The 57,671-nt window shown below is 40.7% G+C and carries 58 protein-coding genes, 1 other RNA gene, 1 pseudogene and 1 other annotated feature (2 of these 61 running past the window's edge); of the genes and pseudogenes, 15 read left to right on the top strand and 45 right to left on the bottom strand.

Going from position 1 to position 57,671, the window contains the following annotated elements:
• The 18 genes from FHQ08_RS01845 to rplJ form a co-directional block, all read right to left on the bottom strand.
• Positions 1–524: the 5' portion of an acyl-[acyl-carrier-protein] thioesterase gene (locus tag FHQ08_RS01845; protein WP_230912680.1), read on the bottom strand. It extends 229 nt beyond the left edge of the window; 524 of the gene's 753 nt are visible here — the first part of the coding sequence; it begins with the start codon at positions 522–524; the stop codon falls past the left edge of the window.
• 143 nt (positions 525–667) lie between these two features.
• On the bottom strand, positions 668–1,531 hold the full coding sequence (gene rsmI, locus FHQ08_RS01840) for a 16S rRNA (cytidine(1402)-2'-O)-methyltransferase (protein ID WP_230912679.1): 864 nt from the start codon (positions 1,529–1,531) through the stop codon (positions 668–670).
• A 19-nt stretch (positions 1,532–1,550) separates the two neighbouring features.
• The gene (locus tag FHQ08_RS01835; RefSeq protein WP_230912678.1) at positions 1,551–1,892 is read right to left on the bottom strand and encodes a DNA replication initiation control protein YabA; all 342 of its coding nucleotides are present in this window, start codon (positions 1,890–1,892) and stop codon (positions 1,551–1,553) included.
• 38 nt (positions 1,893–1,930) lie between these two features.
• Positions 1,931–2,734: a PSP1 domain-containing protein gene (locus FHQ08_RS01830; RefSeq protein WP_330166062.1), complete on the bottom strand. Its 804-nt coding sequence runs from the start codon at positions 2,732–2,734 to the stop codon at positions 1,931–1,933.
• Positions 2,735–2,745: 11 nt separating this feature from the next.
• Positions 2,746–3,720 carry a DNA polymerase III subunit delta' gene (holB, locus tag FHQ08_RS01825; RefSeq protein ID WP_230912677.1) on the bottom strand — a complete coding sequence of 325 codons (975 nt, stop codon included), beginning with the start codon at positions 3,718–3,720 and terminating at the stop codon, positions 2,746–2,748.
• A complete protein-coding gene (locus FHQ08_RS01820; RefSeq protein WP_230912676.1) occupies positions 3,720–4,049 on the bottom strand; it encodes a cyclic-di-AMP receptor in 330 nt (109 codons plus the stop codon). Before FHQ08_RS01820 ends, holB begins: the two co-directional genes overlap by 1 nt.
• Positions 4,046–4,699 (bottom strand): dTMP kinase, encoded by a 654-nt coding sequence (gene tmk / locus FHQ08_RS01815; RefSeq protein WP_230912675.1) that lies wholly within the window; start codon positions 4,697–4,699, stop codon positions 4,046–4,048. The genes FHQ08_RS01820 and tmk overlap by 4 nt, the downstream gene beginning before the upstream one ends.
• Before the next feature lie 163 nt (positions 4,700–4,862).
• Complete coding sequence (locus tag FHQ08_RS01810; protein WP_230912674.1) at positions 4,863–5,108, bottom strand: DUF2508 family protein; 246 nt, start codon at positions 5,106–5,108, stop codon at positions 4,863–4,865.
• Positions 5,109–5,110: 2 nt separating this feature from the next.
• Complete coding sequence (recR, locus tag FHQ08_RS01805; RefSeq protein WP_230912673.1) at positions 5,111–5,707, bottom strand: recombination mediator RecR; 597 nt, start codon at positions 5,705–5,707, stop codon at positions 5,111–5,113.
• Between the two features lie 18 nt (positions 5,708–5,725).
• On the bottom strand, positions 5,726–6,037 hold the full coding sequence (locus FHQ08_RS01800) for a YbaB/EbfC family nucleoid-associated protein (protein WP_230912672.1): 312 nt from the start codon (positions 6,035–6,037) through the stop codon (positions 5,726–5,728).
• A 19-nt stretch (positions 6,038–6,056) separates the two neighbouring features.
• Positions 6,057–7,793, bottom strand: a complete 1,737-nt coding sequence (gene dnaX, locus FHQ08_RS01795) for a DNA polymerase III subunit gamma/tau (protein ID WP_230912671.1) — start codon at positions 7,791–7,793, stop codon at positions 6,057–6,059.
• 124 nt (positions 7,794–7,917) lie between these two features.
• Positions 7,918–8,015, bottom strand: an RNA gene (gene ffs, locus FHQ08_RS01790) — signal recognition particle sRNA small type.
• 110 nt (positions 8,016–8,125) lie between these two features.
• Positions 8,126–8,614 (bottom strand): nucleoside deaminase, encoded by a 489-nt coding sequence (locus FHQ08_RS01785; RefSeq protein WP_407929109.1) that lies wholly within the window; start codon positions 8,612–8,614, stop codon positions 8,126–8,128.
• Between the two features lie 37 nt (positions 8,615–8,651).
• Entirely contained in the window at positions 8,652–8,981 is a 330-nt protein-coding gene (locus FHQ08_RS01780; protein ID WP_230912670.1) for a hypothetical protein, read from the bottom strand.
• Positions 8,982–9,060: 79 nt separating this feature from the next.
• Entirely contained in the window at positions 9,061–9,663 is a 603-nt protein-coding gene (locus tag FHQ08_RS01775) for a class I SAM-dependent methyltransferase (RefSeq protein ID WP_230912669.1), read from the bottom strand.
• Positions 9,664–9,684: 21 nt separating this feature from the next.
• The gene (mprF, locus tag FHQ08_RS01770) at positions 9,685–12,282 is read right to left on the bottom strand and encodes a bifunctional lysylphosphatidylglycerol flippase/synthetase MprF (protein WP_407929107.1); all 2,598 of its coding nucleotides are present in this window, start codon (positions 12,280–12,282) and stop codon (positions 9,685–9,687) included.
• Positions 12,283–12,475: 193 nt separating this feature from the next.
• Positions 12,476–12,847 carry a 50S ribosomal protein L7/L12 gene (gene rplL / locus FHQ08_RS01765; RefSeq protein ID WP_230912668.1) on the bottom strand — a complete coding sequence of 124 codons (372 nt, stop codon included), beginning with the start codon at positions 12,845–12,847 and terminating at the stop codon, positions 12,476–12,478.
• 41 nt (positions 12,848–12,888) lie between these two features.
• Positions 12,889–13,398: a 50S ribosomal protein L10 gene (gene rplJ, locus FHQ08_RS01760; RefSeq protein WP_230912667.1), complete on the bottom strand. Its 510-nt coding sequence runs from the start codon at positions 13,396–13,398 to the stop codon at positions 12,889–12,891.
• A gap of 27 nt (positions 13,399–13,425) precedes the next feature.
• Positions 13,426–13,546, bottom strand: a sequence feature (ribosomal protein L10 leader region).
• A gap of 143 nt (positions 13,547–13,689) precedes the next feature.
• Between rplJ and FHQ08_RS01755 the strand changes: the two genes are divergently transcribed.
• Both FHQ08_RS01755 and FHQ08_RS01750 read left to right on the top strand, forming a co-directional pair.
• Positions 13,690–14,541 (top strand): DegV family protein, encoded by an 852-nt coding sequence (locus FHQ08_RS01755; RefSeq protein ID WP_230912666.1) that lies wholly within the window; start codon positions 13,690–13,692, stop codon positions 14,539–14,541.
• A gap of 18 nt (positions 14,542–14,559) precedes the next feature.
• The gene (locus FHQ08_RS01750; RefSeq protein ID WP_230912665.1) at positions 14,560–15,066 is read left to right on the top strand and encodes a DUF1836 domain-containing protein; all 507 of its coding nucleotides are present in this window, start codon (positions 14,560–14,562) and stop codon (positions 15,064–15,066) included.
• Between the two features lie 232 nt (positions 15,067–15,298).
• Here the strand turns inward: FHQ08_RS01750 and rplA are convergent, their stop codons facing one another.
• The gene (gene rplA, locus FHQ08_RS01745; protein WP_230912664.1) at positions 15,299–15,988 is read right to left on the bottom strand and encodes a 50S ribosomal protein L1; all 690 of its coding nucleotides are present in this window, start codon (positions 15,986–15,988) and stop codon (positions 15,299–15,301) included.
• Positions 15,989–16,083: 95 nt separating this feature from the next.
• Positions 16,084–16,509, bottom strand: coding sequence for a 50S ribosomal protein L11 (gene rplK, locus FHQ08_RS01740; protein ID WP_230912663.1), 426 nt, complete (start codon positions 16,507–16,509; stop codon positions 16,084–16,086).
• Between the two features lie 159 nt (positions 16,510–16,668).
• Between rplK and FHQ08_RS01735 the strand changes: the two genes are divergently transcribed.
• Positions 16,669–18,141: an amidase gene (locus FHQ08_RS01735; RefSeq protein ID WP_230912662.1), complete on the top strand. Its 1,473-nt coding sequence runs from the start codon at positions 16,669–16,671 to the stop codon at positions 18,139–18,141.
• Between the two features lie 155 nt (positions 18,142–18,296).
• Here the strand turns inward: FHQ08_RS01735 and FHQ08_RS01730 are convergent, their stop codons facing one another.
• The 13 genes from FHQ08_RS01730 to FHQ08_RS01670 all read right to left on the bottom strand — a co-directional run bounded on the left by FHQ08_RS01730 (position 18,297) and on the right by FHQ08_RS01670 (position 29,107).
• A complete protein-coding gene (locus FHQ08_RS01730; protein ID WP_230912661.1) occupies positions 18,297–19,190 on the bottom strand; it encodes an alpha/beta fold hydrolase in 894 nt (297 codons plus the stop codon).
• A 16-nt stretch (positions 19,191–19,206) separates the two neighbouring features.
• Entirely contained in the window at positions 19,207–19,752 is a 546-nt protein-coding gene (gene nusG, locus FHQ08_RS01725; protein ID WP_230912660.1) for a transcription termination/antitermination protein NusG, read from the bottom strand.
• 99 nt (positions 19,753–19,851) lie between these two features.
• Complete coding sequence (secE, locus tag FHQ08_RS01720) at positions 19,852–20,028, bottom strand: preprotein translocase subunit SecE (RefSeq protein ID WP_230912659.1); 177 nt, start codon at positions 20,026–20,028, stop codon at positions 19,852–19,854.
• A 19-nt stretch (positions 20,029–20,047) separates the two neighbouring features.
• Positions 20,048–20,197 (bottom strand): 50S ribosomal protein L33, encoded by a 150-nt coding sequence (gene rpmG, locus FHQ08_RS01715; RefSeq protein ID WP_230912658.1) that lies wholly within the window; start codon positions 20,195–20,197, stop codon positions 20,048–20,050.
• A gap of 73 nt (positions 20,198–20,270) precedes the next feature.
• Complete coding sequence (locus FHQ08_RS01710) at positions 20,271–20,882, bottom strand: sigma-70 family RNA polymerase sigma factor (protein ID WP_230912657.1); 612 nt, start codon at positions 20,880–20,882, stop codon at positions 20,271–20,273.
• Positions 20,883–20,999: 117 nt separating this feature from the next.
• Positions 21,000–21,521: an NYN domain-containing protein gene (locus FHQ08_RS01705; protein WP_230912656.1), complete on the bottom strand. Its 522-nt coding sequence runs from the start codon at positions 21,519–21,521 to the stop codon at positions 21,000–21,002.
• Positions 21,518–22,321 carry a 23S rRNA (guanosine(2251)-2'-O)-methyltransferase RlmB gene (rlmB, locus tag FHQ08_RS01700; protein ID WP_230912655.1) on the bottom strand — a complete coding sequence of 268 codons (804 nt, stop codon included), beginning with the start codon at positions 22,319–22,321 and terminating at the stop codon, positions 21,518–21,520. The genes FHQ08_RS01705 and rlmB overlap by 4 nt, the downstream gene beginning before the upstream one ends.
• Positions 22,314–22,712 (bottom strand): Mini-ribonuclease 3, encoded by a 399-nt coding sequence (locus FHQ08_RS01695; protein ID WP_230912654.1) that lies wholly within the window; start codon positions 22,710–22,712, stop codon positions 22,314–22,316. Before FHQ08_RS01695 ends, rlmB begins: the two co-directional genes overlap by 8 nt.
• A complete protein-coding gene (gene cysS / locus FHQ08_RS01690; RefSeq protein WP_230912653.1) occupies positions 22,709–24,115 on the bottom strand; it encodes a cysteine--tRNA ligase in 1,407 nt (468 codons plus the stop codon). Before cysS ends, FHQ08_RS01695 begins: the two co-directional genes overlap by 4 nt.
• Before the next feature lie 229 nt (positions 24,116–24,344).
• A complete protein-coding gene (gene gltX, locus FHQ08_RS01685) occupies positions 24,345–25,838 on the bottom strand; it encodes a glutamate--tRNA ligase (protein ID WP_230912652.1) in 1,494 nt (497 codons plus the stop codon).
• Positions 25,839–25,932: 94 nt separating this feature from the next.
• Entirely contained in the window at positions 25,933–27,093 is a 1,161-nt protein-coding gene (locus tag FHQ08_RS01680) for a PIN/TRAM domain-containing protein (protein ID WP_230912651.1), read from the bottom strand.
• Between the two features lie 28 nt (positions 27,094–27,121).
• Positions 27,122–28,483 carry a DNA repair protein RadA gene (gene radA, locus FHQ08_RS01675; protein WP_230912650.1) on the bottom strand — a complete coding sequence of 454 codons (1,362 nt, stop codon included), beginning with the start codon at positions 28,481–28,483 and terminating at the stop codon, positions 27,122–27,124.
• 42 nt (positions 28,484–28,525) lie between these two features.
• Positions 28,526–29,107 carry a dCTP deaminase/dUTPase family protein gene (locus FHQ08_RS01670; protein WP_230912649.1) on the bottom strand — a complete coding sequence of 194 codons (582 nt, stop codon included), beginning with the start codon at positions 29,105–29,107 and terminating at the stop codon, positions 28,526–28,528.
• Positions 29,108–29,256: 149 nt separating this feature from the next.
• On the opposite strand from FHQ08_RS01670, the gene FHQ08_RS01665 reads away from it, so the two are divergent.
• The 3 genes from FHQ08_RS01665 to rpiA all read left to right on the top strand — a co-directional run bounded on the left by FHQ08_RS01665 (position 29,257) and on the right by rpiA (position 30,923).
• Positions 29,257–29,520 carry a (4Fe-4S)-binding protein gene (locus FHQ08_RS01665; protein WP_230912648.1) on the top strand — a complete coding sequence of 88 codons (264 nt, stop codon included), beginning with the start codon at positions 29,257–29,259 and terminating at the stop codon, positions 29,518–29,520.
• Positions 29,521–29,533: 13 nt separating this feature from the next.
• The gene (locus tag FHQ08_RS01660) at positions 29,534–29,815 is read left to right on the top strand and encodes a GNAT family N-acetyltransferase (RefSeq protein ID WP_230912647.1); all 282 of its coding nucleotides are present in this window, start codon (positions 29,534–29,536) and stop codon (positions 29,813–29,815) included.
• 418 nt (positions 29,816–30,233) lie between these two features.
• Complete coding sequence (rpiA, locus tag FHQ08_RS01655; protein WP_230912646.1) at positions 30,234–30,923, top strand: ribose-5-phosphate isomerase RpiA; 690 nt, start codon at positions 30,234–30,236, stop codon at positions 30,921–30,923.
• A gap of 122 nt (positions 30,924–31,045) precedes the next feature.
• Here the strand turns inward: rpiA and FHQ08_RS01650 are convergent, their stop codons facing one another.
• The 3 genes from FHQ08_RS01650 to FHQ08_RS01640 all read right to left on the bottom strand — a co-directional run bounded on the left by FHQ08_RS01650 (position 31,046) and on the right by FHQ08_RS01640 (position 36,791).
• Complete coding sequence (locus tag FHQ08_RS01650) at positions 31,046–33,214, bottom strand: glycosyl hydrolase family 65 protein (protein ID WP_230912645.1); 2,169 nt, start codon at positions 33,212–33,214, stop codon at positions 31,046–31,048.
• A 24-nt stretch (positions 33,215–33,238) separates the two neighbouring features.
• A complete protein-coding gene (locus FHQ08_RS01645) occupies positions 33,239–35,032 on the bottom strand; it encodes a glycoside hydrolase family 13 protein (protein ID WP_230912644.1) in 1,794 nt (597 codons plus the stop codon).
• Positions 35,033–35,144: 112 nt separating this feature from the next.
• Positions 35,145–36,791 carry a phosphoenolpyruvate carboxykinase (ATP) gene (locus FHQ08_RS01640; RefSeq protein ID WP_230912643.1) on the bottom strand — a complete coding sequence of 549 codons (1,647 nt, stop codon included), beginning with the start codon at positions 36,789–36,791 and terminating at the stop codon, positions 35,145–35,147.
• Positions 36,792–37,230: 439 nt separating this feature from the next.
• On the opposite strand from FHQ08_RS01640, the gene FHQ08_RS01635 reads away from it, so the two are divergent.
• Positions 37,231–38,571, top strand: a complete 1,341-nt coding sequence (locus FHQ08_RS01635) for a C1 family peptidase (protein ID WP_230912642.1) — start codon at positions 37,231–37,233, stop codon at positions 38,569–38,571.
• Between the two features lie 163 nt (positions 38,572–38,734).
• Here FHQ08_RS01635 and FHQ08_RS01630 read toward each other — a convergent pair whose 3' ends face one another.
• The 4 genes and pseudogenes from FHQ08_RS01630 to FHQ08_RS13275 all read right to left on the bottom strand — a co-directional run.
• Positions 38,735–38,959, bottom strand: coding sequence for a hypothetical protein (locus FHQ08_RS01630; RefSeq protein WP_230912641.1), 225 nt, complete (start codon positions 38,957–38,959; stop codon positions 38,735–38,737).
• 3 nt (positions 38,960–38,962) lie between these two features.
• On the bottom strand, positions 38,963–39,358 hold the full coding sequence (locus FHQ08_RS01625; protein ID WP_230912640.1) for a hypothetical protein: 396 nt from the start codon (positions 39,356–39,358) through the stop codon (positions 38,963–38,965).
• A 23-nt stretch (positions 39,359–39,381) separates the two neighbouring features.
• Positions 39,382–39,834 carry an alpha-L-rhamnosidase C-terminal domain-containing protein gene (locus FHQ08_RS01620; protein ID WP_230912681.1) on the bottom strand — a complete coding sequence of 151 codons (453 nt, stop codon included), beginning with the start codon at positions 39,832–39,834 and terminating at the stop codon, positions 39,382–39,384.
• Positions 39,835–39,864: 30 nt separating this feature from the next.
• Positions 39,865–42,777, bottom strand: a pseudogene (locus tag FHQ08_RS13275) (family 78 glycoside hydrolase catalytic domain); the annotation flags it as partial.
• 412 nt (positions 42,778–43,189) lie between these two features.
• Here FHQ08_RS13275 and FHQ08_RS01605 point away from each other — a divergent pair.
• Complete coding sequence (locus tag FHQ08_RS01605) at positions 43,190–45,241, top strand: KUP/HAK/KT family potassium transporter (protein WP_230912638.1); 2,052 nt, start codon at positions 43,190–43,192, stop codon at positions 45,239–45,241.
• A gap of 186 nt (positions 45,242–45,427) precedes the next feature.
• Positions 45,428–46,726, top strand: a complete 1,299-nt coding sequence (locus FHQ08_RS01600; protein ID WP_230912637.1) for a MucBP domain-containing protein — start codon at positions 45,428–45,430, stop codon at positions 46,724–46,726.
• A 29-nt stretch (positions 46,727–46,755) separates the two neighbouring features.
• Here the strand turns inward: FHQ08_RS01600 and FHQ08_RS01595 are convergent, their stop codons facing one another.
• Positions 46,756–47,439 carry a 2,3-bisphosphoglycerate-dependent phosphoglycerate mutase gene (locus FHQ08_RS01595; protein WP_230912636.1) on the bottom strand — a complete coding sequence of 228 codons (684 nt, stop codon included), beginning with the start codon at positions 47,437–47,439 and terminating at the stop codon, positions 46,756–46,758.
• Positions 47,440–47,520: 81 nt separating this feature from the next.
• Between FHQ08_RS01595 and thrB the strand changes: the two genes are divergently transcribed.
• Positions 47,521–48,384: a homoserine kinase gene (gene thrB / locus FHQ08_RS01590; protein ID WP_230912635.1), complete on the top strand. Its 864-nt coding sequence runs from the start codon at positions 47,521–47,523 to the stop codon at positions 48,382–48,384.
• Positions 48,385–48,488: 104 nt separating this feature from the next.
• On the opposite strand, the gene FHQ08_RS01585 is transcribed toward thrB, so the two are convergent.
• Positions 48,489–49,598 carry a DMT family transporter gene (locus FHQ08_RS01585; RefSeq protein WP_230912634.1) on the bottom strand — a complete coding sequence of 370 codons (1,110 nt, stop codon included), beginning with the start codon at positions 49,596–49,598 and terminating at the stop codon, positions 48,489–48,491.
• 22 nt (positions 49,599–49,620) lie between these two features.
• Positions 49,621–50,568 (bottom strand): AEC family transporter, encoded by a 948-nt coding sequence (locus FHQ08_RS01580; protein ID WP_230912633.1) that lies wholly within the window; start codon positions 50,566–50,568, stop codon positions 49,621–49,623.
• 136 nt (positions 50,569–50,704) lie between these two features.
• Between FHQ08_RS01580 and lepB the strand changes: the two genes are divergently transcribed.
• Positions 50,705–51,280 (top strand): signal peptidase I, encoded by a 576-nt coding sequence (lepB, locus tag FHQ08_RS01575; protein WP_230912632.1) that lies wholly within the window; start codon positions 50,705–50,707, stop codon positions 51,278–51,280.
• Positions 51,281–51,467: 187 nt separating this feature from the next.
• On the opposite strand, the gene FHQ08_RS01570 is transcribed toward lepB, so the two are convergent.
• Positions 51,468–52,577 carry a lactate oxidase gene (locus tag FHQ08_RS01570; RefSeq protein WP_230912631.1) on the bottom strand — a complete coding sequence of 370 codons (1,110 nt, stop codon included), beginning with the start codon at positions 52,575–52,577 and terminating at the stop codon, positions 51,468–51,470.
• Positions 52,578–52,990: 413 nt separating this feature from the next.
• On the opposite strand from FHQ08_RS01570, the gene spxB reads away from it, so the two are divergent.
• Entirely contained in the window at positions 52,991–54,730 is a 1,740-nt protein-coding gene (spxB, locus tag FHQ08_RS01565) for a pyruvate oxidase (RefSeq protein WP_230912630.1), read from the top strand.
• 299 nt (positions 54,731–55,029) lie between these two features.
• Positions 55,030–55,227, top strand: coding sequence for a hypothetical protein (locus FHQ08_RS01560; protein WP_230912629.1), 198 nt, complete (start codon positions 55,030–55,032; stop codon positions 55,225–55,227).
• Positions 55,228–55,330: 103 nt separating this feature from the next.
• Here the strand turns inward: FHQ08_RS01560 and FHQ08_RS01555 are convergent, their stop codons facing one another.
• Entirely contained in the window at positions 55,331–56,221 is an 891-nt protein-coding gene (locus FHQ08_RS01555) for an Rgg/GadR/MutR family transcriptional regulator (RefSeq protein ID WP_230912628.1), read from the bottom strand.
• A gap of 100 nt (positions 56,222–56,321) precedes the next feature.
• Here FHQ08_RS01555 and FHQ08_RS01550 point away from each other — a divergent pair, with 100 nt between their 5' ends.
• Both FHQ08_RS01550 and FHQ08_RS01545 read left to right on the top strand, forming a co-directional pair.
• Complete coding sequence (locus FHQ08_RS01550; protein ID WP_230912627.1) at positions 56,322–56,873, top strand: flavodoxin family protein; 552 nt, start codon at positions 56,322–56,324, stop codon at positions 56,871–56,873.
• On the top strand, positions 56,863–57,671 hold the 5' portion of the coding sequence (locus tag FHQ08_RS01545; protein ID WP_230912626.1) for an MFS transporter. 403 nt of this gene lie beyond the right edge of the window; 809 of the gene's 1,212 nt are visible here — the first part of the coding sequence; it begins with the start codon at positions 56,863–56,865; its stop codon lies beyond the right edge, outside the window. The genes FHQ08_RS01550 and FHQ08_RS01545 overlap by 11 nt, the downstream gene beginning before the upstream one ends.

Below are 57,671 nucleotides of genomic sequence, written 5' to 3'. Positions count from 1 at the left end.
ACATTATTAACATGTTGATTCGCATCAATATCAAAATAACGCACCCGATAAGGCTTCTGTTGAGCACCGGTATAATCTTTTTTAGGGATCCTAGGAAATTTTTTCACACTGCGAATTGGATCAGCAATCACATTTTTAACGATTTCTGGATCCACACGGACCATTTTTCGTGTTTTAAAACTCATCATAACCCAACTAGAATTAATATGTACTAATTCCTGCCCCATCGCGTCGGTCATTTGGTAGTCTCGATAAGAAAAAAACTGATTGTAGCTATCTGCCCATGAACTCAAAGTAACTGTCTCTTTTGACTTGGGAAAACGCTGAATATCAAAATGGTACTGGGTAATGACCCACCCCAACGCTTTTGCATGCATAACTTCGTCACCAGCGTTTAACTGATCTAATTGGTCATCTGCCACTGCCAACATAGCGTTAAGCATGGTTGAAACATGCCACTCTTGAAAAGTGTTGACTTCATAAAATGGGACGCGCTGGATTCGGCTCAAGATTTGTCGTGCCACGCCGACTGCCACCTACTTTACTTAAATTGATGGTGTGGCTGAAACAGAACTAAAGTTTTGTCTTCAACCACCTATTAATTGCGACCATCTTTGGTTTAAACGTGTGCCAAAAGGCAACACCTTTTGACTTACTCTCTGTTTATTTAAATTTGATGAAATAGGTTATAAATCACCTGTTTTTTGCGTCCAACTTGCTTAGCAATCGTTTTGATGGCCACGTTAGGCTGCACGCCACGGTCGATTTCCGCCTGAATGGTCGCAATGATTTGTGCGTCAGATAATTGTACTGGTGCCATTTCGCCATCGGCACCAGCAACAATAAGTACAAATTCACCCTTCAAAACGTGCTGGGTCAATCTCTCAGCAATTGACCCAAGATCACTACGAATAAATTCTTCAAATTTCTTGGTCAATTCCCTGGCAACCACTACTTGTCGCTTTGGTTCAAATACTTGAGCCATATTTTGTAATGTGTCTTCAATTCGAAAAGGACTTTCATAAAAAATCATGGTCGCTGTTTCATTTTTGAGGTTCTGAAGTGCCTGACGCTGTTCTGACTTTTTACGTGGTAAGAACCCATAAAATAAAAACGGCTGTGGTTCAATACCAGAGGCAATCAATGCTGTTAAACCAGCGTTAGGTCCGGGTAAAGGCACAACCGGAATGTCCGCTGAAATGCAGGCCGCCACTAATTCTTTTCCCGGATCACTGATTGAAGGCATCCCCGCATCAGACACTTGTGCGATAGATTGCCCACGCTGTAATTTTTCTAATAATTGAGGCAGCCGTTGTTGTGTATTGTGCTCATGAAAAGATATTTGCTTCGTATCGATCTCAAAATGATTCAGTAATTTTTGCGTATTACGCGTATCTTCTGCCGCAATTAGAGTCACGTTTTTTAACGTTTTTACGGCTCGAAATGTCATATCTTCTAAATTACCAATTGGTGTGGGCACCAAATACAATGTGCCTTTTGAACCATGCTGATCTATCTTTTGTGTTTCCAAACTAAAACCTCTACTTTAATCAAAGTTGATGCTGCCCATAAATCACGTCTAAGCAAAAAGCGCAGGGCTCGTTATTCTCTCGCCTAGAGCCATACATATAAGTGCAAACATGAAATCCTTGTTCATACAACTTTTCAAGGTTTTGCCGTGATTTAGATAGACGCTGGGTATCATCATCTTTGCCATTTGCACCCTCGAGTTCTTGCAGCCGAGCACGTAAATGCGTGTTTTCAATCTTTAACTCGCTATTCTCTTCCAACACTTTTGCTAGGTCGTCTTGCATGCCAATTAGCTGATGCAATTGCGTTTCTTGAGCTTTTTGTAGTGCTTGTAATTGATCATAAAGATCTTCTTTTTGCAAGTGCGCACCTTCTTGCCTTCTTTTAATCAAGTTCCTCATTATGAATTGATAACTTTAACTTCTGAACTAGTATAATCCATTGGCACACTATGATCCGTTAACTGTACTTTGACCAAGTCAGCTAAAAAATTTAAGCCAACCACACGACCAATACCTTGTTCAGTCATAACCTTTTGGCCGTAATCTGGCAACGTCTGCCTAGCCTTCTCATAAACGGCATCTTCATACTGCAAGCAACACATCAAGCGACCGCAAAGACCAGAAATTTTAGTCGGGTTTAACGATAAATTCTGATTTTTAGCCATTTTAATGGATACTGGCACAAATTCACCTAAAAAAGTACTGCAGCACAATTGCCGGCCACAGGGACCGATGCCACCTAAAATTTTAGCTTCATCGCGAACCCCAATTTGACGTAGTTCGATGCGCGTACGATAAATACTGGCCAAATCTCGGACAAGGTTCCGAAAATCAACGCGCTTGTCCGCCGTAAAGTAAAAAATTAATTTCTCTTTATCTAAAGAGTATTCGGCTTCGATCAACTTCATCTTCAAATGATGTTGCTGAGCCTTCTGCCGTGCAATAACCAATGCAGCCGCCGCTGCTTTTTGATTTTCTTGATTTAACTGTAACTCAGCTGCAGTAGCTGCATGTTCGATATTTAACGCATTAACTGGAACATCCGCGGCCATCATATTTTCAGCCATAACAGCAGTAACTTGGGCGATTATTTGCACACGGCCGTAACGGACAATGACAAATTCATTAACTGGATAATGAGCATCGGCAACACAAACTTTGTGAGTCGCATCACCGGAAAATTTGATTTCAAACAAATTCATTTGATCACCTTCTATTTTAACAACCTCAAGGTCAACGCTTCCAGAAAGTTTTCGAAACCAACATTCATTCGCAGCTGACGGGACATATCTAAGACTAAGTTTAACTGATCCGCCAATTCTTCAACCGTCTCATGCTGGGCGGCCTCAAATAATTGCTGTAGTGACGTATTCATGATTTCTTTCTTATCATACCTTACCTGCAATAAAAAATCATAAAAATTAATGATCATACTTAAGGCCAACTGCTGATCTTCGGTAGTCTTAGTCGCTGCCATAATCAAAGTTTGAACATAAATAAAAGCCTCATCATCGTGTTTGAATATTTTCAGCAGCCATTTCACAACCGCCGTCAAAAGCTGATTAAATGCCGCTGATTCTTGCCAAGCTTTTGCTTGTTGGTAATCTTGAGTTAATAAAGCCGCTAATTGTGCATTCTCCGGTGCTGAGCCCTGAGTTAAAAAGTTTTGATACACAGTTTGTTTCGATAATCCACGAAAATCAATAATCTGCATCCGCGATAAAATTGTTGGTAAAATTTGGCTTTTAGCTGTGGTGGTCAAAACAATCAAAGCATCACTGGCCGGCTCTTCCAGAAATTTAAGTAAACTATTACTAGCATTAACGGACATCTTTTCAGCATCTGTAACGATAAATACCCGTCGGTTACCTTCCATACCAGATTTATAAAGCTCGCTTTTAAGATAACGAATCGATTCAACTTTAATTGTCTGATTATCCGGTTTAATTTGAATCACATCAGGATGATTCCCTTGCTGAATTCGGCGACATTCTGAACATTGACCACAAGGGCGGCCTTGCTCAAGATGGTGACAGAACTGACTCATCGCTAGCCATTGAGCCAATTCATACTTACCAGACCCTGCTGGACCAGCAAAAAGGTAGCCTTGAGCCAAATGCTGCTTGGTAATGATCTGGGCAAACTGAGCTACTAGCTTAGGTTGAAGTTGTTCAATAATCAGAGCCATTAGAAACGATGAAATTGTTCCACAGGGACAACGAAAACAGTTGCACCGCCAACTTGAACCTCAATTGGATAAGACATGGATGAATCACCTGTAACATCAACATTTACGGGTGGGGCCATAAATTGATCTCTAGCATGTGAAGTTTCCCGAATAATCTTCAAAACATCTTCAACTCGCTCATCGTCAATACCAATAATAAACGTCGTATTACCTGATTTTAAGAAGCCACCTGTTGTTGAAAGTTTAGTTGCGCGCACATTAGCCTTTACAAATTCACTACTCAACGTATTTGCATCTTTATCTTGAACAATTGCCACAATTAGTTTCATTTGAATGCCTCCTTGAAAAGCTCTGGAAAGTGTTGGATCAATTGGCTCTGACAAGCCGAGACGACATCAGATAGCGTTTGGGTCGCGTCGATAACCACGATACGCTGAGGATACTTCGCCGCTAACCGTAAATATGAGGCGCGCACACGCTCATGGAAAGCTAAAGTTTCTTGATCCAAGCGATCATTTTGATTTTGCCGGTACTTTTGGATCCGTTGCAGCCCAACTTCAACTGGTCCATCTAACAATAAGGTTAAATCAGGTAGCAAGCCCTTAGTCGCAAATAAATTCAAATTATAAACCGCTTGTTCACCGACTTCATGACCAGCGCCTTGATAAGCGACTGAGCTATCCACAAATCGATCTGAGAAAACAATTTGATCAGCTGCCAATGCCGGTTCTACAACCTCTGCCATATGTTGGCGTCGTGCGGCTGCAAACAGCAATGCTTCTGTGCGATCATCCATTTGTGTGTTGTTAACGTCTAATAAAATGTGCCGAATCTCTTCGGCTATTTTACTGCCACCAGGCTCCCTTGTTTCCAATATAGGACGTTGACTGATATGTGTTAATTTAGGTAATAGTGCTTTTAACACTGATGTTTTACCCATGCCATCAGGGCCTTCAAGGGTGATAAATATTCCTGGCATCTAAATTCCTCAATTCATTAATTGAAATATACTTTCATTTTACTGGAAACATTAGTTGGCTTCAAGAAGTCTAAAAAGCCAATTTTCTTAATAAAAAACTTGAGTTCAAGACCAAAACTGTTTTTAATTAAAACCGTTTACGTCTGTACTCAAGTTTCTAAAGTTACTGGAACATATCTGGGGCGATCCGTTTACTGGAAACACGCCGGCGTCGGATTTCTTTGTAGATATAATCGTATTTTGCTTTCTGTAACAGTAACTGGGGATCTTGCCCACCCGCACCGTTAACCGCTAATGAGTCAACTTCTGTATAGGAGAGAATCTCTTCACGTAAAACAAAAGCGAGATCTAGTAATTCCTGGTCAGCTTGTTGGCGAATAGAAGTTTTTTTATTACGGAAAAATCCCATCATTACATCTCCTGTCTGCCTTCCACTGCTTTTAGTAAAGTCATTTCATCCGCATATTCAATATCACTGCCGACAGATAAACCATGAGCTAAGCGTGTCACTTTGATCCCAGCTGGTTTGATCAGCCGGGAAATATACATAGCTGTGGCTTCACCTTCTGGCGTGGCATTCGTCGCAATAATGACCTCTTTGATCGGTGTTTTTTGCAGACGTTTGATCAAAGACTTAATATTGATGTCTTCTGGGCCAGTCCCTTCCATAGGCGATAATACCCCATGTAAAACGTGATACAGGCCATGATAATCATTCATTTTTTCTAGGGCCATCACATCTTTAGGCTGCTCTACCACGATCACTACTGATTGATCACGGCTTTTATCACGGCAAATATCACAAGGATCAGATTCAGTAATGTTGCCGCAAATACTACAGTAATGTAGATCCTTTTTGGCGGCTATTAAGCTCTTAGCAAAAGCCTGCACATCATCAGTCTGCATATCGATCGTATAAAAAGCCAATCTTGTTGCCGTTTTACTGCCAATTCCTGGTAATTTCATGTAACTATCGATCAACTTGGCAATTGGTTCAGGATACTGCATAAGCCAGCTCCTTTCCGATTACATTGGCATGCCTTTAGTGAACTTACCTAATTTCTTTTCGGTTGCTTGATCAATTTGGTTCATCGCATCATTCACTGCGGCAATCACTAAATCTTGCAACATATCTGGGTCATCTGGATCTATTGCTTCAGGATTGATCTGCATATCTTTCATTTTCTTATCGCCCGTAAAAACAACTTTGACCATCTCATCAGGGGCTGAAGCAGTAAACTCTGTTGCGTGCAATTCTTCTTGCGCCTTACCCATTTCTTTTTGCATCTTTTGCATTTGTTTCATCATACCTTGCATATTTCCTGGCATACCACGCATTATGACCGACTCCTTTTATTTAATCTTCATGGACTTCAACAATATCTTTTCCAAACAATTCTAACGCTTTTTTCGTTCCTTTGGGCACTTTTTCAGCCTCATTTTCGGCTGCTGGTGCACCAGACTGGCCGTTTGCTGATTTTAACCGATCAGTTTGCAAATATTCCTTACGAATGACCGGCCAATCTTCATGCGGTACTAAAACAATCTCTGGTGGATCACCCAATAACTTATTTAAACCAGCTTTAAGTTCATCAAGTAAATCCTGATCATTCATGACCCGTTCAAAGAATAATTGATAATCAAACGCTACTATAACACCATGTTCATTAGCGGCAACCGGCCGAGAAACATTCATGACTGCTCGCTTAGTAATCGACAACATGTTCATCAAATCTGGCCAAACTTCTTTAAACCGGTTCAAGGCTTGTCTCGTTGCTGAATCAAGAATTGGATAGATTGCGGCTTTATTGACTTTGACCTTGTGCGGTGTACTTGTTGTTGCTCGGTTTTGACGCTTGGGTTTGCTAGACGTGCCTTTAGACAGCTGCTGAACTTGCTGGCTCAATGCCTTAACCTGATCCTCTAACTTAGATACCATCGCGTCGGGTGCCGCAGCTGCTGGCTCTGCTGCCGTCGTCGAATCCAAATGTACTTTAGATTCGGTCGAATTTTGTGCAGCACTTAATTTTATCATTAAGACTTCCAAATAGATATCTGGATGGTTTGTGAAACGCAGTTGCTGCTGCACATCATCTAAAATATCAATCATTCGGTAAAGCCGTGCTGCGGGAAAAGTCTGACTTAGCTTTTTGAAGCCATCTGAAACGTTCGTAAGTTCAGTTTCAGCAATGACTTGAGGTGCCTGCTGATAGACCAATAAATTACGGCAATAATCAATCAGATCCTCTAATAGTCGCTGTTCATCTTTCCCATCAGCCAAAATCTGATGTAGTTGGGTCAATGCCTGAGCTGTATCATTAGCCTGAATTGTCCCCATTAACGTATCTATCTGTGTCTGTGATAGATCCCCAGTGACATCTAAGACATTCGTCATTGTTAATTTGTTATCACTGAAAGAAAGTACTTGATCCAAGATACTTAACGCATCTCGCATCCCGCCTTCACTAGCTTTCGCCACCATCTTGAGGGCCTCTTGGTCAAAATCGATGCCTTTTTCTTTTAAGATATAAGCCATCCGCTGGTAACTATCTTGGGGTGTGATACGTTTAAAATCAAATCTTTGCGTTCGCGAAATAATCGTTGCCGGAATTTTATAAGGCTCTGTTGTTGCCAAAATAAAAACAACATTAGCCGGCGGTTCTTCTAAAGTCTTAAGTAAAGCATTAAAGGCGCCCGTAGACAACATATGCACTTCATCAATGATATAAATTTTATAAGTTGCTTCAGTCGGCGCGTATTTGGCTTTATCCCGAATATTACGGATTTCCTCAACACCATTGTTGGAAGCCGCATCAATTTCAATCACATCATTAAGTGTTCCTGCCGTAATTGCTTTACAGATTGCGCATTCATTGCAAGGTTCGCCATCTTTTTGATTTGGACAATTGATGGCCTTTGCAAAAATCTTTGCCGCCGAGGTCTTCCCAGTACCACGAGGCCCGGCGAATAAATAAGCATGACTGGTTTGTCCAGTGACGATTGCATTTTTTAACGTTCGTGTGATCATTTCTTGCCCAACGATATCTGCAAATCGTTGCGGTCGCCAAACCCGATATAACGCTTGATAACTCAAAGGGTCAACCTCCTTTTCAAGTTACCGATAACAATAAACATCATAGCATAAATTCTATAAATATTGTGACGAAAAAGTGGCCGAAAACAAAACGACTGTTTTGTCCCGGCCACCCAGCTTAATTTCTCATAAAACATAAGACACATGCCTCAGCAAACTTAGTGCTGCTTCCTTCCGGACCTGACACGGTTCATAAGTAAGACATTGTCTTATGGCCTTACGGCGTAAAATATTATATCGCAGTTTTAAAAAAAACACAATGCTAATCTTGAAACACATGTATCCTAAAACAACCACCACTTGGCACGAGGTATTGTACCACCTTGCTAAAATTAATGTGGCCGTTTACCAGCTTGCCGTTGTCGCCGAATCTTTCGAAAAAAATCGGTTAATAACTGCCCGCAGACATCACTTTCAATGCCGCCAATAACTTGCGGATGATGATTCAAGGGCCGTAAAGCAAAAACATCAGTCACACTAAAAGCAGCGCCAGCTTTAGGATCAAAGGCGCCATAATAAACACTATCCAAACGGCTATTGATAATTGCGCCTGCACACATTAAACAAGGTTCCAAAGTGACAAAAAGATCCATACCGCTCAACCGCCAGCTATGTTTAGCTTGACAAGCTGCATTAATAGCCAGTATTTCCGCATGGGCTAAAGCATTTTGTGATAATTCACGATGATTAAAACTGCGCGCCACGATTGTCCCATGGTCCACAACAATTGCCCCAATTGGCACTTCATCCACTGCCGCCGCTTTTTTAGCTTCCACAATTGCTTCATGCATATAATAATCAACCGCTTGCTGATCTTGAATGATCTCAATCACTCCAATAACTTAGAAATCTAGATACCTAATATCTAGGTACTGAGGTGTTATTTTGAATTGCCTGCTGAAATTCACTCCATTGACCAGATGCTTCCGCAACAATATGTTCCGATTGATCAATTGTTGTCGTTATATTTTTGATCAAGCGCTTTATCGCGACACTTGATAAATGATCCACCATATGCTCCAATTGGTGCTCATCGTTAATATATGTCTGCAGCCAATGTTTCAACTGTTGCTTTCGTTTCATATCCAGCACATGTTTGGTGATCCGCGTCGTTGTCAAATACATAATTGAACCACTGGCACCTAGAACAGCAGCAACCTTTAAAGCGTGCTTTTTGGTCTGATCCATCAGATCATCCTCCCTTATTGTAACAATACACTATAAGTATTAATTTTAAAATACTAAAAAAGGTTGATGAAAGCTTAAGTTATTTCTTAAAACTTTGTAAAATATAATATCCCTTATCGCGCTTGAGGACTTGGCAGTTGCCAAAAGCTGCAGTTAAGAGCCGTTTTGCGGAGGGCGCCCCTTGCTTTTTCTGGAGCACAGCTAATAACTGACCCCCAGGCAGTAAATGTGCTTCAGCCTCCTGTAAGATACGGTCAACAACTGCTTTACCAGCTCGAATCGGTGGATTTGTCAAAATGGCGGCATAAGTATCCTGAACTTGAGCATAGCCATCAGAAGTCTTGATTTGAACATTTTCGATTCGATTTGCAACGGCGTTTTCTTTCGCTAACTGCAGTGCACGCTGGTTCACATCAGTCAACGTGACTTGACGTTCAGGAAAATATTTAGCTAACGCTAAGCCAATTGGACCATAGCCACACCCGACATCTAATATCGGTCCTGATATAACCTTGACTTCAGGTATCACAGATAGTAAAACTCGGGATCCAAAATCCACTGTATGTCTCGAAAAAACACTGCTATCCGTGGTAAATGTCAGTAAATTACCTAAAAGATCAAAGTCAAACCTGGCCCGATCATGGGCAGCGGTAGGTTCATTACTATAATAGTGATCACTCATAGATGGTCTACTCCTAATTATTTAATTGTTCGTTGTTTTAGTAAAAAACTTTGGTCGTACTAGTCTTGAATTATAATCAGAAGCTGAAATACGTCGATTAACGACTAACAAGATTTGCAGCATCGTGAATACCAATGAGCTATGCCGCGGATAAACAATATACCGCGAAACCCACTTCGTAACATATTTGTTCTTGTAAGATTTTAAACCAGCAAAACTGAAAAAACGGTAACCATATTGATAAATTAAATGCGCCACACGCTCGCCTAAAAAGGCATGCTGGTAGATGCCAACGTTAGCCAGCGGTGCCATCCCCATATTGAAATAATGATAGCCTTCATCGCGGCTTTGGTAAAACAAATTAATGAAGACTTGATCCATAATCCCTGACGGTGCTTGTTGACTATGTCGCATTAAATCAATGCTTGTGACTTCATGATCTCCTGTTGGCATTAAATTGGCAAAAGCCACTAATTGTCCTTTTTGATCGCGCACCACGGCAATCGAGGTTTGTTCTAAATAATAACGATCGAAGAAACCTAACGAAAAGCCTTTTTCTGTCTTACCAGCGAGCCAGCTATCTGAGATTGATTTTAACTGGGCAAAATCTTGATCGGAAAAAGGTGGCTCCAGCATGCCAAAGGTGTACCCTTCGCGTTTGAACCGATTCATTAAAGCACGCTGTCCCTTATGTTTATTCCCATGAATGTTAAATTCTGGCAGCGAGACAAAGCCTTCTTCACCAAACTTAATAAAGTCATAACCAAATTCATGCATCAGCATCGTGAATGAATCGGATACTTCGTAAAAAACCACCAATAGATTCTGCTTATCTGCCGCAGCTATAAAATCTTGAATCGCCTCTGTCAGATAAACTTGATCACCCACAGGCTCCCCCATCACAATTAACTTATTCGTTTTCTTACGAAATAAAAAGAATATTTTATCTTCGCCATCAACTTGATAATAATATACTGCTTTATCACGTAAAAAAGCCAAATGGCTGACTTCGTTGCCGCCATATGTGTCAATAACGTGTTTGATTCGTTGCGCATCAAAACCTGCATCTAAGGATTGACCGCCATGACTCAAATAATTTTGTACTAATAACAGGACCAATGCAGCAATGATCACAATAATCAAACCCATGAACCATAAACGCTCTGAGGGAAATAGTAATGCCTCAGGAACTGGGTGCCGATGGTGAATTCGTGGTGAATTAAAGAAACCAACCAAAGCATATAAAACAAATGTCAAAGTATAAACTCCGCCATCCAACAATCGCCCACCCCAAGAGGGTTCTAAACGGTCACGAAAGAGTTCATTTTTAGTCAAGATCATAGCAATTAATACCAACACAAAAATTACTAGCAAAGTTACAGAAAAATCCCGCACCAAAGTGTTCGCAATGGCAATGAGTAACACGAACAAAGTAGGCCAAAAAGACCGCTGCACTCGATTCGCTACCCCTCGAGCTAAACCGATCAACAAGAAAGCCACAATAATATTTGAAGTACGATCTAAAAAGGCGAATAGATAAGGATATAGTTCAGAAATAAAATGTGCTGTTCTGATCCAATTAGGCACCGTTGCTGCTAGCAACATGATGATTGCTGAAGCATAGAGAAATACAACGACTAAGCCATGGGCAAATTTACTTAGCGCTTGCTTAGGAATATCATCTAAGTACTTATTAATACGCCCACCAGCATCTTGAACAAAGAACACCAAGCCGATGATGAATGGCACAATATAGTAAAAAATCCGATAGAATAATAGCCAAACAACAGCAACCCCCGGATCAATACCAACCGCCCGTAACCCAAGAATCATAAAGACATCGAACGTACCGACTGCGCCGGGTATCATCGAAACAACCCCAACCACATTTGCAATCATAAACAGTGGAAAGACAGCTGCTAAATTTTTCATACCCATGAAATAGCCGATAATTAGGAAAAAAACACCAGCAAAGCCCCATTCAAATAATGAACCAATTGCTAAGCGTAATTCTTTTTTTAAATTTAAATCACTGAAGAACTCAGATTCACGCATATGAGTCACTAATAATAAGCTAGGCGTATATAACGAACCACCTACTAGCCAGATCCAGTAGGTCGCAAAAACAGAGCCAATGTGAAAGACAAAAATCAATATCAAAGACACTAAACTAAGTAAAGATAATCCAGATAAAAGAAAGAGTGCAATTTTGGAAATGGCAAATAATATCTGTTTGCGAGAAGCATTCTTACCATAAAAATTAGCTCGCAGTGTTGCCCCCAGTACGCCACCAAAGCCAATCAGGTTATTGAACGTATTAACGGTCCAACCTGCTTTTAAAATATACTTAGTTGGTGCGCGCTCTGGCAAAAAGTCCTGGATTTCAAAATCATAGTTCAACATTGGTGTCACTGCCACCAACCCGAGCACCAACATCAATAAAATCGTTAATGGGCTCTGACTGCTTAAACTAGCCAGCAATTGTTGGCGATCGATGTCTCTGCCAATTCGACCGATTTCTAAAATCACAAAAATCAATACAGACAGAATAAAAATAGCTTTTAATAACGCTTTATGACTAATCACAAAACCCTTTAATTTTGCATACATGCGCTTCAAATCGAATTCCTCCAACTAATAATAGCCCTATTATACATGATTTTAAGTCGAACCACATGGAAGTGACAGGATTGTTAGGCAGTGATGTTTAAATATTCATAATTCATCTTAAGCATTTTGGACCCAATTAAGCGTAACAAAAAAAGCCAAGAACTCTGCTATCAGAATTCTTGACTTCATAATTAAAAGATGATTATTTCAAAGTAACCGTTGCGCCAACAGCTTCAAGTGTTTCCTTCATCTTTTCAGCGTCTTCTTTAGAAACGCCTTCTTTAAGAACTGAAGGTGCGTTATCAACTAAGCCCTTAGCATCTTTCAAGCCAAGTTCAGTAATTGTACGAACTTCCTTGATAACTTTAACTTTTTCTTGACCTGCTTCAGTCAATTCAACGTCAAATTCAGTCTTTTCAGCAGCGCCACCATCAGCACCTGCAGCACCTGCAGCTGCAACTGGAGCAGCTGCAGAAACACCGAATTCATCTTCAATTGCTTTTACTAAATCGCTCAATTCTAAAACAGAAGCGTCTTTTAATTGATCGACGATTGCATTTACATCTAATGCCATGTTTTGTATCCTCCAATTAATCTTGTTTTATTGTGTGATAATTAAGCAGCAGAGTCGTCGCCCTTGCTATCAGCAACTGCCTTAACAGCATATGCCACATTGCGAACTGGTGCTTGTAATACAGAAAGCAACATTGATAGTAGACCTTCGCGACTTGGAAGCTTGGATAATTGATCGATTTGTTCGAGTGTTGCAACTTTACCTTCGATCATACCACCTTTGATCTCAATAGCATCAACGCCTTGAGCAAACTTAGCAATGATCCGAGCTGGAGCAACAACATCGTCATAAGAAACAGCAACAGCAGTTGGACCAGAGAATGTTTCGTCTAAGCCTTCATAACCTACTTTGTCAGCTGCCCGACGTAAATAAGTATTCTTAACAACAGCGAATTCGATATTTTCTTCACGTAATTGTGCCCGTAAATTAGTAACTTCTTCAACTGTTAAGCCTAAATAGTCAACAACAACGATAGATTTAGCTTTTTGAAACTTCTCAACGATAGCTTCAACAGCTTCTGCTTTCTTTGCTACGATTTTTTCGTTAGCCAATTAGTTCACCTCCAAATAAAGTTTGGTTTGGAGTATAAAAAAACTCCATGCCCACCTAGACATAGAGGTATCTTAAATCAATACGTCTCCTCGGCAGGGTATTAAGACAAAATGTCACCTGAGTCTTAGGCAGTAAAACAACCGGTATTAAGAATAGCATAAATGGTTTCTAGCGTCAATAAAATATTTAAAAACTAGGTTGACTCTTCTCAGTATTGACAACTGTATTAATCAGTATACAATACTACATATTGTAGTTATCAAAACTAACGTTGCTAGGAGTCCTCCACCATGTCCGTAAAAATAGGCTTACTCGTTGATTCTGCCTCTGATATTCCTGCCGAAATTGCCAAGCAGGATAATGTTGAAATTGTGCCATTAATCGTAAACTACGATCATACTGAATATTTTGACCGCCAAACAATCCAACCCGAAGAAGTTTATCAGTTGCTTGACCAAGATAAAATCCCCAAAACGGCCAGTCCTACAATTGGTCTCGTCCAAAAGGGTATCGAGCATTTAGTGGCAAAGGGTTACCACCAAATTATTGCCGTAACTATTTCTAGTGGTCTATCTATCACGAATCAAGTCTTTATTGCAGCTGCACAGCAAAACGATGCATTGGAAATGTCGGTTGTTGATTCAAAAAGTGTTGGTATCGGCAGCGGGTTGATTGCGGCCTATGCACAAGATCTAATTAATGAACATCTTGATTTTAAGGTAATTGTCGATCGTATATCTAAATCAGTTCGTCTGAGTCGAGTCTACTTTTATATTCCCACTATGAAATATCTAATTGCTGGTGGCCGAATTGGCAAAGTTGCTGGTATTTTAGGTTCAGCTTTAGGGATCAAACCTGTTATTTCTTGTGATACAGAAGGGATTTATTATCCAATTATCAAATCACGCTCAGAAACAAAGGCACTCAATAAACTAGTCAACATTGCAGTTGGACAGGCACAAAAAGCAGCCCACTTCAAAATTGCAGTAGCTCAAGGCAACGATACCAGCCTGATGCACCGCTTAGTAGATAAAATCAGCGCCCAATTGCCGATGGAAAAGATATATACTGGAAGTGTGTCACCAGCATTAGCAGTTCATACTGGTCCTGGATTAGTGGGGATTGCTGTCCAAGCAAATTAGGAATTGAGGCGTGTTATTTTGACTGCAAATCATACGGTAATAGCCAAACTACCAATTTGGGATGACTTACCCAGCTTTGGTCTACAATTAAAACAACTGATCGAGGTAGCGAACTCATTCATTGTACCAATCACTGGTCAACAGATCACAAAAACAATGATTCAAAACTATTTCAAAGATGGCGTATTAGATACACCGGAGCATCAAACCTATGAACGTAAACAAGTTGCTGGCGCTATCGTTGTCGGCATGTTAAAAAATGTATTTTCCTTAAATGAAATTCGCAATGGCCTACATTGGATCCTAACTGAATCCGCCCCACAATCAGGTTATGACAATTTTGTAAATATATTCAATGAGCAAGCTGCTGAAAATCTATTGGAACCCAAATCACTGAAAAAAATCAAATTAAAATCGCCGTCTCAATCAACGATCATGCAATATGGGGCAGTACAGACCGTGCTTTTTTGGTTATTTACAAAAAACTCCTTACAGGATGGCAGTCGTTCAGGGTCCACAACCTAGACGAAAATTCGTCTTTGATGGCGTACGTACTTACTAAGTAGTTTGCTTGTTGCTTAAACAAAATAATAAGCACTTAGACAGTAATATACTCGCGAAAATTGTAACAACGAAACATGCCTAATCAGGCAAAGCCAGTATCTATAAACCACTTTTAAATCTAAATTGGGTATAAAAAAAGAACTCAGAAGCAAAACTAACGTCATGTTTCTGAGTTCTTTTTATTTAGCATTAATTAAAATGAAGCAACGTCAACTTTGATACCAGGGCCGAAAGTAGAAGTTACCGTCAAACTCTTGATAAAAGTACCCTTAGCTGATGCTGGACGTGCACGAACAATTGTGTCTTCCAAAGTACGGAAGTTTTCTAATAATTGTTCATTGGTAAATGAAACTTTACCAATTGGTGCATGGATAATACCTTGTTTGTCAACACGGTAAGTTACTTGACCAGCTTTAATATCATTAACAGCTTTAGTTACATCCATTGTAACCGTACCAGTCTTAGGATTTGGCATTAAGCCTTTAGGTCCTAATACACGACCTAAACGACCAACTTTAGCCATCATTGGTGGTGTGGCTACAGCGACGTCAAAATCTAACCAACCGTCAGAAATGCGTTCTACTAAGTCATCAGAACCAACGATATCAGCGCCAGCTTCTTCAGCTTGGCGTGCTTGTTCACCTTCAGCAAAAACGATGACTTTTTGAGTTTTACCAGTACCATTAGGTAAAACCAAAGCACCACGGATTTGTTGATCAGCTTGTTTTGGATCTACAGATAAATTGTAAGCAACTTCAACAGTTGCATCGAACTTAGCGTAGTTTGTCTTCTTAACTAAATCGACAGCTTCGTCAACAGCATAACTTTTGTTTGCTTCGACGAGCTTAGCTGCTTCGATGTATTTCTTGCCTCTTTTGGCCATGAATTTTTCCTCCTTGCAAATGTGGTCACAGGGTTTTGACCCTCCCACCTGATTTAACAGTTTTAACTGTCAATCCGACATACTAAAAGCTGGTTTTAGTCTTCGACAGTGAAGCCCATACTTCTAGCTGTACCTTCAACCATGCGCATTGCAGCTTCAACGTCTGCTGCGTTTAGGTCTTGCATTTTTGTTTCAGCGATTTGGCGAACTTGATCTTTAGTTACCTTAGCAACTTTTTTAGTGTTTGGTTCACCTGAACCGTGTTCAACACCGGCAGCTTTCTTCAATAGAACAGCAGCTGGTGGGGTCTTGGTAACGAAGTCAAATGAACGATCCTCGTAAACAGTGATCACAACAGGAATGATCATGCCTGCTTGATCAGCAGTGCGTGCATTAAAGTCCTTTGTGAAACCCATGATGTTGATACCAGCTTGACCTAAAGCTGGACCTACTGGAGGAGCTGGAGTTGCTTTACCAGCAGGAATTTGCAATTTAACAATGTTTGCTACTTTTTTTGCCACGAGACATTGCCTCCTTTAGTCCGTGTTGTGGTGTAATGGAGTTATAAAATTTCTCCTCCCACGGTGTATCTAAACATACTTGAAGAATATAACACGTTCTCCTGCGTTAATCAAGGTAAACTTTGTTAAAATAGACCTATAAAAGGAGGCGCTAATCAAATGTTATCTGCTTTAATGACCGCTCAATTGATCCGCCAAAATAAAATTAGCTTAACCGAACTGCTAGCTGATACAGAAGCTAAAATTAAGTCATTGAATCCCCAATTAAATGCGGTGACCTATACCCGGTTTGCAGCTGCTCGCCAAGAAGCCATGCACTTAAGTGATACGGGACAGCCTTTTTTCGGCGTACCCTTATTGCTCAAAGGCCTCGGTCAAAATCTCAAAGGTACACCGAACACAATGGGGTCTAAACTGTTAGCCCATCAAATTGCGGCTCAAACCGATCATTTTGTTCGTCGCTTGCAAGCACTGGGCTTCATTATCGTGGGCCAAACAAATACACCTGAATTTGGCTTTAAAAATATCACAGATCCGCGACTCTATGGTCCCAGTCATAATCCCTGGCAATTGGGGCATACACCAGGTGGCTCTTCTGGCGGTGCAGCTAGTGCCTTAGCTAGCGGCATGGTTCCCTTAGTGACTGGCAGTGATGGCGGCGGCTCCATCCGAATTCCAGCAGCATTTTCAGGCTTGATTGGGCTAAAACCCACCCGCGGCCGCGTTCCAGTTGGTCCAGGAGAATATCGCAGTTGGCAAGGGGCTGCCATTAACTTCGCTTTAACAACAAATATCGCTGATACAGCGGCTTTATTACAAGGCTTACAAACGTTGCAAGCCGCCGCACCCTTTCAAACCCCTTTGATTCCAACAGCGGCTTTTCAAAATCTAACGTCAACACACACCATCAAAACAATTGCGTATACCACCGAATCACCGGTGGGCACTCCCGTCAGCGCAGTTGCCCAGACTGCTGTTATGCAAGCCGTCACCTTTTTACGGCAGCAAGGTTTTCGTGTTGTTGAGGCTCAACCAGAGCTTGATGGTCAGGCTTTAATGCGCAGTTATTTCACCATGAATGCTGGCGAAACGGCCGCGATGATCGCCGCTCTTGAAAAGCAGCACCAGAGAGCTGTTATCGCTAACGATATTGAGCCAATTTCATGGGCCATTTATCAAGCTGGGCGACATACAACAGCCGCTGAATATAGTTCAGCCTTAAATCTTTGGGATCAAGCTAGCCAAGTTATGGCAGACTTTATGAGCAATTATGACTTATATCTGACGCCGACAACAGCTTGGCCAGCACCTGAAATTAAAACGCCACTGCAGTCACCTTTACTGCAAACACAAATCGCCCATGTTCAAGACTTAGCGCCACAAGAACAAAAAAATCTGATTTATGATCTATTTTATGAGAGTCTCGTCTATTCGCCATTTACCCAACTTGCGAATCTTACTGGACAACCAGCCATCAGTTTACCCACCGCTTTGGATGACAAAGCAAGCTTACCTTTGGGTATTCAATTTATGGCTCGTAAAGGCGCCGAAATTGAGCTCTTACAAATTGGCCGCTTATTCGAAAGTCAAAATCAATTTCACTTATTGCACCCGCTAAATATGTCCCTTTAATCTTGTCATTTGATCCGCGTAAAAAGCAGACAGTGAGATCAAAGGTGTTGCCTTTTGGCACACGTTTAAACTAAAATTATTCGCAAACAAATAGAGGGCGAAAACAAAATGTTAGTTTTGTCTTCACCCTCTATTTGTTTACCTAACCAGCATGGTTACGCTTCTTTTAATGGTGTCAGCCATAAAAAATCAATAATATTCAAATCTACCAAGCTATTTTCGTGCAGTAAGCTATGCGCTGCATTGGCGCCGCGAATCACTGCCTGTTTATAGAGATGCTGTGTCGGCGCCAAAATGAACCCCAATGCTAACCCACTATCAGCTGAAACACTGCCATCGTGCTGTACATGCGTGGTTGGCAAAATATTACCCACAATATTCAAAAAATGAATTGGCTCTTGTAACTTCTGTAAATGCGTCCTTAGATAAACATAAATTGGCGTGACCTTTTCTGGCCCTTTTTTAGTCAGTGGATAACTAAAGATCTTCTTAGTATCCTTACCGAGTTCAAAATCATTGAAAGGTCCGGCGATCGTTACAACGCGCTTAACCTTGGGTAAATCAGGCTGATCCGCATAACGGGCACAATAAACGGCCGCTGTGACGGCCCCCATAGAATGGCCAACTAAGTTAACAGAAGCAACCCCTTTTTTAAATAAATCATGCGTCAAATGCTGCAGCCAGTCACTCTGCTGCAGTACTGAAGCCGTTGCTTGCTGGAAAAGAACTTGAATACAAGGATTTTGTGCTTGTGCTATATCTCCTAACGAACCAACAACAGTGTATGACCCATCTTGATAGATTTTCACTCGTGCGACTGTTTCAGCAATATTTGCTTGCCACAAGCGGTGCAAAAGATGACCAAAAGAATATCGATTACCATGATACCCATGTATAAAAAGCGTGGGGCGATGCTGATATGAAAAATGTTCCCGTGCTGTTATAGGAACGCCAATAAACACGTTTAAGCGCCAACGATCCCATAAAAATATAAACACGGCAATCACAAGTAAAAGTAGCCCTACGATCAAAACCTCTCGCAATGACATCGCCTCATACGATTAATTAGATTTTATCGACTTGTTCATAGTCAAGTTCGGCACTAGTTTCACGGCCAAACATTTCAATATTAACTTTTAACTTAAATTTCTCTTTATCAACTTCCGTGATCTCGCCGACCATACCACTAAAAGCACCATCAGAAATTTTAACAGATTCACCAACTTCAAAGTCGACATCTGAATGACGCTTGCTCATCCCTAATTGATGCAAAATACTTTGAATTTCATCATCTAAAAGTGGTGCCGGTTTACTCCCAGCACCGTGACTGCCCACAAAGCCAGTCACGCCTGGCGTATTACGAACAACGAACCAAGATTGATCCGTCATGACCATTTCGACCAAGACGTAACCGGGAAAAGTCTTTTTCATAATTTCTTTATCTTTGCCATTTTTAATTTCGTGTTCTTCTTCTTCTGGAACCACAACCCGGAAAATATAGTCTTCCATACCCATCGTATGGGCCCGAGACTCCAAATTAGCTTTAACTTTATTTTCATATCCAGAATACGTGTGTAGGACGTACCATTGTTTCTCAGCTGATTCAACCATTTTATAAACTCCTTTTGAAATTTAACTGCAAAATAAAAAAACTCCACAACGGAAGTTTTTCTCAACAAAATTATACCAAAATTAATGACAAATACCTAATTATTTCAAAATAAACATCTGTAATAATTTTAATAGAACCCAATCAACCCCGGCAAAGAAAAGGGCAAATAATATGGAAGTCACCAAAACAGTCCCAGTATCATGCCGATTTTCCTTTGCAGTGGGCCAGGTGGTCAATTTCATTTCAGCGATAACGCTTTTGATAAATTTACTCATTTATAACTACCCCTGCTACTTAGCGCGTCTCCTTATGGAGCGTATATTTACCACAATGACGACAAAACTTCTTGACCTCTAGTCTTGCATTACGTTCAGGTTTCACGGTAATTGTATAGTTACGTGACCCACAAACGGTACAAGCTAAGGCAGCTTTTTTAACAGCCATCTAAGCCTCCAAATTAATAACGGAAGTTAAAACACACAAATAACCTTAGCACGCCAGATAGAAATAAGTCAACTCATAATTGTTCATTATGACCATATTCCTCTCGCAAATACTGACGAAACTTCTTACGCACCCGTTGCTGAGCATTCTTGACCGTTTCACGGCTAAAATGCAAAGATCTTTCAATATCTGTGAGTGTCTTGCGGCCCAAAATAACCAACAGTGCCTGTAGTTCAACCTGCGACAAGCGTTTAGCAAAGGTTCGATAATCCGTCAAAGGTATTTCCAAACGTACCGTAGATTCTTGCAAGCTGGCAATATAAGGAACATTTGGTTTTTCCATCAATACTTCAAAAGAACTTGCTTGATGGTCAGCTAAGCGTTTCTTAGCCAATTGCCGTCGGATCCGTGAGTGCACGGCATTTTCAAATCTCAACTTAAAGAAGCTGCCAAAACGCGAACCAGAGTTAGGATCAAACTTTAGGCAAGTCAGGTAACATTCTAAGCGTGCGTCTTGTAACCAATCATCTGTCTCATACAAATGTAGATGATATCGACCCATGACTGCAAAAATCAGTGGTTTATATTTTTCAAGTAAATTTTCTAAAGCCTCTGAAGCCCAAATACCATTTTCACGCACTTGATCAACTAACCTTAACTCTTCTTGATAATTTATTTCTGCCAAAATAAGCTCCTTGCTCTCAAACACAAGCTCTTTGGCAAAGTTAATATATCACGTTTAGCGCCGGCGTGAAAGCAAACGAGCGTTCAAATTATCATAAAATATATTTTAAAAATTGCTTTATTTTCCTAGCTGATCTCTGATTTTTTCTAATAAAAGTAGTTGATGCCGGGACCATGGCAGATTACGTTTATTGGCAGCATCATAATGTTTCGCATCTGACTGGATTTCTTGTCGGGTACGTTTCATTTGTCGATAAAGCTCATAGGCAGAAACACGCAACGCGCCCCGTGAAAATACCGTCCACTGTTCCGCCTGATCACTAGTAGCCACAGTAACTTGATTCAATGGCTGATTTAATTGTTCCGCCAAAGCTTCGATGTAGCTATCTGCCGTTTGATCTTCCTGAGTATAAACAACTTCAATATTAAATTGATTGAAATTTTCTTTGATACCAGGGACATACATCGCGTCAAAAACCAAAATAATACGCATATCCGGTTCATATTTTTTATATTCTGATAATTGATCCAAAAGGTTATCCCGAGCATCCTTTAGATGATTTTCTTTTTTCATCTTGGCTAACTCCGGCCAGTTCCCGATCATGTTATAGCCATCCACAATTAGGATCTCGTGTCTCATGATTTTACCTCGAGGGGATGGCGTGAATTATAGGCTTGATATAATAAAACTCCTGCAGCAACGCTGGCGTTCAAGCTTTGGACATGCCCTTGCATCGGGATACTGAGGGTTGCGTCCATTTGCTTTGCCACATTAGGTGAAATCCCCTTACCTTCATTACCGATCACTAAAGCTGTGGCACCCTTCGCATTCCAGGTCCGATAATCGGCGCCAGTCATCGCGGTGCCAAATATCCAAACACCCTGATCTTTTAACTTCTGAATCGTTTGTGCCAAATTAGTAACTCGCGCCACCGGCACATAATTGACAGCACCAGTTGAAGTTTTAGCAACGATGTCCGTCAAACTAGCCGAACGCCGCTTAGGAATGATCACGCCATGAACGCCCATCGCATCACAAGTTCGCAAGATTGAGCCTAAATTATGAGGATCTTCCAAATTATCCAAAATCACAAATAAAGGATCTTCTTGTTTTGCCGCTGCTCGGGCGAATAAATCTTCCAAGGTCGCATAAGGTATTGGTGCCATCGAAACAACAATACCTTGGTGATTTTCTTTGGTTAATTGTTCTAACTTAGCTTTGGGTACTTTCTGTAAAATCAATCGTTTATCTTTAGCAAGTGCCTGAATTTCATTGGCAAACTTAGGCTGAATCGTATCCAGCATGAAAATCTTGTTGACTCGCTGGACAGCCTCACTTTTCAAAACACTTAAGACCGCATGACGGCCATAAATAAATTCTATATCTGGCTGTGGCTCTACGGCGGGCTTTGCTGCTTGTTTATTTGGGTGTTTACTCACGTGTTTTCCCCGCTTCCACTTGATCAATACACCAGTGTGCGATTTCGGCAATTCGTTGCTGCTCTTGATTTAATTTTAAATAGCCAAAAACAGATTCAAATCCCGTTGAAATTCGATAAGTTGTCGTATCCGTATTTTTTGCTTTTGTATAGCTTTTGGCATTACGCCCACGTTTATACATGGCCGTCTCCGATTCAGTTAAGAAGTTGGCTGCTGTCATTAAATGAATTAAAGCAGCCTGCGCCTTAGCGGAGACGAATTCTTTGGAATGTCTTTGTAATAGTGCTGGTTTAGTAATACCTTTGTTCAGTAAATGCTCTCGAACAAAGACTTCATAAACGGCATCTCCTAAATAGGCTAGATCGATACCATTCAATAATTCTGGTTTCATGCGCGGCGCCACCTCGTTCCTTGTGGTGTATCTTCTAATAAAATACCTTCAGACTTCAATTGATCCCGAATGGCATCACTTTGAGCAAAATCTTTGTTAGCTCGAGCTTCATCACGCTGCTGAATTAAGGTCTCTACTTCAGAATCCAACAATTCATTGAGCTTAAACTTCAAACCAAAAATACCTGTCAAATCTAGGAAAACCCCTTGCAGCAGTTCTAAAGTATCCAAATAAACAGTTGTTTCATTAGCGTAGTTGTTCATGATCTTAGCCAATTCATAAATCTCAGTCATCCCATTTTGAGCATTGAAATCGTCGTCCATCGCTTCGATAAAGCCACCTTTAATGGTTGCGACTGCTTCATTAACTGCCTGATCTGCACCAGTTTCAGCATCTTTAAAGCGATAATTAAGATTTGTCAGCGCATTTTGCAATTTTTCCAAATTACTTTTAGCATCAGCCAAGCTCTTTTGCGAATAACGAATGGGCCGCCGATATTGTGTTGTCGCCATTAAGAAGCGAATCACTTGTGGATCCACTTCCTTGACCAAGTCATGGACGGTCACAAAATTACCTAGTGATTTAGACATTTTTTCGTCGTCGTCGCCAATCGTTACAAACCCATTATGGAGCCAATAATTCGCAAATTTCTTACCTGTTTTGGCTTCGCTTTGCGCAATTTCATTCTCATGATGGGGAAATTCAAGATCTTGACCGCCGCCATGAATATCCAAAGTATCCCCTAAATACTTAGTAGACATGACGGAACATTCAATGTGCCAGCCGGGACGACCTTCGCCCCAAGGAGACGGCCAACTGATCTCACCAGGTTTGGCACTTTTCCACAAAGCAAAATCGATGGGATCTTCTTTTTGGGCTAATTCTTCGGCAACAACGTGTTGGCTTGCGCCAGCCTCTAATTCATCAATATTTTGATCCGACAGTTCACCGTAATGCTTAAACTTACGAGCCCGATAATAGACATCACCATCAGATTCATAAGCATAGCCTTTAGTAATCAATACTTTAATAAATTCAATGATCTCGGTAATATTTTCGCTTGCCCGCGGATTTGCCGTGGCTGGTGCCACATTGAGCTGCGCCACATCTTGTTTAAACGCGGCAATGTAACGCTTGGCGATTTCAGGAACAGTGGTATGTTCCGCATTTGCTTCGTTGATCATTTTATCATCTACATCAGTAAAATTAGAGACATAATTGACTTGATATCCACGATATTCTAAGTAGCGTCGAATCGTATCAAATGCGATCACGCTGCGTGCATTGCCAATATGGATATAATTATAAACGGTTGGACCACAGACATACATATTTACCACATTCGGCTTAATCGTATGAAATGGTTCTTTTTCACGTGTCAATGTATTAAAAACACGAAGCATAAGCATCCTCCTAATGACTTTATTATCCTTATAGACTAATTCTACTTAATTCCAGAAAGGAGCGCAAAATATTCGTTTCTGTGCATAGAGCCAATATCTCAATTGCGATACGACTTAGCTTTTGAAAATAGGTCTTTTCATTAACGACGGGAGGCCGGAAACAAAACCTTAGTTTTGTCCCCGGCCTCACCGCATATCCCATGATAACCTGCAGTTACCTAGTTATAGATTACCATTTAGACATTTGTTCTAATGTTTGATTCAAGTGATGCATGACTTTGTCGATGCCTAATAATTCAATGGACTCAGCCAATTGTGGGCCATGCATCTCCCGAGTTGTGGCGATCCGAATCGGCATGTAAAGCTTACGGCCGCGAATGCCAGTTTCATGCTGAATATCATAAATGACATTTTGAATGCGATTCGCACTGAAAATGTCTAATGCTGCGATGCGTTGCTTAAATTCATTCAGAACTGTCGGTGCAGTATCGTTCTTTAATTCATCAATGGCATCTTGATCTAGCTCCGGTGGCTCAATGAAAAAGATATCCGACAATGGCACGATTTGTTGTGTATAACTCATTTGATCTGCAAATAAAGCGACTAATTGTCGAACCCATTCAATCATTTTGACGTCTGGCTTTTTATCAATACGCCCTGCTTCAATTAAATTATCCAAAGATAAATCAGTCAACAAGCTTGGATTAGCTTTCTTGACATATTGGTTATTGATCCATTCCAGTTTTTTCTGATCAAATGCTGCGGGTGATTTGCTTAGACGTTTAGGATCAAATTGTTTGATAAATTGTTTGCGGGTAAAAATTTCATCTTCCCCTACTGGTGACCAGCCTAATAAGGTAATGAAGTTAAACATCGCATCTGGTAAGTAGCCCAATTCCCGATATTGCTCAATAAATTGAAGCACACTCTCATCGCGTTTGCTTAATTTTTTACCGGTTGCTGAATTGATAATCAAAGTCATATGGCCAAACTTTGGTGGTTCCCAACCTAAAGCTTCATAAATCATTAACTGTTTTGGTGTATTGGCAATATGATCATCACCACGTAAAACGTGCGTGATTTTCATCATATGATCGTCCACGACAACCGCAAAATTATAAGTTGGCATGCCATCGCGCTTTTGAATGACAAAATCACCGCCAATGGTCTTACCCTCAATATTGATTTTACCTTTAACGATGTCGTTCCATTGGTAACTTTTATCTGTCGGTACCCTAAACCGAATGACCGGCGTCAAACCCTTAGCTTTAGCAGCTGCAATGGCTTGTGCTTTTTCAGTTTCACTCATATCCGCATATTCATAAACATAATGAGGCATTTCGCCACGAGCTTTTTGCGCTTCTCGTTCTTTTTCCAGCTCATCTTCAGTCTTATAAGACTCATAGGCATAGCCGGCATCAATTAATTTTTGAATGATCGGTAAATAAATATCTTTACGTTCAGACTGACGATAAGGTCCATAATCACCGCCAACATCTGGTCCTTCATCCCAATCAATCCCCAACCAGTGCAGCATATCGATCTGGCTTTTTTCACCACCAGCAATATTACGTTTCGTGTCTGTATCTTCGATTCGAAGAATCAGTTTACCTTTGTTGTGCCGTGCAAATAAATAATTAAATAATGCGGTCCGAGCATTACCAATGTGTAAATGCCCAGTTGGACTTGGTGCGTAACGAACGCGAATCGTATCGTCAGTCAAAATCAAAACCTCTTTCATTATCAAAAATATCCATGCACTAGTTTAACCGCTGCATGAGAAAAAAACAAATCAACTTATTAGCAAATAGGCGAGACTAATTCTTTTTGGAATTATCTTTTTTGTGGCTCTTAGCCTTATCGGTAATCCCCCGTTGTTGATGCGCTGGTCGCGCAAAAATCATTCGACCAGCCGAAGTTTGTAACGCACTGGTGACTACGACTTCAATCAGCTGATTTAAATAATATTGGCCATCTTCAACCACAACCATCGTGCCATCTTCTTGATACGCGACGCCTTGTTGTCTTTCGGTCCCTGCTTTAACAACGGTTACGTGTAAACTCTCGCCAGGTAAAATCTCCGGTTTTAACGCGTTTGCTAACGCATTAATGTTGAGCACGGGTACGTTTTGAAATTCAGATACCTTATTTAAATTAAAATCATTGGTCACCACAATACCATCTAGTAATTTAGCGAGTTTGATCAATTTGGTGTCTACCTCAGTCAAGTTTTCAAAATCACCATCATACATCTCGACTGAAATGTCATCCGCAGCCTTCATCTCATTTAAGATATCCAGCCCACGACGACCACGTGCCCGTTTCAAACTGTCTGCTGAATCAGAAATCAATTGCAATTCATGGACTACAAATTCAGGCACTAATAGAGTGCCTTCAATAAAACCAGTTTTGGCAATATCACGAATACGGCCATCAATAATCACACTAGTATCCAAAATCTTATACTTACGAAAATTATCATCCGCTTTGCGGGCTAATATCTGACCATCATCACTTTGGGTATTATTATCCCGTCGACGCGATTGAAATAGCTTGCGCCAATCATCACGGCGCAATGTACCGACTCGAAAACCCAAATAACCAAGCCCAATGAACAAGATAATGGGTAAAATCGTATTTACCACGATCAAATTGGTTCGATAAAGTGGTGTTGAGATCAGAGCGGCTAACACTAAACCTAAGATCATGAACAAGACGCCAAACAGTACAAAAGTAGGCTGTTGTTTGGTCAAATAGGCCTCAGCCTTATTAACCAGTTTAACGATCCAATCAGTGAGAAATAACGAAATGATGAAGAAAATGATGGCTCCAATAATTGCATTGATCACACTTGCTAAGCTAGACCCCACTAATAGTTCACTATTCCAGCCGAATAAATGCCATAAAATCGGCAAAAAGTTGATACCTAAAGCGGCTCCAATGGCGGCAATGATAATCTTGATAATTGTTTTTTTCATCTATGACGCCCCCTTTCTATTTATACTATTAGAATAATGCTTTTAAGGCTTCAGATAAAGTTCTAATCCCGATTACGTCAATATCTTTTGGTGGTTCCCAGCGGGCCAAATTATTATTCGGAATAAATACGCGCTTAAAACCCATTTTTGCTGCTTCAGCTACCCGCTGTTCAATACGGTTCACCCGTCGAACCTCACCAGTCAAACCAATTTCGCCTACAAAACAATCCGTCGGCAAAATACCCATATCTTTATAACTAGAAGCAATAGCCACCGCCATTGCTAAGTCGATCGCTGGTTCGTTTAATTTGACGCCACCGGTAGCTTTCAAATAAGCATCTTGATTTTGCAACATCAAATTGGCTCGTTTTTCTAAAACAGCCATGATCAATGAGACGCGATTATAATCCAACCCGGTTGCTGTCCGTTTAGCATTGCCGAACAACGTCGGTGTGATCAAAGCTTGAACTTCTACTAGAATTGGGCGTGTGCCTTCCATAGACACTACCACCGCAGAACCGGTCGCGTTTTTCAAACGTTCTTCCAAGAAAATTTCCGAAGGGTTAGCCACTTCTTGCAACCCATCGCTCTGCATTTCAAAAATACCGATTTCATTGGTGGAACCAAAACGATTCTTAACAGAACGCAAAATACGGTAGGTGTGGTGCATGTCCCCTTCAAAATAAAGGACAGTATCCACCATATGTTCCAAAATTTTAGGTCCTGCGATGGCCCCTTCTTTAGTAACATGACCGACAATAAAAGTTGTAATCTGCTTATTCTTGGCAATTTTCATTAATTCAGCAGTGATTTCTCGAATTTGGGAGACACTGCCTACCACTGAACTTAAATTAGGTTCGTTCATCGTTTGAATGGAATCAATAATCAAATAATCCGGCTTGATTTCATCTAATGTTTGCCGAATATTACTCATATCTGTTTCTGGATAAATATAAAGGTTGTCACCGCCAACATGTAACCGATCCGCCCGCAATTTTATCTGTGAGGCACTTTCCTCCCCAGATACATACAAGACGCGACCACCTGTATCTTGCAATTGACCTGAAACTTGCAGTAACAGGGTAGACTTACCAATACCCGGATCCCCACCAATCAAAATCAAAGAGCCCGGAACGACACCACCACCTAAAACGCGATTGAGTTCGTCTAAGTTTGTTTTAATGCGAGGCTCCTTCACAATATCAACTTGAGCTAATGTGGTTGGTTTCGCAACTTGACCGGTTACTTGATTAGCCGCTTTAGGCCGGGTTGTCGTTGCAACTTCTTCAATCATTTGATTCCAGGCGCCGCAGTTGGGACAGCGGCCTAAATACCTAGGCGAAACGTAGCCGCAATTTTGACAAACATATTGTGTTTTTGCTTTTGCCAAATTAATTTCCTTTCATTCTTAAATATCAATTGCAGTAGCTGATCATTTTCCAGATGACCCAAAACCACCCGTACGTTGAGCGCCATCATTTTGATCTTGGTCGCTCTTTAAATAAGGTATAAAAATGCCCTGTGCCAATCGATCACCTTTTTTGATATGTACGGTTTTTACGCCATAATTGATCAACTGCACAAAAATTTCACCCTCATTATCAGGATTATTATAATAATCCGCATCGATCACGCCAAGCCCATTAGGCAAAATTAAACGTCGCTTCAATGGCCCGCTAGAGCGGTTCACTAAAATTAAAACTTCATCTGGCTGCATATAAGCTTTGATGCCCGTTGGTATCAAAAACGGTTTCAAAACTTGCTGCGCTGTTTCTACCTGCTCAACTGTTGGCTGTTCTGTTTGGTGTCTTAATAAATGTAGTATTTTTATAAAATTTAACTGCCAAATAGATGGCAAATCGAAATCTGCTGCTGCTTCAAAATCATAGCCAGCTGCATTCCGTGTTTGTCTCACTGGCAGATGCAAAGCTTGATCTTGATATTTCGTAACAATCTCAAATCCACGTGTTTTCAAGCGTGTGCCTCCAATCAATTTCTTGTAACAGCATATCATGTTTCAGTGGGTAATTCTATGACGCAATATAAGCCTAACTATGAAAGCCATTGCTTGCCTTTTAGAACGGCTTTGAGGTATAGTTTTGATAAGCATTAAGATTTGTTTTCATATTCTAATAACTGGATACAAATAAAGAGGTGGCCATTATGACTGATATAAAATCTCACACCACTTTCACAGAAGCGGAACTGCTGGCTCAAGGCTATCGTAAATATACCGGTAAGCATGTTGATGTCTTTTTTAATACCAACCTTTGTCAGCATTCTGGCAACTGTGTCCGGGGGCTACATGCCGTTTTTGATTTAGAACGCAAACCCTGGATACTAGCAGATAATGCGGATCCAGAGGCGGTTGAACGTATTATTAACACTTGCCCTAGCGGCGCATTGAGATTTATTCGCAAAGATTAATAGGAGGATTCAGATGAATTTCGATTACGAACCAGGACGCTATTTTAAAACAGATGACAATGGCAACTTATTAGCCGAGGTGACTTTTCAAGAATTTGCCGATGGTGCGGCCTATGCGATCAACCATACTTTTGTTCGAGATGATCAACGCGGGCAAGGCATTGCAAGTCATCTTGTTGCAGCCGTCGTCGCTAAAGCTAAAGCTGAGGATAAAAAAATTCTACCATTATGCAGCTATGCTCGTGCTCAATTTGATAAAGGCCCCGATTATCAAGCGATTGAATTTAAAAACTAGCTTAGTCGTCTGAAGGTCAATGAATCGTGGGTTCCCCATCTAAGTAATTTGTTACTATTAGTAGCTATAAATACTGTCCTTTCAAACATGTTTAAATAAATGGTAACTATAATTAATGGGATGAGGGCGAAACAAACCTAGCGTTTTGTTTGCGCCCTCTATTTGTTATTTGTTTACAAACAGTTAAATTCTAAACGTGTTCCAAAAGGCAACACCCTCGCCTAACCACGAATGGCTCAAATGGAAAGACCTCCATTTTTCGCAATTCTTGTTAGTGCTCAGGTGCTGAACGCCTTTTATCTCGCTCCCCTCTATTTGTTTATGAATAATTTTAATTTGAAATAAATTGTGCCTCTGTTACTATTAACTTAGAGCATAAACCAATTTAAAGATAGCTAAAGGAGATAAATGAGTGTCAATGGACATTGCTGAACAAAAGCGGATCGCGGCTGAAAAATCAGTTGATTTTGTAAAAGATGGTATGATTGTTGGCTTGGGCACAGGCTCAACAGTCCTATTCATGGTTAATGCATTAGCCAAGCGTGTCAAACAGGAGCACTTACACATTACTGGCGTCGCAACCTCGAAACGAACACACAAGCAGGCAGAATCACTTGGGATCCCCATGAAAAGTATTGATGAGGTAGATCATGTTGATTTAACGATCGATGGCGCTGATGAAGTTGACAAAAACTTTCAAGGCATCAAGGGCGGTGGTGCCGCCCATGCTTTTGAAAAGATCGTTGCTACCTCATCGACGCGTAATATTTGGATCGTTGACGAAAGCAAATTAGTAGATCGTATCGGCCGCTTTCCATTACCTTTAGAGGTCATTCCATACGGTAGTAAAAAAGTTTTTAACCGGCTGCAGCACGAAGGTCTGAATCCAAAATTCCGTAAGGATGATGATGGTAATGACATCATTACGCATTCAGGCAATTATGTGATTGATCTACACCTTGGCGTCATCGATCACCCGCATCTATTGGCTAATTGGTTAAGTGAACAAGTCGGTATTTTAGAACATGGGCTCTTTTTAGATACTGTCAACACAATCGTTGTCGGCACACCAAACGGCCCCAAAATTTTAGAGGCTTATCAAATTTAATATTTTTCCATATTGAATAGAGTGGCTGAAAACAAAACATTGGTTTTGTCTCGGCCACTCTATTTGTTTACGAACGATCAAATTTTAAATGTGTTCCAGAAGGCAGCGCCCTTTTTCACACTCTATTCCAAAATAACTGCGTGCCCATCCAACTGAATCGTTAATGGATATCCGGTCAGCAATTGAACCTCCGTAACATCTGAACTAACGGTAATTTGCAGTAATCGTTCTTGAAAACGCAAATGGAACGTATACCGCTGCCAATCACGGGGGCAAAATGGCCGTAAAGATAATTGGCCATTCGCATGCTGTAAATTTGCCAACCCATGCACAAGTAACGTCCAATTTGTCATGAGCTCTTCAAACGTCGGGCTACTCTCAAGGTTCGCGAATAAAGCATTCATATCTAAAGCAGCTAATGTCCGCTCAGTTGCTTCTGATTTTAACTGTAAATGTGCCGCCAAGGTCCCTAATAAATTGTTAACTACCAATCGATTAGACTTGATCAAGGGCTGATAGTAATTAAAATTGGCAACTTTGACTTCTCTATCGTAATTATCTTCAAAATATAATAACCCCAGCAAAACTTCAGGAAAACTTACAAAAGATGATCGCCGTAATTGATCTGCGTTTTGTGCTGCCCCTGGTGCTAATTGGTTTAAAACCGGTAAGCCGATCTTATCCACATAAGACTGACTCTGCGGTAAAACTTGCTGCTGATTTGCCGATAGTAAATACATATTCTGAGCAATGTACTTCAATTGTGCCGCTTCATCTTGTGTAAATTGCAATGCCACTAATAACGCTTGGTCCACATGTGGCAGTATCTTTAAAACAAAATCAAACGTCCATTTAGCCAAGGTATTTGTGAGCCAATTATGATTCTCATTAATTTCAAATTGATTTGGTGCCGTCACGGCCAAAAAACTATAACGCTTATTTTCAGGCAGATAAGTGATTCTTTGCATATAAAAGCGCGCAACTTCAATGGCAATCTCCGCACCGTGGTGACTAAGATAACTTCGGTCGTTGGTTACATCTACATAACTCTTAATAGCTAAAACAAGCAGTGCCCCTACATAAATTGATTCTTCGTCGCGCAGTGTATCTTGTTTAACCAGCTTACCAACACGCGTTCTAGTCGGAAAAAATGCGCCTTGTAACCCTAACGCTCCAGCGTGAGCTCGAGCGATAGGTAAATGATCAAACAATCTTTGCATGATTGCTTTAGCATTAATTGAGCCCAATACTTCTTGAAAAACTTCTAAGGTATGCGGCAACATTTCCCAGTTGACTTGAGGTAAGAACCGACCCTGCTGCATACCCACAACTTGCGTTTCTCTAGCCGTATGTGGCCGATGTTGAAAAACTTGATAAAGCGTGTAGCGCATAGCCTGTTGCGCCGTCGTATTGCCTTCAATCACCACATCACTAGTTTGCCAAAATGTATCCCAAGCAGGCTGCCAATGTTGCAATACTTTATTAAAGCCCAGTGTCTTCAGCTGCTGCAATCGGTGGGAAAAGGCGGCTACCGAGGTCACGGGTGCCTCTACCAACCGCACAACCACAAACTGTTCCAAGGTTAACGTCTCTCCTGGCAGCAGCTGCGCCGTTAATTTTTGCTGGATACTTTGCTCACCGATATCAGTCTGAATCTGAGCCTGACCTGCTTTGATTGCGGTTGTTGCAGCAACCGCAAGGTGCATTTCAACCGTTTTTTCTGAGACTTGTAGTGGTCTTGAAAGTGCAAAAACACCATCTTCCATGGCAGTACTGACATCATCACTTTGAACAGTTTCAGTACCAGCAGCATTGAGACCAGTTGTCACTGTTAATGTTCCGGTTCCGCTGATCATCTTGATAGCTAATTGGTATTGGACAGCACTGAGATCAACTTGACTCAAAAATTGATTTAAAGTAATTTCAAGTTTCAAATCAGCCTTAACCCACAAAAATGATTGGGTCATAACCCCATTTTTTAAGTTCAAATCAATTTGATAATCTTGAGCATTCGCAGCAGTCGGCGTGATCATTTGATCTGCAAAATAGATTTGAAAATTACCGAATTCAGGTAGTGGTTCTAGAATCTCCTGTGGCTGCGCCTCATTAGGCAAAAAGGCCTGTAAATATTTCCCAGGCAATACTTTTCCCCCAAAAGCTGCAGTAACGCCATTTTTGATTTGAATGACACCGTTATCTTGTGCCAATGCTCGATCTAAAACGGCTGTTTGTGCCGGTGTCACATTTTGACTCCGTAAATACCACGGATCCAATTCAAATAATTTTTGCATGTATCTTTCCCCAGATCTATTGGTTTATTTTTTCCATCGTTTCAGTATGACAAAGCCTTCAGGCAATAAATAAGCCCGACCGTCAATGTCATCTAGGCGCCGACTGAAAATTTCTTGATCGCCATTTTTTAATTTGACCTCTTGCTGTTGATTGCTCGTATTAAATAAACAAACGAAATCGATCGTCCGACCTGATCGCACTAACTTTAAAAGCGCACCATTAGCTGCATCAAGCCATTGCATTGGTGCCTCAGACAGGAACACAGCATATTGTTTACGAACTTTGATCAAAGCCTGCATAAATTCATACATTTCTTGATCTTGCTTATCAGGATCCCACTGCATTGGCCGCCGATTGTCCGGATCATTATCACCCGCCATGCTGATCTCATCACCATAATAAATACAAGGTACGCCTTTTTGCAGAAAAGTAAAAGCGATTGCTGCTTTAACAGCATCTTTATCCTGATTCGCCAATGTCAAGATTCTTGGCGTATCATGAGAATCCAAAACATTAAACATAGCTTCACTAGTTTGTGCCCGATAAGACATCAATTGCTGGTTCAAACCATGAATGAAATCTATATTACTGATATTTTTAAATAAGAATTTGCGATTGATCAAACCCGTAAATTGGTAGTTCATCACACCGGTAAACTCATCGCCATTTAACCACGGTGCTGCATTATGCCATGCTTCACCTAAAATATAGAAATCTGGCTTGAGTCGTTTACAAGTAGTGGCAAATTTACGCCAGAAATGATGATCAATCTCATCAGCAACATCTAAGCGCCACGCATCAATATCAAATTGCTTGATCCAATATTGCGCGACATCTAAAAGATAAGCTTGAACTTCAGGATTGGCCGTATTTAACTTGGGCATATGTGGCGTAAAAGCAAACGTGGCATAAGTCAGTTTCCGGGCATATTCATTATCTTCGGTCGCTTCATAGGATGCTGGAAACTTGCGGATATGGAACCAATCCTTAAAGCGCGACTGCTCTTGATTACGCAAAACATCTTGCCAAGGCAGTGATTCGTCACCAATGTGATTGAATACCGCATCTAACATTACTTTCATACCCCTGGCATGAGCTTCATCGATCAAAGCCTTAAAAATACGTTTATCCCCAAAAGCAGGATCGACCTCTAAATAATCCACTGTATCATATTTATGATTGGAATGGGCTTTGAATACTGGCGTGAGGTACAGCCCATTAACGCCAAGCTTCTGTAAATAATCTAAATGATCGATGATGCCCTGCAAATCGCCACCATAAAAATCTTCACGTGTGGGTGCTCGATCTGGGTCCCAAGGCAACGTGCCTTCAGGATCATTGCTGGGGTCGCCATTAGCAAAGCGTTCCGGAAAAATCTGGTACCAAACCGTATGTTTGACCCATTCTGGCGTTTTGGCCATATCGATCTTGTGAAAATAAGGCAGACGAAAATAATTAGCCGCATCCTGTATCTCACCAGGATTAAACGCCGCACATCCTAGCTCACCATAGAAGATTTCCGTGCCATCCTTGCCTAAGACATGAAAAGCATACTGGATTCGGGAAAACTGCGGTCGAACTTTTATCTCCCAGTATTGATGGTCTTTGGTGGCTAAACCTTTGTTCATGATCACGCGTTGATAATGCCACCGAGTGCCGCCACTCTTGCGCGGCCGTCGATCAAAGGGGTCACCATAATATAAAATGACCCGCTGAACATCATCTTTAGCCGTCCGCAGCCGAACAACAAACTCGCGCGGTTTATATAAAAAAGCATACTCACTTTCGGTGCGATGATATAATGCACTCGTTTGCATAATTGTGCCTCCTAAACAAAAAACCTGCCATATCCTTATTAATTACATTATAGGTTATTCAGCTATAACGTACAAAGATATCGCAGGTCTATGTCAAATTTGATTTTATATTTTAACTAAGCTGTCTCAGGACTTGATCCAGAAAATCGTGACATTCATCCGGTAGTGGGTGTTTGCGAGTCGCATTGTGTTGTTCTACAAACGTCAAACGCTGCTCAAAGCCTTGTTTCAGCAGAGATCGATAAGCAGGCGTATCTTTAACCGGGTACTGGTCATAAGGTAAATAGCTCAAGCCAGAAATATTCAGGAATGGTTTAAACTCAGCACGCGCATCCACAATGGCTTCCACTGCATCAAGGGTCAATTCTTTAGGAATGTCTTGGTCCAAAAAGGCGCTGGTATTTAAAATGTAACAAGCGGCATGTCGCTGGTCAAAGAGTGCCTTGAAGTCTTGGTAATCTTCAGCCAAAGGATAGAGCCGGAATGGATTAGCATAGGGTACAATAACCACTTTTTGCATTTCAGCGGCACTCACATTTTCGGCGGTAGAATGTTTGGTAGCCAAAGTTAAGCCAATGGTAGCCGCAGCAACAGGATCCGTTACTTTCATAACTGGTGGCAAACTACTATCTTTCATGATCCAAAACAAAGCACTGATGGGTTGAGTCTCATGATCGACTCGATTCTTAGTGATATACCGTGACTTGACCATACGGCCATTCCCATTACGAATATCTTCGGTAACCAGTACCTTTTGCCCGTCTTGATTCAAAGTTACCCCATTATTCATCACTGTTAAGCAGTAGTCTAAGCCATGACCAGCCATGGTGTAATCATGCGTCTTGTCAAAATAAGCTGGTTCCAAGGCGGTAGAAGAACCATCTTGGCGTGAAATGACAAACGCATCATCATGCAAGACCGTAATATCGTATTTATCATGATGGTTCGCCAAAGTTAAAGTTGATTTCCCAGAACCTGATAGGCCATACATGGCAAAAACAGCATCCGGTTGATTTTGGAGATGAAATGCCTTTAAACCACCATGACAAGCTGTATAGCCGTGCCGGTGAGCAATACTCCATGCTAATGTTAATGTGCCCTTTTTCATCTCACCGAAATAACGCATGCCTAAAATTGCGGCCACATTATGATCACGGTCAAATATTGCTAACCCATCTGGAAAACGATCATCATGGAAATTAGGATCCACATACAAGTAAATATCCGGTTCATTGGCAAATGCCTTTGAGCGCGCATAGATTTTTTTATATTGTTCGTTTAACAACTGAAAATTCATAATATAAGAATAAAGATTATGCTCATAACCTTTAGGAATACAGACATGAGCTTTAACCATAAAGGCTTCATCTAATCCGACGACAACATCACTGCGCCAAAAGGCTTGCCGGTTACCAGCGTAAATAGCCTCTTGTAAATAGTTTAAAAGCTCAGTCACTTGTTCAGGACTTTCTTCTTGAAGAATCCGCCGCGCTTTCGCCGTCCGCCCGACAATTCGGCCGTGATTATAGACCAATACCTTGGCGTCCACGGGCAGACCTAGATCATCCGTGTGTCGTACAGGCAGGTCTGTGACAATCGTGTCCGGATTATTTTTTGCCAATTCATATATAGCATTCGCATTTTGAATTGCTGTTACGTTTTGCCCATAAAAAGCTGTTTCCACAAGGACCTTCATCCGTGATAACGCGGGATTTTGAGCATTGATCGTATCATTGTTAAAAAACTGCTGTGTACTCATGATAAAACACACCCTTTCTAACGACGCTATACCAAAAATATAGCGTTTACATATTCACCTACAGCATAACACGTTCGAGAGTGAGACAAAAGGCGCCCAGTGCCTGAGCACCAACAAAAATTACGAAAAACGGTGGGCTTTCCGTTTAAGTCATTCGTCGTTGAGTGAAGGCGTTGCCTTTTGGAACACGTTTAAAATACAATCGTTCATGAAATAATCGGGACCGCATTGGTTTTGCCCTAACCTTATAACCCGTTCGTAATCATAATAGTGGATATTTGTAGCCACCTCTCTCAATCAGCAACAGTGGACTAAAAAATTAAAATGCGCTAAGATATATTTTATGTATCATGAGTGTGTGATAAGAAAAGGCTTTGCTGTTTTATGGCTGGTAAGCGTGTTTCTTAAGCATACTTATAACTAATAGGAGGTTCATCTAATGAGTCAACCAATTACATCTGATAATTTACAAGACTTCAAAGCTACTTTTGATAGACTGCCAAAAAGCCATGCTTTGAAACGGACAACTATGAAGAACGGTATCTTAGCTAGTAGTGAAGATACCAATTCACAAATCGCCATGGACCCTGTCTTTTCTGTTGAATTAGATACGGGTTCTGTTGCCAATCAAAAACAATCTGGTCGCTGCTGGATGTTTGCTGCATTAAATACCATGCGGCATCCGCTTCAAGATCAATTTAAGTTAAAGGGTTTTGAATTATCTCAAAACTACACTAATTTTTGGGATAAATTAGAGAAGTCTAATTACTTCTATGAAAATATTTTAAATACTGCCAGCCTACCATTAGAAGATCGTAAAGTTGCCTTTTTACTAGCAACACCACAACAAGATGGCGGTCAATGGGATATGCTATGTGCCTTAATTCAAAAATATGGTATCGTCCCTAAGTCAGTTATGCCGGAAACTTATAACAGCTCAACTTCACGGGAACTCAATTCTGTTTTAAACAAGAAATTGCGTAAAGATGCTGTTACCCTCCGTCAATTAGTGGCTGACGGGGCTGACGACACCCAAATTGCAGCTACTCGCGAAACGATGGTCAGTGAAGTTTACCGCATCTTAGTCTTTGCTTTAGGCGAACCAGTTACAGAATTCGACTGGGAATATAAAGATGATGATGGTAATTATCATCAAGATCATTTGACACCACAACAATTCTTCCAAAAATATGTGGGTTGGAATTTAGACGACTATGTTTCACTGATCAACTCACCTACAGAAGACAAGCCTTATAATCACCTTTATACGGTTGAAATGTTAGGCAACGTTGTCGGCGGCCGTGAAGTTCGGCATTTAAATTTAGATATCGACACGTTTAAACAACTGGCCGTTAAACAGTTACAAAATGGCGAAACAGTTTGGTTTGGTAGTGATGTCGGTCAAAGTAGTGACCGTAAGGCTGGTATCTTAGACACGGGCATTTATCAATTAGATGATCTTTTTGATGTCGATTTATCGATGACGAAAGCCCAACGTTTGGACTATGGTGAAAGTTTAATGACTCACGCAATGGTTCTGACCGGGGTTGATTTAGTTGATGGGAAACCAACTAAATGGAAAGTCGAAAATTCTTGGGGCGATAAAGTCGGTAATAAAGGCTACTTCGTAATGAGTGATGACTGGTTTGACCAATTTGTTTACCAGATCGTCATCAATAAGAAATATTTAAGTGACGCTCAAAATGATGTCCTTAAAAAGGAATATGATCAACCTAAAGTTCTAGCACCTTGGGATCCAATGGGTGCATTAGCACTATAATTTCAAAATACGCCCAATAGCAAAAAGCTAGGCGTTTTTCAAATAGGTATAAATAAAGAGGTAGCGGCAGACAAAACTTAACGCTTTGTTAGTCGCTACCTCTTTATTTATTACGCGCAGTTTATCTCACTTGCTTCACTAGATCACAGTTTATTAGCTTCGTTTAAGGATAATAAGCACCCATTGATGCGGCGACCCATTGTAAATCTGTCCCTAATTTAAGCGATTGTTGCCCGTTGATATAACGTTCAGCAAAGACTTTATAAGCACCAGACTGTGCGATTTTATTTGTTGTGGCATACCCATTAACATCATACAGTGACAGCCCTTGTTTCAGAATCATTAAGCCGCCTTTATCTCTTTGTACGGTAACTTTATCAGCGGCCACCCACTAATTTTGACCTAATTTATAAGCCAAAGTTTTACCCTGGCTATTTTTCACTACAGCGGTAGCTGCCCAAGCGTTGTAACGTTGATCTAATTTACCTTGCTGCTGCTTCAGCAGTGGGTCGCGATACAAGGATGCTTGGGCTTGGTAACTAAAAACGACAGAGCCAAAAGGTAACGGCGTGATAACCGCATCAGCTAAAAGGTCTGATACTTTAAGCCATTGATTTTGGCCAACTTGATAAGCAATCACTTGACCATTCCCGTCCATCGAATAAGCTAGAGCGTGCCAAGCAGTGATACCGGGCGACAACATAGAACCAGTGTATTTTTGTGTTAATGGATCCGTATAAATAGGCTTAGATGCCCCATCTGTTAATACACTAGCGCCAATTGGCAAGTTATTGATTCGTACAATACCAGCTACTTCAGTTCATGATGTGCTTGTCCTGTCTGTTCAGTGTTGGCTTGATCTTGATTCGAATTTGAATTCAACCCAGACCCATCACCAGTTGTATCCGTATGACCATTATCATTAGGTTGATTTGCTTGCGTGAGATCCGTATTCAAACTATGTCTACCAGAACCTAATTCAACGGTCAAGTAGCCCTGTTTTTGTTTGGCAGTTACTTGTACTTGATCAACCAACAACTTGGCATTACCACGATCGGTGGGCTGTGGTAAGGACACTCTCGCAGTGGTGTTTGCCGGTATTGTCACGTCCAGATACACATTATTAGCGTTAGCTTTCTGATAACTTGCTGCGATGGTGCCTTTAGCAGTTGGTGTCTTTAAACTAGCTTTAGCAATGTTACCTGGTTGGAGTTTCACTTGAAATTTCTTAAAGCCGGGTTGTAATGGCTTGATGCCAAACATACCCCGAACGATTTGACTTGCTGGTGCAGAGCCCCATGGATGGGAGAAAGTCATATTAGATTTTAAAGACGGATCCCAAGCCTCAGTCGCAATCGTTGCTCCAAGATCATTGATCACATGATCCCAACTGCGTAAACCTGTCCCGTTCATAAATTGCACGGCTGTATCACCGGCATTACTATTATACAAACCATCCAATAAGAAGTAAGCACCATAAACACTGCCCTTAATTTTCTGTTGACTAGCCAAATAATGAGCCATAGCTTTTGCCATTTTAGGACTATCATAGACCCCATAGGCTAAGGCAAAAGCCGTCGCATGTTGAGAATAATGTGTACTGTTTTCTGAATCCTTAAACGCCCCCTTCGATTTATCATAGAATTCACGAATCATGGCTGATTTTACCTTAGCAGCATCCGCTGCAAATTGTGTTTGGTCTTCCGTTTTTCCCACAGCCTTAGCAATTTTAGCCATATCCGTATAAGCGCCATAAGCGACAGCATTTAAAACTGTATTATAATTACCAAAGTCATACCCATCGCGCTCAGTGGTGGGCTAGTCTACTAACACAGAATTCCAGCCATTATTATGCAGCCCATTCTTGACTAACCCATTTTGATCAATACTGCCCGTGTATAGTTGATCCCCATTGGCTTTGATCAAATCATAGTATTGCTTTAATTCAGACTTATTACCGGTGTACTGATAGTCATTCCAAGCACTCATCACAGTATAGAGTACATATTCAGCAGGCCAAGTGCGCTGAGTAGTTAACCATTCATTGGAGAAGCGTGCCAGAGCATAATCATTAGAAACAGCATAGCTGGATAAAGCATTGATTAAGACATCACCTTCATAGGCGCCCCTTTCTCGCGATTGCGAGTCCACCATCAAGTCTTGATTCGTGGCCTGAACCGTGTATTTAGTGAATTCATAAATTTGATTTAAACGTTGGTCAGATGATGCAAATGAAGCTGCTGAATTATCAAAAGCTTGTCGTAGTGCAAGGCCACGAACGTTATCTTTCGTTAATTGAGTTGGACTACCTGTAACTTCAATATACCGATAAGTCATTAAATCACTGGTTACAAAGTCTTGCGTTCCCGTTCGATAAGTCCAAGTTTCTTGATAGTGGTTCCCCGTACGCATTTGCCATTTAACGGCGCCATTCTCTAGTTCCTCACCGTAACGAACCTTCATTTGCCCTGGTTGATCCGCGTTTATACCTTTGAGAGCTAATCCCCCAACAATTTCCTTACCTAGATCAATTAGGTAATGTCCTTCGCCTTCAGCGGTCACTTTTGCAGGTGTTATTTCAAATTGTGCCATGTTATCAACAGGATAGGCTGTTAGCTTATTTTTATCAGTGGTAATCTCACCAACTTTATGCGGCTGGACCCAACCAGTTGTTTCATTTGCTTGATAACCGGGCGCATCCCAACCACTTGGGAAATCTAGATTATTAATATTTTGAGCGGCAACTTGATAATATTGAGTCCCCAAGCTAGTACCATCATCGCCTAAAGCATTGGTACCATCTTTCACCAACCAACCAGCGTTTGCCAGTCCGCTGTTGGTCACAACCTGCTGGGTCCCATCTTTATAATAAAACGTGAGCTGAGCTAAAAAACCTTGATCTTCAGTAGCATAGTTTAGAGCACCTAAGACATTTTCTCCCGAACGTAATTGCTTGGTCACATCGAAAGTATTATAAAACATACTGGTGCTATCTTTACTCTTTCTAGTTGGTGACACACCAACAAACTGACCGTTCAATGAAAGCTTAGAAACAAATTGACGACTTTTAGTGCCAGAACGGGCCGTTACATTTAAAATGGCATGATCAATACGTTTTGGATCATCAACATTAAAGCTTTTCCGCATGAAAACATAATGGTCTTGAGCACTAAGGCTACCCTTAAGCCCTTCTTGGGGGTCAATAACTTGAGTCGTCAAAAGACTCGGTGTACTAACATTATTAGGTATATTCAAACTACCAGCATTAACTTTTGTCCCTGGGAAATCTGACGTTGCCTTCTGAAAATCATTCTGATAAAGTACTTGGTTATTATCTAAACTCGTGATTTTGAGATCTTTGACATCAGCCGTTTCACTGCGTCCAGTGCGGAAACCCACTGATCCAGCTGTTAAATCCGTTGCCAAATTTTTAGTATTTACCAACTGATAGGCCGCAGCTTGAGGTAATTTTATGTAAGTCTTGACTGTTTGCCCCGGAATAACTAATCGTATCTGAAAGTAAGCATCGGTTGGTAACTTAACTTGGTTCAGTGAGATTGCTTGATTATCCAGTAATTTTGGTGTGCCGTCAGTCGCAATATGTGGGCGTAATTCATTGTGATCCGTACGAATCTGCCACATGAGATATTGCTTCTGATTTTGAGCTCTAAAGACAATCCCTAAAGCGCTGGCCGTTTTTACCTGTAAGTCAATTGCATAGTTCTGCCAGCCATGATCGGCCCAAAAATCAGTGGCAGGAACTTGTTTGGGGTCATTCCAAATTGCCTGTGTGCTTTGCCATTTCGGTGTCGTTGTAAATGCTTGTGCTGTCTGAAGTGCACTTACTTGGCCATAGTTGTCTTTGACTTGTACCGACCAGTAATAAAGTTCATTATCTGCTAATTTTTGTGCCGCTTGTTTCAGATGAACATCACTGGATTTGCTTGCGTCATGCCAACCCGAATCAATAACTAAATTTTGTGCTTTTAAAACATCAGTCTGGTTATGCCCAATGACAATACGATAAGCTGTTTGTTTTACATCATTTTGAGCTGCCTGTATTGCCCAAGAAAATTGCAGATTCTCTTTAGCCACACTTAATGGTTGTTTCATCAAGTTAATTCTTAAATCATTCACTTGTAACGTTGTAGCTGCCTTAGCCGAACCACTACGTGTTGATTTAGCAAAACTAACCACAAATATCATCACCAATATGGTCCCTACTAAATAAAAAAATAGTCGTCTATGTTTCAATTAAAACCCTCCCTTGATCAATCATTACCACTTAGCAGTATGGCACGCATTAGTATAAAAATGCAATCGCTTACATGGTTTGTGAATAAATGTCTTATTATTTGTCCATATTAAAGTTGGGCCACAAAATCATCACAGCGACTAAAGTTTTTTTGCGGTATCAAATATACATTTTTAACTATGATTAGCCTTATTTTAATAGTAGTTATGACTTTCCAAGCCTTTTAAATTAGAGTCACAGTTACTTATTTCAACTCTAAAAAAAATTGTGTTTCATAACACAACGCCTTGAATGGTTTTACCTTTCATGAAAAAGGTATACAATAATTTTCAAGTTAGTTGATGATTTGGAGTGCAGTAACTTATGAAAAGAATAAAGAATCTTGAATCAAAACCCAAACTAGGCGATCGGTTTTCAATTGGCGGTCTGATTATCGCTTTAGGTGTTGTGTATGGCGATATCGGCACCTCGCCGCTATATGTTATGAAATCCATTGTCGCTGGAAACGGCGGCATGGGACACATTTCCGATCGATTTATCTTGGGTGCGGTATCCCTCGTCTTTTGGACATTATTTATTGTAACCACGCTTAAATATGTCTTAGTTGCTTTACGTGCAGATAATAATGGTGAGGGCGGTATTTTTGCGTTATACACCTTAATCCGTAATCGGGGTAAGTGGCTGATCGTCCCCGCGATGATTGGGGGCGCCTTCTTGCTAGCAGATGGTATGTTGACGCCTTCAGTCACGGTTACTACCGCTGTGGAAGGCTTAAAGGGGGTCCCGATCAATCATCAGATCTTGCTCTCTACCCAATCTGAAGTTATTTTAGTTACCATTTTAATTTTAGCCTTTCTATTCTTCATCCAGCGTTTTGGAACAGAATTGATCGGCAAGGCTTTTGGGCCGATCATGTTACTTTGGTTCACTTACATAGGTATTGTCGGTCTAGTGGGCATGTCTAAAGATTTAAGCATTCTCAGAGCCCTTAATCCCTACTATGCCATCCAAGTGCTTTTCTCGGCAGATAACAAAGTCGGTATTTTTATTTTAGGGAGTGTTTTCTTAGCAACTACCGGTGCTGAAGCGCTCTACTCTGATATGGGTCACGTAGGCCGAAAAAATATCTACGCGAGCTGGCCCTATGTAAATTTATGCTTAGTCCTGAACTATTTTGGTCAAGCTGTCTGGATCTACCAACACAACAATAATGCCGCTTTTGCCAAAATTTCTGATTTTAACCCGTTTTTTGAAATGCTGCCAAGTAAACTCCGTATTTTTACCATCATCATTGCAACTTTAGCTGCAATTATTGCTTCACAAGCATTGATATCTGGTTCTTATACCTTGGTTTCTGAAGGCATTCGTTTGCATCTTCTGCCCCGCTTACACGTCATTTACCCGACCAATTTTCGGGGTCAACTCTATATTCCTACTGTCAATGCGATTTTATGTCTCGTTTGTTTAACCATTGTTTACACCTTTCAAACTTCTGAACACATGGAAGCAGCTTATGGTTTAGCCATCACTGTGACCATGCTCATGACAACGTTATTGCTATTTGAATTTCTGCGTAAAAAGCATGTCCCTACAATTTTGAGTTTAGGCGTCCTCCTCTTTTTCGGTAGTGTTGAATTTATCTTTTTCATTTCCAGTCTAGTGAAATTTGCTCACGGTGGCTGGGTCACCATTTTGATTGGTGCAGCTATTTTAAGCATCATGTATATTTGGCAAATGGGGGACTATTACCGCAATAACAATATTTATCGTACCGAAGATGTCTCATTAGTAGCCTATAAAAATCAACTCAGCTCTCTTTCAAAAGACGACCGTTTTCCTCTGTACACGGTGAACCTCGTTTATATGACTAAGGTTCATGACGAACGCTATATTAAGAAAACCATTCTTTATTCTATTTTAGATAAACGTCCAAAAAGAGCCGGTGTTTATTGGTTCGTGACTGTCAATGTCACTGACGACCCCTATTCTGCCGGGTATACTGTCGAAACATTTGGAACGGACTATATGATCAATGTCCAATTATATCTAGGCTTTCGAGTGGAACAAAAAGTCAATGTTTATCTAAGACAAATTATCAACGATATGATCGCAAAAGGCGAATTACCAGCTCAACCGCAACAGTACACAACAATTCCGGATCGTGATGTCGGTGATTTTTCATTTGTCATGTTACAAGAAGAATTATCCCCTGAAACCGAGATCAAGGGCTTTCAGAAAGCAATTATTCAGGCGCGTCTTTTCTTACAAAAAATCACTGTCTCGCCTGCAACTTGGTTTGGTCTAGAATACGCTGATGTGATTACGGAACGCATTCCTTTAATTCTTGGAAAAATTCCGATTGTTAAATTAAAGCGGCTCAAACAAAAGCCTGAGGACTTCAGTAATACCCTATAATCTTCAAAGCGATAAACCGAATATTTATGAACTTTTTAACCTTGATTGACCGTTTTTCTGTAAATAAATTGTAACGAATATTAATTCCTGTTTACAAAAAGATTATTTCTATAAATAAATCAATAATTCGTGTTATGATTTAAAATACTAAGTCGTGGTCATGATTATTGGAGGTATTTGCGTAAAATGAAACGCTCACAAAAAAAGACAATAAGTACGTTCGCAATTATCGTTGCGTTAAGTCCCTTATTGTCTTTTGGGCATTCAACCCCTTCTTGGGCAGCGAGTGAAGCAGCTACTGACAATCCTATTTCTAAACCAGTTACTTCAACTCAAAGTGCGCATCAAGATGGACAAGCTAATGATGGTGACAAGTCTATCTATAGCAGCTCCAGTAGTCAAGCTACCACGAGTTCAAATCATTCTGAGAGTAGCAGTGATACAAGTTCAGCTAGCTCTTCTTCTAGTAGTTCTAGTGCTTCAAGCAGTTCAAGTAGTTCTTCGAGTAGCTCATCCAGCTCTTCTAGTTCATCCAGTTCAAGTAGTTCTTCTGCCTCTAGTAGCTCTAGTTCTACCAATCCACCTGATGATCACTCTGGCACTAATGAAGATCATAATTCCAGTAGTTCGGACAATAGTGGTCAAAATGTCACCCCTACCCCACCTACTGATGCTCAAAATCAACCAGATACCGGGGCTACACCAGCGCCTAATCATACACCAGCCAATAATGCCGATCAGGGGTCAGGTACAACGGGACGTGCCCCAACAATCAGTTTCATCATTCACTTCGTAGATGAATCTGGTGAAGCCATTAGCACACAACAAGTGGTCCAAGATGTCATTGGGGCTAATTATACAATCAAAGCCCCCAAAATTGCTGGGTATACTTACCTTAAGTCAGACCAGTCATTAACAGGCACGATCACAGCCAACCAAAATGATATAACACTGATCTATCATAAAGATTCCGTGGCCTATCGCGATTCTCAAAATCACTTGATCAATCCATCTGAAAAAAGTGAAATTGCAGCCATTGATTTCCAAGTTGGCACATTCAAAGTGGGTAAAGACGTCAAACCGCCAGAAGGTGTCTATAAAATCTCTGTAGTTGATTCTAGGGTCAGTGGCAATATTCAAGTCTTTGATGCCCAAAACAATTTAATCAAACAAGTTGATTACACCGGCCCAGCCGATCAAAAGTTTACAATTAGTAAACAGCCTGCAGCTGATGCTCATGTGAAGGCGGCGCCAGATCGAATCTTATTACTCAATGATGAAACCCTTAAAATCAACATACCTAATGGCGTGCGATTAATTCCCGACAATGATGATCAAACAGCAGCTGACAATCAAACGCAACAAATCAAAAGTCAAAAGCACTTTACAAAAGCAACAGCACTGCATCCAAAAACACACCATACATTTTTGGATAGTGTCAGCAAATTCATTTGGGGTATCGCAAAAAAGATCAGACTTCTTTAAGAAGCTGATCTTTTTTAGTTCTATCAAATTTAAATATTCGCTTTAATTCTCATTTTTCGCTGCAGATTTAACTGAGCATCAAATTGATAAACAATAGCTTCACCGTTGGCAACTTCAACGCCATCAATGTCAGCGTCAGAAATCTGCTCAATGTATTTGATCATAGCACGTAAACTGCTCCCATGAGCAACAACCAATTGATCTTTGCCTAAGCGTAATTTGGGTGCAATTTGTTCCTGATAATAAGGATCTAACCGATTGGCGGCCATCTGTAAACTTTCACCCCGTGGGATACAGTCAGCAGTTAGTTGGGCATAGCGACGATCCTGATCGCGGCGAGAAAGTAGTGGGGGCACACTTGTAAAACTGCGCCGCCAACGCTGCACTTGTTGTTTGCCAAATAACTGCCGCGTATCGTCTTTATTCAAGCCACGTAACGCACCATAATGACGTTCATTCAAGCGCCACGATTTATATAGCGGTAGATCATTTAAATTTAAAGCATCTAAAATTAAATAACTTGTCATGATTGCACGTTGTAACACTGAAGTATGGCAAGCACGAAACTTAAAATCAAATTCAGCTAGTTTTTTACCAATTGCCTGTGCTTCTTGTTTACCCTTAAGCGTCAATGGCACATCAGACCAACCAGTATAAACGTTCTGTTGATTTGCGACACTTTCGCCGTGACGTACAAGTACCAGATGTGACATCTAAAGAACTCCTTTGAAAAAATGAAAATGACAATAAAATGAGATATAATTAGAATATATTAATTTTCACTGGAGGTTATCATGAAAATCCAAGTTCCAGCGACCACAGCAAATTTAGGCGCGGGCATTGATTCCTGTGGCTTAGCTCTTTCATTATATCTAACGGTAACGGTTGGCCCTGAAACCGTTGAATGGCAGGTTAAACATAACTTATCTGCCAGTATCCCTACTGATTATACCAATATAATGGTCGAAACCATACGACAAATTGCGCCTGACGTCATGCCTCACCTCTTGATCGTACATTCGGATATTCCCACTGAACGTGGCTTAGGTAGTAGTACAGCCGCCATCGTTGCTGGTGTTGAGCTAGCTAGTCGCCTCGGTGATCTAAATTTGTCTATGACCGAAAAAATTGCCCAGGCCTCTTCGTTTGAAGATCATCCGGATAATGTTGCCGCCGCTTTTCGGGGCAATTTCGTAATTACAGCCATGGTCAAGCAACGTGTCTATTCTGTCCGTCATTTGTTCCCAGAAGCAGCAATTATCGTTCATGTCCCCAATCACAAGTTAACTTCTTACGAAAGCCGTAATGCACTTCCCAAAACGATTGCTTATGATCAAGCCATCACTGGCAGTGCGATTTCAAACGTCATGATTGCAGCAATTATCTCGGGCGACTTAAAACTGGCGGGTCCCATGATGGAGCTAGATACATTACAAGAGACGTACCGGGATCAATTTGTCCCAGAATTAGAGGCTAAACGGTTCGTCGCCAAACAAAACGGCGCCTATGCCACCTTGATCTCCGGAGCCGGCCCAGCCTTGATCACCATTGCACCTGAAACTTCACGGCAGGCGATTAAGGCTGCCTTACAACAACAATGGCCAGAAGATACCTATTTAGATCTCTCGGTTGATAAAGATGGCCTCCAAGTTTTCTAACTCAAATAAATTAATAAAAATGGGATTCAGCACAAACTTTTCGTTTGCCGACTGATCCCATTTTTGTAGTACCTATCAAATCAATCAAAACTAATCACTGAAACTCAATTTGTTTCATTACGCTTAGCATAGTTGGTCGCTGCCACTTTAGATTGTAAAGCTGCTTTTTTGGCAGCCAACGCTTTACGATCTGCCACTAATTGTGCTTGCGCCGCTTTATCAGCAACTTCACCTTCTGCTTCAACTGTATCTAAATAATCGTCGGTAGCCATTGTATTCTTTTGTTCGGTACTGCGTTGTCCCAAGAAACTGATTGTGGAACCTACTAAAATAATCGCAATACCGACCAAAGTGTTCACAGCAATGGACTCACCCAAAATGAATAAGGCCATGATTGGCGCCAATGCTGGTTTAATAAAGAAAACCAATGAAGCAGTAGAAACATCAGAGCGTTCCATAGCAATGAAGTAAGTTGCAAAACCAGCCCCAGTGACGCCAATACCAATATATAAGATCATTAGAATCGTTTGACTGGAAATGCCGGCAAAGAAAGGCATGTTGACAAAATCTTTGGCCAGTGCAGATTGTCCCATCAGGGCGCCAACAAACGGCAAATGACTTAAGGCCATCACAAAGGCCAACTCTAAACTACCTAAAATAAAGGTAAAGCACGTCATAGTCACGCCATCGAAACCTTGGTTTTGAGAGATTTTACGAGAAATAATACTATAAAACCCAAACGTGATAGCTGACCCAACTGCTAAAATCATGCCAACTGGTGCCGACAGATGGAATGGGTTGATGATCATGATCAAACCAACGGTAGAAACCAAAACCGAAAGTAAATTTGTACGCGATAACTTCTCATGTAAGATCAAGTAAGAAAAAATCAGCGCAAAAACTGGGTTGGAACTGAATAAAACTGCCACAATCGAAGCTTTACCATAGACAACAGCTAGTTGAAATAGCGTCATACTAACGATCACACACAATAATCCGGTCAAGGCGAAGCCTAAAAGTGCAGAACGGTCCAATCTTAAATGATGGATGCGCATCGAGCGAATGGCTAATGGCAACAACACCAAACCACCAATCAAGAATCGGATGAAATTTAATTGAATGGGGTTAAAGACGCTGCCAGCCATTTTCAATGTAATTTCCATAGAACTGAACAAGAATGTTGAAACTAAAACGAATAGAAAAGTTTTTCGCAAGTAAAAGGACTCCCTTAAAAATTTAGCGAATGTTTTGCGTAATTGTCATCAAAATCGGAATAATCACCATGCTGATCACCGTACTTTCGGTAACCATAATGGCAGCATAGTCAGCATCTGCACCATAAAGTTTAGCCACAACGGGGGCATTGGTCATAACTGGCATCGCTGACTGCATGATAAAAACTTGCTTTAATAAAATTGGTAATCTCGTTAGCAGCACCAATAGTGCCATCACAAGCGGTGCAAATACAAAGCGGCCCATCAAAATACCAAGTGCATCTTTCGTGATGCGGAATGAATGCAAACCAACAATACCGATCTGAATACCAATAAAAAACATGGATAATGGAATGGTTAAACCGCCAATATATTGCAAGTCAGACATCAAAAATGTTGGCAAATGCCAGCCTAAAATCACAAAAATCACGCCGAGGATGAACCCAAATAATGGTGGTGAAAAAACTTTTTTAATGGCTGTCCATAAATTAAAGGCCACATCTGAGCTGCCGTCTCTTTTGATCAAATAAACCCCTAATGTCCAAAAGAAGAAGGTGTTCGCCATATAATAAACCAACACATAGGGTAGACTGGCATCCCCAAACAGTGCCCGATTAACTGGCAAACCAATAAATACCGTATTTGAATTAAAGAACATCGACTTAAAAAGTCCAGCTCGTGTCTTCGGAATTCGAAAGATCTGCACGGCCGCAAAAGAAAAAGCAAAGAGAATCAACATTGAAATAACTGGGAACCGCAAATCTGGTAACAAAGTTTCCAGCTGCTTGCGCGTAAAATCTTTCATAATTGTCGCCATCATATAACATGGCAAAGCAACTTGCGTCACAAGCTTGGCAATCAAATGACTAGACCGGTCATCGAACCAATGAACACGTGTGAGTACATATCCCACGGCAATCATGACCAAAATAATTAGAACGCCAGATAAACTATTGAAAAAGACAGCCATACCATTCCCCCATTTGGTCGTCAAATTATTCACTAGTTTAACACTTTTTCAGAAAACTTTACAGTTCCTTACAGAAAATGAATGCGACCTACTTCATCCATAAGGTACAATAAAGCAGTATTGGAGGAGTAATACCTTGCAACCTTTTTGGAAAAAAATCATTCATAATCAAATATTTAAATTTATAACCCAGTGGAGTTTAATCATTATTGCCATCATTGGTGTGGCGTTATTTCTATTTACTTCTGTCTTTAACAACCAGGCAATCTTTGGCTCATCAATGCAGCCCAACTTTAACCCTGGTGACCGTGTGCTCGGTAATCAATTGAGTGCAGTCAAACGCGGTGATGTCGTTATTCTCAAGGCACCTGATGAAAATGGTGATCATCACTATATCAAACGTATCATTGGCTTACCCGGTGATCGCATTTACGCTAGTGACGATACCCTTTTTGTGAATGGTAAACCCGTCTCCGAACCTTATTTAGATACTTACAAAGAAAAATTAGCTCCCGGTGATCACCTAACTGCCAATTTCACTTTAAAACAGGTTACTGGTACGGCTAAAGTCCCGGCTGGCAATTACTTTGTCTTGGGGGACAACCGCCGTATTTCTCGAGATAGTCGTCAATTCGGTTTCGTATCTGCCGATGACATTCGCAGTGTCGTCTTTTTGAAGTATTGGCCTTTGAACGATGTGCATTTTTACTGAGTATCCAGACACTACATAAAGCCGAATAATCTAAAATAAACCAACATAAATTTTAAATACGCTGTAACTGCCTATAAAAAATACACCTATCCAGATAACCAAGGATTACTTACCTTGTTTACCTAAATAGGTGTACGGCTGCTTCAGTCTTTTACGTTATTTACAATTTAAATTTTAATGCATTTTACTAATAATGAATATGCAAGAGTTGTGCGCGTTTCACATCTTCAATGGTTTGCGTACCGGCTAATTGCATATCAATCTTCAATTCATCATTCAAAGTTTCGAAAACGGATTGAACACCCAATGCACCACCAAGTGCCAAGCCATAAATGACTGGCCGACCCATTGCAACTAAATCAGCCCCAGATGCTAAAGCCTTAAATACATGAGAACCACGCCGAACCCCACTATCAAAGATAATTGGCACCCGATGGTTTACAGCCTTGGCAACAGCTGGTAAAACATCAAAGGAAGCTGGCCCACCGTTTAATTGACGGCCACCATGGTTGGAAACATAAATACCTTGGGCCCCCGAACCAATAGCTAACATAGCATCGTCTGGTGATTCAATCCCTTTAACGATCACTGGTAGATCCGTGTAACTAGCAATGCGTTCCACGTCTTTACCACTGATCTTTTGAGCAGCAGAAGCATAAATTTCTGCGATACCCTTGCCTTTACCATCACCATCTGAATATTCAGAAAGGTTAGCCATTGGAATCGGAAATTGGAAGTTATTCCGCATATCTTCTTCACGGTAACCATCGATCGTAGCGTCAACGGTCAAAATGATTCCTTTCACGCCTGCTTTTTTAGCTTCATCAAGCAAATGCTCGTTAAAGTCCCAATCTTTACTCATATATAATTGGAAAAATTGTGGGGCCCCATTGCCAGCAGCTGCTGTGTCGGCAATGGATGTCGATGAATAAGTACTTTGTGCCATTAAGCCGCCGACAGCTGCAACGCCCTTAGCTGTGTCTTTTTCACCTTGAGCATGAGCCAAGCCCTGAGCAGCAGTTGGTGCCATCATAATTGGTGTTTTTAAGTTCAAACCAAAGACGTTTGTCTCGGTTGAAGGATTTTCCATATCAGTTAATGACCGAGGGACAATTTGGGCATGTTCAAACGCATTTGAGTTTTCACGTAGTGTCCATTCGTCTTCTGAACCACCACGAATATATCCAAACCCACCTTGGGGAATAATAGCTTTGGCCTTAGCTTCTAACTCGGTCAAGTTAATAATGTTTAATTTTTCTTCACGATCACTTTGTTCGTATCCATTTACAATTGTCAATCTAAGGACCTCCAAATAGCTAACTTTTTGTAAGAACAAAGCCTATTATATACACTTACAAAAAATAAGCAATACTTTTACCACAAAAAATTGGTCTATTTTACCGTCTTGAATCAAGAAGCTCGTTAAACAAACTAAGCCTAACAACATTAAAAACGTTCCATTTACCATAAAAAAACGCTAAAATTTTTTCTAAATCAAATGATCGGCAATAAATAAATCTACTTTCTAAGATAATAATAACAGGCCGTAAAACTGTGCCAATAATAGGATAAAAAACTTCCCAAGTTCAATCACATGAAAAAAATCGGTGAGTAAGCTAAGATATAATTGTATCCGCTTTAAAAAAGCGTTATACTCATAAATGAAATCACTGCTTACTAAATGTAAGAGATAAATTGGAGGGTATTTTTATGACTGATACAATTAAGTCCGGTGTCGCAATGGTCAAGGTTCTTGAAGACTGGGGTGTTGATCATCTTTACGGTATTCCTGGAGGTTCTTTCAACTCCACGATGGATGCTTTGTTTGAAGAACAAGCTAAAATCAAATACATTCAAGTCCGTCATGAAGAAACTGGGGCAATTGCTGCCGCAGCCGATGCAAAATTGACTGGTAAAATCGGGGTTACTTTCGGTTCTGCCGGCCCTGGCGCAACCCATTTATTTAACGGTCTTTATGATGCCAAAATGGACCATGTGCCCGTTTTAGCCTTGATTGGTCAAGTCGCCGCTTCAGCAATGAATACCGACTTCTTCCAAGAATTGAATGAAAATCCAATGTTCGCTGACGTATCCGTTTATAACCGGACCGTCATGACACCGGAACAATTACCACATGTGGTAGATCAGGCGATTCGTCAAGCCTATGCTAAAAATGGTGTGGCCGTTGTCACGATCCCTGTTAGCATGGGTTGGGAAGATATTCCAGATACTTATGTTTCCACAGCCCACAACTACCGGAAGCCAAATTATGAACCTGATGTCAAAGATGTAGATGAAGCCATCAAGTTGCTAGATGCCGCTAAACGGCCTGTACTTTATGTTGGCCAAGGTATTCGTGGGGGCTCTGATGTCGCTCAGAAATTGGCTGAATTTTACTCGATGCCGATCGTTTCCTCTGTATTAGCTAAAGGCTTGATTCCTGATAGCAACCCGGCTTACATGGGCACGGCTGCACGGGTAGCTTCAAAGCCAGGCAATGACATCATGGCCAACGCTGATACGATTTTGTTTGTTGGTAGTGACTTCCCATTTGCTGCTTATTTCTTTAATCAAGCGGCTAAGTTTATCCAAGTAGATATCGATTCTTCTAAGTTTGGTAAGCGCCACACCACTGATGTTTCAATTCATGGTGACGCTAAACGAACAATGGAATTAATTTTAGAGCGTGGTCATCAAAAAGCTGAAACCGGCTTTTATAAAGCTGCTTTGGCTGATGCTAAGAATTGGCACGAATGGCTCGCTGGCTTTGCCGATAGCGACCGCACACCATTACGTGTTGAACCTGTCTACAAAGAAATCAACCGCATTGCTGACGAAGATACGATTTTCCCTACAGATGTTGGTAATGTCACGATCGACTCTGTGCGTTTCTTGGACATGAATCCAAAACAAAAATTCACGACTTCTGGCTGGTTTGCAACGATGGGCTATGGCTTACCTGCAGGTTTAGCCGCACAATTAAGTTATCCTAAACGCAAGGTCATTACGATCAGTGGTGACGGCGGTTGGGCGATGGCTTCCCAAGATATTGTTACTGAAGTCAAATACAAGTTACCAGTTGTCAACGTTATCTTAAGTAATGATAGTTTTGGCTTCATCAAGGCCGAACAAGATGATACCCATCAAAGTCATTACGGGGTAGATATCGAAGGTGCCGATTGGGGTGCAGCGGCAACGGCTCTAGGTGCTAAAGGATTCACCGTACGGACATTGGCTGAATTAAAAGCTGCTTTCAAAGCTGCTGAAAATCCAGATGGTCCTGTTGTCATTGACGTCAAAATTGCTGACGAACGGCCAATTCCAGTGGAAGGCCTCGTGATCGATACCGAAGCTGGTCATTCACAAGCTGACGTTGATGCCTTTAATAAGACTTATGAATCTAGTGATTTAGTACCGTTTAGAAAATATCTGGAAGAATTTAATGCTTAATTTATGTGAGCGCCTTTTGGAACACATTTAAAATTTAATTATTTGCAAGTAGAGGGCGAGGCAAAACTGACGTTTTGTCTCGCCCTCTATAGTCTTATATCACTTACTCAAACAGTAATATCACACCCATTTTTAAAGATATCTTCTCTTGACAGAGAAAAGTTATAAGTGTAATACTTTATTTGGATAGATCAGTAAGCGGTTACCATGCATGTTGTCAGTAGCTATCATGGTACTTCAAGCTGATAACTGAATTAGTATGACTTAAATCAGCTAGAAAATGAAAGAAGTGATATCTAATGATGTATCCTTATATTAATTTAGGGCCTAGAGATGGCGTTTTGATAATTGCAGCCCTGGTACCGTTAGTTTTAACACTAGTTTTCAAGTGGTCATTGTTGGAATTTGTACTTTCTGTTATTGCCGTAATAATTGCGTTTCTGGCAGGCAGCATGAAAACGGATGAGAAGAACATGCTTTCGTTTCTAAAAAAATAACCTAGATTGCATTTATTTCAGACCGTACAGTACACAACCAGGTCTAAAGACAAAAAAGTAAAAAGCACTTGCTCAGTTTTTCTAGCTGGACAAGGGCTTTTTGTTAGCTCTCAGTAGTCGGACAATTTTCGCCAAGCTCATCTAAAAATTCATGCCAATAATTCTCATATAACTTAACCAGCTGAGGCGAATGAAGTACCCGAAAAACAGTAAGACTTTCTTTGACCTTTTCTTCAGCTGCTTGAGGGTTGCCCTTCAAATAATTTAACAGCCCCTTGATGAAATGTAAGACATTTTTTTCATAAAGATATTGTTCGTTATGAATTGCATGTTCTGCTTGCTCGATCAATTGAACCAACTCGGCCGTTTTACTTTGAAATGCCATAATGAAAGCTGTTTTTAAGATAATATATAAAAAATCTGCTTGGTGGTTCCAGTTGACATCGATCATTTCGGACCCATTTTTCAACATTTGCTGTGTTAAATAAAATGTCTGGTCTGGTGAAAACAAATCTATGATACTCATGTAAAGCCTTATTTCATAATGCGTCCAAGTTTCCTTTTCAAAAAGATAGTTATACAGAAAAAACTTCTCCTCTGAATCAACGTTAGCGGCCTGATGTTTGGCCAAGATTGCTTTCTCTTTAAGGAAATTCACATAGTTATATTCTGTTCGATTCACCAACCATTTATGATAATAATAGTTTTTGAGCTGATTTGAATATGCGATGCTTTGTGCGTCCGCATAATCCTTAGTATCTTCGTAATGAAATGGCTGGTAACAATTGTTTCGATTATTATGTATGTAAACAAATTCCTCTATCGAAACATTGATATTCAATAATAAGTGATAAAGCTTATCAAAAACAATCTTGCTTTGACCGCGTTCAAAACGTGATAAAAACGACTTTGAAACAACATTTTTGGCTGCTGCGGTTAAACTGATACCTTTAGCCACTCGCAACTCTTTAAAAGTTTGTCCGTAATCCGTCATATGTCGAGCCTTCTCTTTGTAAACTATATGCAACCTACGCTTAGCCATTATAACAATGATGTTACCCTAGTGCTATAAACTACGAACAGGAGTGAACATCATGGTTATTTTAGAAATTAATTCGAGTAGCAGACAAGATAGCAATTCCAAATTCATGGCTGATCGATTGCTTAAGGGCCTGCCACATGACTGTATTGATCTTAACCAATATCAAATCAACCCAATCATAGATCAAAGACACAGCGGCTTAGCCTGGCAATTTACTAAAGATGACTATCTAGCAGCGTTCAACAAATTACTAGCAGCCGATGTTTTGGTCTTTGCCACCCCAATTTATTGGTACGGTCCTTCAGGATTGTTAAAAAATTTTATTGATCGTTGGTCACAAAGTTTGGCAACGGTGCCTGACTTGCGGCAAAAAATCAAAAATAAAATCGTTTACTTATTGCTTGTTGGCGGTGATAATCCCCACGTCAAAGGCCTACCGACAATTCAGCAATTTGAATATATTTGTCAATTCTGGAATTGGCGTTTTACGGACTATGTTATCGGAACAGCCAATCGCCCCTTAGATATAGCCCACGATCAATTAGCCATTAACAAACTGGACTTTCTGAACCACAAGTTCCTTGAGGCCTGCTATGCGTCATAACCACATACACTTGCTTTTTTCAAAAAGATTTAGGAACTTCTTCCTAGCTGACATTATTTCTGGGTTTGGGGTCGGCATGACGACCGTAGGCGCCAACTGGTACATGCTGCAACAAACCCATACCAGCAAATTAGTCGGGCTTTATTTAACCATCAACGTGTTGGCCGGCTTTTTGATGGCGCCCTTAGCTGGTGCGCTCACCGACAAATACTCACGCAGAAATGTCATATTATGGTCATTCGTGGGCCGAGCCATCCCGATGATACTGATTGCAGGGATCTTTTATTTAACAGGCTTTAATATATGGCTTATGTTTATTTTGTCAATCATTACCGGCGCTGGATGGATCACATACATGTCAGCCTCACGAAGTTTTATTCAAGTTATTATGCCCCTAAAATATTTAGGCACGGCAAATTCATTTATTGAAATCTCACTTCAAGTCGGTATGTTCATGGCTGGCGCAATTTCCGGTATTATCTTACATTATGCTGGATTCCTAGTTGTTTTGGTTGTTAATATTTTAGTTTTTGTCATCGCAAGCTTATTGATTTTGAACGTCACTAAAGACAAGCAACCAGTCAATACCAACGACGCACAAAACTCAGGTCTCAAAAAGGGATTATCTTATGTATGCCATCATCAAACGATCATCAGCCTTGGTTTGTTATCAATCCTGCCATTAATTGTGACACAGCTTTTCAATGTTTCCTCACCAGATTACGTTTATACGATTCTGAAAACCAACAGCGTCGTCTATGGTACTGCTGATATGCTTTACGGCATTGGTGGCCTTGG

The organism is Agrilactobacillus fermenti, assembly GCF_021030645.1.
GTDB classification, from domain to species: domain Bacteria; phylum Bacillota; class Bacilli; order Lactobacillales; family Lactobacillaceae; genus Agrilactobacillus; species Agrilactobacillus fermenti.
This window is presented reverse-complemented; position numbering and strand designations above follow the sequence as displayed.

Coding starts and splice junctions, on each gene's coding strand:
- secE (WP_230912659.1), bottom strand. CDS start 20,028: ATGAGTAAATTTATCAAAAGCGTTATCGCTGAAATGAAATTGACCACC.
- FHQ08_RS01780 (WP_230912670.1), bottom strand. CDS start 8,981: ATGGATCAGACCAAAAAGCACGCTTTAAAGGTTGCTGCTGTTCTAGGT.
- FHQ08_RS01695 (WP_230912654.1), bottom strand. CDS start 22,712: ATGAAACCAGAATTATTGAATGGTATCGATCTAGCCTATTTAGGAGAT.
- FHQ08_RS01555 (WP_230912628.1), bottom strand. CDS start 56,221: ATGACGGATTACGGACAAACTTTTAAAGAGTTGCGAGTGGCTAAAGGT.
- FHQ08_RS01635 (WP_230912642.1), top strand. CDS start 37,231: ATGAGTCAACCAATTACATCTGATAATTTACAAGACTTCAAAGCTACT.
- rplL (WP_230912668.1), bottom strand. CDS start 12,847: ATGGCATTAGATGTAAATGCAATCGTCGATCAATTAAAAGACGCTTCT.
- FHQ08_RS01650 (WP_230912645.1), bottom strand. CDS start 33,214: ATGCAAAAATTATTTGAATTGGATCCGTGGTATTTACGGAGTCAAAAT.
- FHQ08_RS01735 (WP_230912662.1), top strand. CDS start 16,669: ATGTTATCTGCTTTAATGACCGCTCAATTGATCCGCCAAAATAAAATT.
- cysS (WP_230912653.1), bottom strand. CDS start 24,115: ATGCTTCGTGTTTTTAATACATTGACACGTGAAAAAGAACCATTTCAT.
- FHQ08_RS01810 (WP_230912674.1), bottom strand. CDS start 5,108: ATGGGATTTTTCCGTAATAAAAAAACTTCTATTCGCCAACAAGCTGAC.
- FHQ08_RS01665 (WP_230912648.1), top strand. CDS start 29,257: ATGACTGATATAAAATCTCACACCACTTTCACAGAAGCGGAACTGCTG.
- FHQ08_RS01680 (WP_230912651.1), bottom strand. CDS start 27,093: ATGAAAAAAACAATTATCAAGATTATCATTGCCGCCATTGGAGCCGCT.
- FHQ08_RS01560 (WP_230912629.1), top strand. CDS start 55,030: ATGATGTATCCTTATATTAATTTAGGGCCTAGAGATGGCGTTTTGATA.
- FHQ08_RS01670 (WP_230912649.1), bottom strand. CDS start 29,107: ATGATATGCTGTTACAAGAAATTGATTGGAGGCACACGCTTGAAAACA.
- rpmG (WP_230912658.1), bottom strand. CDS start 20,197: ATGGCTGTTAAAAAAGCTGCCTTAGCTTGTACCGTTTGTGGGTCACGT.
- FHQ08_RS01730 (WP_230912661.1), bottom strand. CDS start 19,190: ATGTCATTGCGAGAGGTTTTGATCGTAGGGCTACTTTTACTTGTGATT.
- FHQ08_RS01550 (WP_230912627.1), top strand. CDS start 56,322: ATGGTTATTTTAGAAATTAATTCGAGTAGCAGACAAGATAGCAATTCC.
- FHQ08_RS01595 (WP_230912636.1), bottom strand. CDS start 47,439: ATGTCACATCTGGTACTTGTACGTCACGGCGAAAGTGTCGCAAATCAA.
- recR (WP_230912673.1), bottom strand. CDS start 5,707: ATGCAGTATCCTGAACCAATTGCCAAGTTGATCGATAGTTACATGAAA.
- FHQ08_RS01820 (WP_230912676.1), bottom strand. CDS start 4,049: ATGAAACTAATTGTGGCAATTGTTCAAGATAAAGATGCAAATACGTTG.
- FHQ08_RS01800 (WP_230912672.1), bottom strand. CDS start 6,037: ATGCGTGGTATGCCAGGAAATATGCAAGGTATGATGAAACAAATGCAA.
- rpiA (WP_230912646.1), top strand. CDS start 30,234: ATGGACATTGCTGAACAAAAGCGGATCGCGGCTGAAAAATCAGTTGAT.
- FHQ08_RS01620 (WP_230912681.1), bottom strand. CDS start 39,834: ATGTTTGGCATCAAGCCATTACAACCCGGCTTTAAGAAATTTCAAGTG.
- rplA (WP_230912664.1), bottom strand. CDS start 15,988: ATGGCCAAAAGAGGCAAGAAATACATCGAAGCAGCTAAGCTCGTCGAA.
- FHQ08_RS01640 (WP_230912643.1), bottom strand. CDS start 36,791: ATGAGTACACAGCAGTTTTTTAACAATGATACGATCAATGCTCAAAAT.
- FHQ08_RS01645 (WP_230912644.1), bottom strand. CDS start 35,032: ATGCAAACGAGTGCATTATATCATCGCACCGAAAGTGAGTATGCTTTT.
- FHQ08_RS01605 (WP_230912638.1), top strand. CDS start 43,190: ATGAAAAGAATAAAGAATCTTGAATCAAAACCCAAACTAGGCGATCGG.
- FHQ08_RS01600 (WP_230912637.1), top strand. CDS start 45,428: ATGAAACGCTCACAAAAAAAGACAATAAGTACGTTCGCAATTATCGTT.
- tmk (WP_230912675.1), bottom strand. CDS start 4,699: ATGCCAGGAATATTTATCACCCTTGAAGGCCCTGATGGCATGGGTAAA.
- thrB (WP_230912635.1), top strand. CDS start 47,521: ATGAAAATCCAAGTTCCAGCGACCACAGCAAATTTAGGCGCGGGCATT.
- FHQ08_RS01580 (WP_230912633.1), bottom strand. CDS start 50,568: ATGGCTGTCTTTTTCAATAGTTTATCTGGCGTTCTAATTATTTTGGTC.
- spxB (WP_230912630.1), top strand. CDS start 52,991: ATGACTGATACAATTAAGTCCGGTGTCGCAATGGTCAAGGTTCTTGAA.
- nusG (WP_230912660.1), bottom strand. CDS start 19,752: ATGGTTGAATCAGCTGAGAAACAATGGTACGTCCTACACACGTATTCT.
- FHQ08_RS01830 (WP_330166062.1), bottom strand. CDS start 2,734: ATGAATTTGTTTGAAATCAAATTTTCCGGTGATGCGACTCACAAAGTT.
- FHQ08_RS01705 (WP_230912656.1), bottom strand. CDS start 21,521: ATGAGACACGAGATCCTAATTGTGGATGGCTATAACATGATCGGGAAC.
- FHQ08_RS01660 (WP_230912647.1), top strand. CDS start 29,534: ATGAATTTCGATTACGAACCAGGACGCTATTTTAAAACAGATGACAAT.
- FHQ08_RS01755 (WP_230912666.1), top strand. CDS start 13,690: ATGTCCGTAAAAATAGGCTTACTCGTTGATTCTGCCTCTGATATTCCT.
- holB (WP_230912677.1), bottom strand. CDS start 3,720: ATGGCTCTGATTATTGAACAACTTCAACCTAAGCTAGTAGCTCAGTTT.
- FHQ08_RS01775 (WP_230912669.1), bottom strand. CDS start 9,663: ATGAGTGATCACTATTATAGTAATGAACCTACCGCTGCCCATGATCGG.